The following is a 55973-nucleotide window of genomic DNA, read 5'->3' as shown; positions in this document are numbered from 1 at the left end:
CTAGGATTCCCATGTAAGGTACCCCTTGTGAATTCATACGCTTAAAGATTTTTGGTGCAGAGCCACCCATCGCAAGCGACCTCAAAACCCGCCCAGTTGCATACAGCCCTGAATTCAAGCTTGAGAGCGCAGCTGTCATCACGACAATATTCATGATGGAACCAATACCTGGAACTCCGAGCATTTCAAAAAAAGTTACGAAAGGGCTAACATTCGCACTATAGGCAGTCCATGGAAGAACAGTAACCAACAAAAATACAGAGCCAACGTAAAATAGGCTTATCCGCCAAATCACGCCATTGATTGCTTTGGGAATAACACTCTTGGGATCCGCCGTCTCGCCAGCCGCGGTTCCAACCAACTCTATACTCGCATATGCGAATATAACACCCTGCACGATTATTACAGCCGGCAGTAAACCATGGGGAAATATACCACCGTTGTCTGTAATTAGGTGCAACCCAGGGATAGTCCCACCTACCTCATGACCCGTAGCAAAAAAGTACGAGCCCACAATCAAAAAGATGCTAATTGCGGCAACCTTTATCACCGCAAACCAAAACTCCATCTCCCCGAACCACTTCACACCCACCATATTCATCAATGTGACCACGCCCAATGCGCTTAGTGCAGACACCCACTGGGGCACATCTGCGAACACACCCCAATACTTCATGTAAATCGCAATTGCGGTTATATCGACAACACCTGTCAGTGCCCAGACTAGAAAATACATCCAACCTGCGACGAAGGAAGCACGCTCACCCATAAACTCACGAGTGTAAGAAACAAAGCTCCCACTACTCGGTCTGTGCATTACTAATTCACCAAGCGCCCTGAGTATGAAAAAAGCGAAAACCCCGCACACCAAATACACAACAGCGAGTGCGGGCCCTGCGATCTGCAACCTGGCACCGGCCCCCAAAAACAAGCCAGTACCAATTGCCCCTCCAAGCGCCATCATCTGCACATGCCGCTTCTTTAAGTGCTTTGAATATCCGCTCTCGTGAGATTCGAGCCATTCTGACTGACTTTTTAGATCGCCACTTTTAGCTTTGAATGCGGACTGCGATGTTTCAATTTGGCTTTTCATGTGTCACCTACGCGATGAATTTGCAGTTTTTGTATTATTTCTTGCAAACCTAAACTTGCGGCAGATCCCAACACATCTATGAAGCATTATTATTTTTAAATGTCGCAACACCGGAGCATTGAATGAAAAACCCGCTCAACCCCAGGCGAGCATGACGACACAACAAAAACCTACCATCCAAATGGATGGCTTTCAACAAAAAATTACAAATCAGCTTATCTTATTGAATTTATTGGATATTTTTCTTGATCCCAACCATATGGTAGACATTTACCAATGAAATGCATAACCTTGAACCTGCCGGTGGCGCTCTCGCCCACACCCTAAGCCAACGTTCTGGAAGGTAAGATGAACAAATACAATAACGTACAAACGTTACTTGCTCAGGCCTCCGTCCAACCTGAGCAACACCATGGGTTTGTCAACACGCCAATTTATCGGGGCTCTACGGTGGCGTTCCCCACCTGTGAGTCGATGCGTGAGGGGCGCCAGAAATACGTATACGGTCGCTGGAATAACCCCACTACGGAGGCTTTGAGTCAGGCATTGCGCCAACTTGAGGGAGCGGAAGGCACAGTGATATGCCCATCAGGCCTCTCGGCCTGTACTACCGCCATTCTTGCGGTGGTCGGCGCTGGCGATCATTTGCTCGTGGCCGACAATGTATATGCCCCTATAAGGACATTCTGTGAAAGCGAAGGTCGGCGCCTAGGAATCGAAGTCTCGTTTTATGACCCCACAATAGGGTCAGGCATCATTGACTTCTTGAGGCCAAATACTAAAGCTATCTATACAGAGTCACCTGGCTCTTTAACTTTGGAAATTCAAGACATTCCAGCAATTGCCAAGATCGCTCATGCGCACGACATACTCGTAATTGCTGACAATACTTGGGGCACACCACTTTACTTCCCGTCAATAGATCTCGGTGTCGACTTGTCCATCATGGCAGCGACAAAGTATATTGTCGGCCATTCCGACGCTGTCATCGGAACGGTATCGGCATCCAAGCGAGCCTGGGATCGCTTGAAGCGCTATCACTTCAACATGGGGCTGTTCGCAAGCCCTGATGACGTGGCCCTCGCGCTCAGAGGACTGCGAACATTAGATGTCCGGCTTGAACGACACTTCAAGAACGCAACTATTGTGGCTAAGTGGCTGGATAATCACCCTGATGTTGAATCAGTCTATTACCCTGCCTTAGAGTCCCACCCTCAACACCACCTATGGAAGCGAGACTTTAAGGGTGCTTCAGGCTTGCTTTCATTTGTCCTCAAGCCGTCAACGCAAGCAGCGGCAGATGCGCTGCTAGATAACTTGTCATTGTTCTCTATTGGCTACTCCTGGGGTGGCTATGAAAGCTTGGCAATGATAGCAAACCCGAGTCTGGTAAGAAGCGAAACCGCCTGGGAGGTAGAGGGACACCTAGTTAGGCTTCACATTGGACTTGAAAGCCCACATGATCTTATTGAAGACCTAGAGTTAGGCTTTTCCAAGTACAACTCGCTAAAACCTTAAACTCGCAAAATATTTTAAGCGCAGCCTGAAATATCAGGCTGCGCCTTATAACTTAGTTACAACTTTATGAGCATGCCACTCACTACAACACCCCAACTTGACAAGCCACCTACCTAGTGATAGGCTTAGTTTGCACTTTGTACCAACCGAAATAAGTTAATGAGGAAGAGCATTATGGACAAAAACAGTAACCCACCCAATCGGCCAACTTTTCGAGTTAGCATCAACCGATCATCTGCCAACAGAAGAGTTCGTTATATAGAAGGAACCCAGATTGATCCAAATGAGTGCATATTTTGTGTGCCAGATCTGGATGATGACGTCGTTGACATAGCTGACCGCGTGCCTGACGACAAACTTAACAGAAGCCCAAGCTAATCAAGTGAATCCTCACTAGCACTTACAGTTATACCAGATTTGTATTGCAAATTGTCTTAGAGAATTCGTCAGCGAATTGCTCGCATTAAAGCAACAGGCCAACATACACTTACGGGACGCCATACCATGCTGAGTGTGAGAATACAGCGCACCGAGATGTTGAAGGAGCCTCTAAAGTGTCTTACCGTAGCTGCGCTAGTAGGTTGAATAAGCGGGTATAGTCGAAATGGTACAACTATAGCTTCCCAAGCTATCGGTGAGAGTTCGATTCCCTCTACCCGCTCCACTTCGACTTTCCAGGGACTTCCACCGAACGCCAGAGAACGTCGTAAGTCATTGTCAGGATTGAGATTTTTACCTGATCTCAATCCACTGACATCCAGCGAAATCCACTCCCAGCCGGTTCTAACTGGTACGTTGAGCGGTACACTGGCAATACGGAGGTCCCCAAAACCGTATTGTTGCTGGAGGAGCCGGGGTTCCGTCGGGAACATGGCATCCAACTCGCTTCGCAGGAGTTGGGCTCATGCTTTCAGACCTCCAGGTTCGACAGGCCAAGGTGACCGGCAAGGCGTATTCGCTTGTCGATTTCGACGGTCTCTACTTCTACATCTCCGCCACCGGCTTCAAGGCCTGGCACTTCCGCTTCACTTGGGGCGGCAAGCGCGAGCGCATGTCCTTCGGTGGCTATCCCGCGCTTTCCCTGAAAGACGCTCGCAATCTGCGCGACGAGGCCCGGGCCATGCTGGCCAAGGGCATCAACCCGCATTCGGAGCGCAAGCGCAAGCGCCACGCCATCGTCCTGGCGGGCGAGCACACCTTCCAGGCCATCTACGACAAATGGCTGGCCCACCGCAGCCTCTCTCTGGAAAATGAGGGCCGCCAAAGTACGCCCAAGCAGATCGGGCGCGTCTTCGCCAAGGACGTGTTTCCCGTATTGCGCCACCTGACCATCTACGACGTCACCCGCGCCCACCTGCTGGACATCATCGGCAGAGTGGAAAAGCGTGGCTCGCTGTCGGTGGCCGAGAAGCTGCGCACCTGGTTCAGCCAGCTATTCACCTACGCCTCGGTGGTGGTGCCCAACATGGGCGACAACCCGGCCAAGGATTTGGACGTGGTGGCGATGCCGCTGCCCCCGGTGGAGAACAATCCCTTTTTGCGCATGCCCGAGCTGCCGGCAATGCTGCAGACGTTGCGCAAGTACAGCGGTCGCCTGAATACGCAACTGGGTCTACGTCTGCTGCTGCTCACGGGCGTGCGCACCGGTGAATTGCGCTACGCCACGCCCGATCAGTTTGATCTGGAGCGCGGTCTGTGGATCATCCCGGTTGTCAGGCTCAAGCAACGCAAGCAGCTCACCAAGAAGAAGCGCCAGCGTTTCGCCGACATCCCGCCATACATCGTGCCACTGTCGTTGCAGGCACAAGAGGTCGTTCGTCATTTGCTGGGAAATCTGAAGCCAGCACAGGTGTATCTCATCCCCGGTGATTGGTGCCTGAAAAACCCTCTGAGCGAGAACACGCTCAATGGCGCGCTCAAGCGTATGGGCTATGAAGACCAACTCACTGGGCATGGCGTTCGCGCCACCATCTCGACTGCGCTCAATGAATTGGGGTATCCGCCCAAGTGGGTAGACGCCCAACTTTCGCATGCCGATCCGGATCGGATCAGCGCGACCTACAACCACGCCGAGTACGTCGAGCAACGCCGCGTCATGATGCAGGACTGGGCCGACCGGCTGGACTTGTTCGAGCAGAATCAGGTCGAAGTTGCCAGCACGCACTTGACCATCACGTTGCAGGGCCTGCCCACAATCGCCGGACAGGCGGCAGCGCAGCCGCCCGCCCTGAATCCAAACGCCCCTCAGTTGATCGTTGCGCCTGCACCCGATGCACCAGCGGTTCCAGCTTCCGTCTATCGACTTTCGGCGGTGCATCTGCCCGAGTACGCGCGACCCACGCTGTCAGAGGTGCAGCGCGAGCGCTTGCAATTGCTGGAGATATTCGAGGCATCCCACAACCTGTCGGTGGCCGATTACGCCAAGCTGGTTGGCAAGTCCCGCCGCTGGATCACTTACGAGATTCAGGCCGGCAATCTCCTGTCGATCCATCTGGGTCACCGTGGGCAGCGCGTCCCGGACTGGCAACTCGACCCCATCAAGCGCAAGCTGATTCAGGCTGTCCTGAAGCTGGTGCCGCGCGGTATCGACACCTGGCACATCTATCACGCACTGCTGCGGCCATACGATGCCCTGGGCAAGTGTCCAGTCATCGAGGCCGTCGATCCGACCAACCTGCATCTTGCAGCTCGACTGGTCGCCGCACATACCATAGAAACCGATGAGCTTGCAGAGCAATCGGAGGCGTCTCCGGTGCTGGCCAGGCAGACTGTAGAGCGCCTGGTAAAAACGGCAATGTTGGTTGATATGCCCGAAGATCCCGTCGCCCGTTGAGCTGAGGCCGGGCGGCAGCACCGTCCGGTCAAGGTCAAAGGAGGGAACGTCGATCGCTTCGCATGGCCGCCCATCCGTCTTCTGCGCGGCCAACTCGCAATTTCCACGTTTTGGCAGGCAGCGTTTAGCGTCGGATCAGCGCTCGGCAGTCACCATAGGCGACTTCTCGGTAATGCTATCTCGCTATATCAGTATCTCGATCGGATATGACACCAGCGGATTTTCGTTGCCAATCTCAAGCCCCGATCAATAGATTCCGAGCGTTCGCCGCTTTTTGAAACCGCTGGCGCATCAGACCATACCGATACGGTTTTGCGAGAGCAGCCACTTCTCACGATCCTGATAGCGCAAGCGTCACTGTCGAGCCGCGACAGACGCTCGGTTTTCTTGTGCCCGATGGATTTTTGCACATCGAGCACACAACGCCTACTCGTTGCGCGAACTGATCAGAAGTCATCAAAAGCGGGCGTCATCACTCGCGTCTTGCGCGGACAACAGGCCGACCATGAGGACGGCTGCAAAAGCAGTCGGCCCTGTAGTTCTTCTCCTGGAAGGAGACGGAGCATGCACGAGAACAAAAATGATGCACCAACATCAAAGGTGTTCTACCGCCCGCTCGAAGCGTCCATCCGCTGGGCCGGACTGCTGCGATACGAGCAGGTGATCCTGGCTTCGGTCTCGTCGCCTATGGATCTGCCGCAGTCGCTGGACTGCCCGCGTTTGGGCGAACTGCGGCTGTACACCGACCGCATCTATGACGGCATCCTCAACGGGGAACTGCCCTTCGGGCAGCATGGCATCACGACACGCGACACCGCGTTGATCGAATCGCCTGATCTGACGGTACGTCATGTCGATCTGAAGTGCTGGATGCGCCAGCACTACCCCGAGCAGCGGCCCGGCTTTCTCTTCTCCCGCAGCGAGCGCATCATCCATCCCTTCATCTCTCTGGAAACAGGGCAAGCCATGCTGGTCGAACGCCAGGGTTTGAAATCCGCCCTGGAACAGACCAAACGTCAGCTTCGCGAGTTGCAGGACAAGCATGACGCGCTGCTCAAGCAGTCCACGGTGATTTCGGCATGCGCGCAGTGTCCGATCAGTGATCGGGCCGAGGCCACCTACCTGAACATCGTTGGCGGCCTGTTAGAGCTGATGCTCGGCCAGTCGCCATCGGGCACGCCGTACTCCAGCTTCAAGACGCAGGAGGCCGTGGTCAGCGCGCTGGTCGCCCATCACAGCGGCGCCATGGGTATCGCGGAGCGGACATTGAACGGCAAGTTCGCCACCGCCAGGCGCCGGTTGCGTAGCGCCTCCCGCTGAGATTTGCCAGCTTGTATGTGCAGTCGCGGAGATTGCATTTGCAATGTCTTTTCGCTGCCGTGTCTATTGAATAGAGGTCACGCCAACAAACGCCACTGAGCGTTCAGGAGTGACCGCCATGTCGCAAACACCTGTACTGCCGCCAAACGAGCGCCGCATCCTGCGCCTGGAAGAAGTCGAAGCGAAATCCGGTTTCAAGCGCGCCCACATCTACAACCTGATGAAGAAACGCCAGTTCCCGCAGGCGCTGCGTCTGGGCGTGCGCGCCGTGGGCTGGGACTCCATCGAAATCGATCAGTGGATCGACGAGCGCGTCAACAACAGGGCCTGACCCGTTCTCCCGCGGACTTTCCATCCTGACACGGAGAACGCCATGCAGGTCGTATCCATCATTTCAACCAAAGGCGGGGTCGGCAAGACCACCACGGCCGCAAACCTGGGCGGTCTCGCTGCGGACGCCGGGCTGCGCGTGCTGTTGCTCGATCTTGATGTGCAGCCCACCTTGTCCTCCTACTACGAGCTGGCCCATCGTGCGCCGGGCGGTATCTATGAATTGCTGGCCTTCAACGAGCGTGACCTTGGCCAGCTTGTGTCCCGCACGATCATCGCGGGCCTGGACTTGGTGCTCTCCAACGACCACCGAGGCGAACTGAACACTTTGCTGCTGCACGCGCCAGACGGGCGACTGCGGCTGCGGCACCTGCTGCCGATACTGAACCCCCTCTACGACCTGGTGCTGATCGACACCCAGGGCGCGCGCTCGGTGCTGCTGGAGATGGCGGTGCTGGCCTCCGACCTCGCGCTGTCGCCAGTGACCCCGGAAATCCTCGCCGCCCGCGAACTGCGGCGCGGCACCATGCAGTTGCTGGCGGACATTGCGCCGTACCGGCAGCTGGGTATCGAGCCGCCGCCGCTGCACCTGCTCATCAACCGCGTCCATCCGGTGTCCGCCAACGCCCGTCTGATCCAGCAGGCGCTGCGCGATCTGTTCCAGGGCCACACCGGCATTCGGGTTCTGGCCACCGACGTGCCGGCCATTGAGGCTTATCCGCGTGCCGCGACGCGCGGTCTGCCGGTGCATCGGGTCGAGTACCGCCAGCCAGTGGGCAGAGTCGCTCCCGCCGCGCTCGCCACCATGCGCGATCTTGCCGGCGAATTGCTCCCGCAGTGGCAGGATCGATTTGCCGCAGTGTCCGGCCGTCCGCCACAGCCTCTTGATACCAGGAGGCCCCATGGCCAACGCACATGAACTGGCCCGAGGCCACAGCCGGCTGCGCGCCCTGATCGAGTTCGCCGTCGGCGAAGGCTGGCACGTCAAGCGCACGGCGGGCGGTCACCTCAAGTTCACCAAGGCAGGCTGCGCCGCGATCTACACCAGTTCGACGGCCAGCGATCACCGGGCAGCCCTCAACGCCCGTGCGCAGATCCGTCGTGCCGAGCGCGAGACCCGATCCCAAGCGCAGGGAGGCGGCCATGACTGAGATCACCTCCCAGCAGATGGCCGGCAAACTGCTTGCGTCCGGGTTCGAGCGCAGCGGCCCGTCAGCAACGACCTTGAGCGACCCGATCGCCGACACGCCCATGGTCGTGACGCTCGACCAGTTGCACCCCTACGACCACGACCCGCGCAAGAAGCGCAATCCGGTGTACGAGGAAATCAAGGCATCCATCCGCGAGCGTGGCCTGGACGCGGCTCCGGCCATCACCCGGCGGCCCGGCGACGATCACTACATCATCCGCAATGGCGGCAACACGCGACTGGCAATCCTGCGCGAACTCTGGTCGGAGACCAAGGACGAACGCTTTTTTCGGGTCTCATGCCTGTTCCGCCCGTGGCCCGAGCGTGGTGAGATCGTCGCGCTCACCGGGCATCTTGCGGAAAACGAACTGCGCGGTGGCCTCACCTTCATCGAGCGCGCTTTGGGCGTCGAGAAAGCGCGCGAGTTCTACGAACTGGAAATCCGCTCCACCCTGAGCCAGTCCGAGCTGGCTCGCCGCCTGGCCGCCGACGGATACCCCGTGCAGCAATCGCACATCAGCCGGATGGCCGACGCCGTACGCTACCTGCTGCCCGCAATCCCGACCGTGCTCTACGCCGGCCTGGGGCGTCACCAGGTCGAGCGGTTGTCGGTCATGCGCAAGGCCTGCGAGCGCACCTGGGAGCATTACGCCAAAGGCCGCTCACTGGTTCAGGACTTCGACGAGTTCTTTCAGGAAGTGCTGTCGCAATTCGATGTCCAGGCCGACGAGTTCTCTACGCAGCGCGTACAGGACGAGCTGATCGGCCAGATGGCCGAATTGCTGGACGTCGATTACGACGTGCTCGCTCTGGACATGACCGAATCCGAGAGCCGCCAGCGTGCCTTGGTCAGCGAGCCGACGCCGCCCTCGACACCGCCTGCCTTGCCAGAGCCAGAGGCCATCGCGCGCCCACCTGTCGATACCGCGCCACCCGCCGCGAAGCCTGCGGCAACGCCATCAACGGGCAAAAGCGACACGGATGGCAGCCTGCTTCAAGAGCACATCGTCTCCCCGGCGCCGACAACCGAACGGCTTGAGTCCATCCAGCGCATGGTCGCTGACCAGTTGGGCGATGCACTGCCGCGCGACTTCTCGGCGAACGTCTTGCAGTCCATCCCGGTGCAGGCTGGCGGGCTCTATCCGATCTCGGATGTCTGGTACATCGCCCCCGGCCTGGACACACCCGAGCACCTGCGCATCCACGTCGCGCAGTTCGCCCGCGAGATTGCGGTCGAGGCAGACCTGGGCGAGTGCATCGATGACCGCCCAGACGGTATCGGCTTCGCCTGCCGTGCCCATACCTCAAGCCTGGCGCCAAAGGGCCGTGCCGTCCATACGCTGTTGGCTTGCCTGGCCGGTCAGCAGCCCGCCGACGTCGGTCTGGACAACGGGCAAGTCGTCATCGACCTGCCGGCGCTGCTGTACGGCCAGGGCGACGTAACCCGAAGATTGAGCGACACCGCGCTGGTCAAGCTGTTCCGCCTGCTGCGACTGGCCCGCCGCCTGCTCGATCTCGAAGCCGGCGCTGCGGACTCTGGAACCTAAGCGAGGGAGGCCAGCATGTCCACAGCACACCCACTCAACCAGGCTGTCATCGCCCAGGCCCTCTATGACCTGCGCAATGGGCAACTGCGCCGCTGCAAGCTGATGGGGTTTGGCGAGGCAGAGCTGGACGCCCTCAAGCATCCCGCGCTGATCAGCGTGCTGGCCAACGCCAACGTCTCCTGGTGCTCAGTGACGGTCAACCGCGAAGTGCTGCGGCGGCTGCTCCAGCAGGCGCAGGATGTGGAGAAGGAAATCGCCACAGTCGATCGCATGCTCAGGCTGGGCGCGAGCACGGAGATGGTCAGCAAGTTCTATGGCTTGACGCATCAGGAAGTGGCTCTTCGCCGTGAAATCCTTGGTCTGCCCAAACGGAAGGGTCGGCACCCCGTGCTGGACGAGGAGCAGGACACGGAGCTGTGGCGTCAATGGAAGGCCGTGACCAACAGCAGGACCGTCGATCTCGAAGACGAAACTTCCATCCTCGATGCCGCCATGGACTTGGCCGAAGGCATGTCGCTGCCTCTGTCGGTGGTCTGGGCCTCGATCAAGAGCTGGGTCGATCAGGGACTGGCTTGAGTCATGGCCGTGGACGACACCGCACCACGAGCCCTACGCCAAGGCCCCATCGCACTCGCAGAGCTGTTCGATGCTGCGCTAAAAGACCTTGTGCCCAAGCCCGCCCCCAGCGCACCTGCGTCTACACCGGCACAGTCGCCCACGCCCACCTCCGGCGATGCTTTCCTGTTCAATGGCAACCGGCACGAGACGGTGCCACGCAAGTTGTTCCTCGACCGTCGCTTGACGCCGCTGGAACGAAACGCCTGGCAAGTGTTCCGGCTGATGCTCAACGACGATGGCGTAACCGCATTTCCCACCTACGAGCAGTTGCGGCCCTGGCTGGCGTCCATGCCCTGCGCAGGCCAGGCCTCGCATGAAACCGTGGCACGGGCGCTGACACTGATGCGCCTGACTCGCTGGCTGAGCCTGGTTCGGCGACGGCGTCACCCCAAAACCGGCCGCATCCTCGGCAATCTGTACGTGCTGCACGACGAACCCTTGACACCGTTCGAGGCCATGCAGCTCGACCCGGACTACCTGCAACTCGTCAGCCAGGCGCTCGGCCATTCTGCCAAGGCCGTGCAGATCGTGGGCCTGCACACGCTCAAGGAAATCGGTGAAGACCCATTACTGGCCGGACGCACCCTCCCGTCACGGTTGCAGGTGATGGCCGAACGTCTCGCCAAGCAGGACCTCACGGCCAGCGATAGTTATCCACAGGAAGACGCCATTCACGACTCCGAAGAAGGGGCTCCGAGCCTTCTTCGGAATGGCGAACGCCCCTCTACGGATTCCGAAGCAGGGTCGAAACCCGCGCCAGACGTCTCTCTTCGGAATCCGAAGCAGGCCCGTACAGTACGTAGTAGTTGTATTAATGAAATACGTACTACTGCGCAGGCGCGCGCGCTGGGCGATCTGCAATGGCCCAAGCGCTTTGCGCAACTGAAGGCGGAACAGCAGGCGGGTGCCAAGGTGGCATTGCAGCAGGTTGATGCCTCGCTGAGGCAGGACGTGCTGGACGAATGGGCCGCGCGTTGTAGCAACCACGGCATCCGCAATCCCGCAGGGTATCTGTTCGGCATCATCCAGCGGGCCATCCACGGTGAGTTCAATGCCTGGGCAAAGAAAGACCCGCCACCGGCACCCACTCAACCAAACGAACGGCCACCACCCGCACCGCCGGCCCAAACGCAGGGTAAGCCGGTGCCACCAGAAGTCGCCAGGCAGCACATCGAGCGGCTTCGAGATCTGCTCGCCAGCAAGTGAGCAGGCTGGCAAGGCGGTGAAGTGGACACCCATGGATGCCAATAGAGCTATCCCCTGGGGATAGTTCCACCGTTGGGGCGGATGCTGTGCAGTCGCAGACCTGACATCGAACATCTGCCGCAGCAGCGGCGTTGCCCGTCCTGATCCCGACGTGCAGCGTTCGTTGGCGCTCCATGGAGCTATCCCCTGGGGATAGCTCGCGCCGCATGCGGCCACCACGCGCTGAACCGGGGTCTGGCTGGTTTCGGTTTGTTGACTGACTGCCTTCCGCTTCCTGCCGAAGCTGACCGCTCCTTTTCCCACAACGAGCGGACACCATGGCAACCAATGAACCTCTGCAACTGAATCTCGGCTCCCTGCGCAGCGCGATGTCGCTGACGCTTCACACGCACCACGCCTCGCGCATCTGGCATGGCCGTGCCGCCGCCGAGGGGCGACCGGGCATCGTCGGCCTGAACGGCTACATCGCCCAAATGAACAAGATGCGGCGCGGTTCGGAGCAGGACGACCCGTACTCGGATTGGTGGATGCTGCGCATCGAGGCCAAGCTCGACCAGACCAAGACCACGCTGCAATCGCTGCGCGAGCAGGTGGATCAGGCACTGGCGAGCGTGCCGCCGGCACTCAGCCTGGGCGAGAACCTTAACGTGCAGCCCGTCAAGTTGCCGCTGTTCGTCAATGCGCAGCTCGGCTTTGCCGCCGTCTATCTGCTGGCCGACTACGACGACATCGCCCGCAAACTGATCCTCGCCCACCACACGGCGCTCATCGACCGCAGCACCTTGGAGCGCTGGCTTAACGAGGGCGCCCATGCACTGCGCAGCCTGTTTTCGCTGGCCCAGCAATACCGCTATTCGGGCTGCACGCGCGACGATTTCGTGTCAAAGAACGCCGCAGCACGGGCGGCGTTGGAGAAATTCGGCGAACTGCCCCAGGACGTGCTGGAAGGCACGCGCCGCTCGAAGTTCGCGCCGCCCATCGTGCGCCGTGGCCTGCAACAGCGTGCTCAGAGTTCTGCTGCAGCGCCTGCCCCCAACGACGCGGCCACCACCGACGAGCCCGCCACTGACGCAGCACCCGAAGTCAGCGCCGGCGAGGTCGAGGACGAGCAGGCATGAGCGATCCGAACCGCGAACCCCGCTACTTCCAGGGCCTGCAACAGGCAGCCTTCATGAAGCTGGAACACGCTGCCTCTCTAAAAGGCCTTTTAAAGCCTTTTAAGGGTAAGGGGGATCTTGAGACCTGGGCCAGTCAGTGTTTCGCCATGCGCGACGAGTTGATTGACATGGCGCAGCGGCAGGTGCTGCAACAGGCAGTCGGGCATCCCTTTCACCTACTGCCCGTGGAGTTGGCCCAGCAGACCACGGGCGCAGGCACGGCGTTTTTGCGCTGGCGCAAGCACGACCGCTCAGCCATGGGCGTAGCCCTGTGGCAGGAATTGATGGCGAGCACCGGCACGCCGGTCAACCTGCTGGCCGAGCTGCACGCGATCGAGCTTCAACGCATCACGCTGAACATGCAGATCAGCCTGTTGCACACCTTGGGCAGGCAGGCCCAGGAGTGCGCCAGCAAGGCCGCCAAGGCGGAGGACGCCTACCTGCGACGGCTCAAGTCCATCCCACCTGGAGTGCGTGATCGGTGATGGCATCGGACACCCCAGTACGCGCCCGACGCCGACGCGGCACGGGTATTTCAACCACCATGGAGATTGCAACATGAGCACGCATTTTTGGGGTGAAGGCAACATTGGCTCACCGCCCGAGTACCGGGAGTTCCCCAACGGCAACGACGAGCCGCGGCGCTTGCTGCGGCTGAACGTGTACTTCGACAACCCCGTTCCCACCAAAGGCGGCGACTTCGAGGATCGCGGCGGTTTCTGGGCACCGGTGGAAATCTGGCACCGTGACGTCGCACACTGGAAGGATCTGTACCAGAAAGGCATGCGCGTGCTGGTCGTCGGACGCATGGAGCGCGAACCCTGGACGGACAATGAGGATCAGCCGCGCGAAACCTGGCAGATCAACGCGCGCAGCGTCGGCATCCTGCCGTTTCGCATCGAGTCCGTGACCCTCAGCCCGAAGCCGCAGGATGCGGAGGCAAAGTCCCAGGCCGCCCAGGAACCGGCTGCGCCAAAAGAGCCGCGGCGTAGGAAGTGACCCGGTATGAGCCGGCCACTGTTCGCCGCTCCATGCACCCGCGAGCTATCCCCAGGGGATAGCTCCATCAACGTCCACCGGCTTCCACGCGCTCCCGAAAATCGCGGCTCCCGGCCCGCACCCCCCGGCTGCACGCCATCTCCACCCCAGCCATTCCATCCCGTGAAAGAGGTCGCCACCGCTCGCGACTTGTTTGCTGCTGCCCTTGGCGGTGCTCGGCATCCTCGATTCCAGCAACTCAATGAACCACGGAAATCGGATGGACGGACATGCGGCTGTTCTTGTGCGAGAAGCCCTCCCAGGGCAAGGATATTGGCCGGATTCTCGGCGCGACGCAGCGCGGTGAAGGCTGCCTCAGCGGCTCCGGCGTCACGATTACCTGGTGCATCGGCCATCTCGTAGAAGCGGCAGCACCCGAAGTCTATGACGCGGCGCTCAAGCGCTGGTCACTGGAGCAGTTGCCCATCATTCCCCAGCAGTGGCGGGTCGAGGTCAAACCCAAGACCGCCACGCAATTCAAGGTCGTCAAGGCGCTTCTGGCGAAGGCGACCCATCTCGTCATCGCCACCGATGCCGACCGCGAGGGCGAGCTGATCGCCCGCGAGATCATCGACCTGTGCGGCTACCGTGGTCCCATCGAGCGCTTGTGGCTGTCGGCGCTCAACGATGCGTCGATCCGCACCGCGCTCGGCAAGCTGCGACCGTCGTCCGATACGCTGCCGATGTATTACTCGGCGCTGGCGCGTTCGCGGGCAGACTGGCTCGTGGGCATGAACCTCAGCCGTCTTTTCACGCTGCTCGGGCGGCAGGCGGGCTACGACGGCGTGCTGTCGGTCGGACGTGTCCAGACCCCGACCCTGAAGCTGGTCGTTGATCGCGACCGCGAAATCGCGGCTTTCAAGTCGGCGCCGTTCTGGGCCATCGACGTGTCTCTGTCCACAGAGGGTCAGGCTTTCTCCGCGCAGTGGGTTGCGCCCGACGGCTGCACCGACGACGCCGGTCGTTGCCTGCAACAGCCGGTCGCCCAGCAGGCGGCGCTGCAGATTCGCGTCGCGGACAACACCCAGGTGGTGTCGGTCGAGACCGAGCGCGTGCGCGAAGGCCCGCCACTGTTGTTCGACCTGAGCACCTTGCAGGAGGTCTGTTCCAAGCAGCTCGGGCTGGACGTGCAGGAGACATTGCAGATCGCCCAGGCCCTGTACGAGACGCACAAGGCCACGACCTACCCGCGCTCGGACTCCGGCTATCTGCCCGAAAGCATGTTCGCCGAGGTGCCCGCCGTCCTGGACAGCCTGCTCAAGACCGATCCGTCGCTGCGCCCGATCATGAGCCAGCTCGACCGCTCCCAGCGTTCGCGTGCATGGAACGACGGCAAGGTCACGGCGCACCACGGCATCATTCCGACGCTCGAACCCGCGAACCTCTCTCCTCTGAGCGAGAAGGAACTGGCGGTGTACCGGCTGATCCGGGCGCATTACCTGGCGCAGTTCCTCCCGCACCACGAGTTCGACCGTACCGTGGCTGAGTTTTCCTGCGGCCAGCAGATGCTGGTGGCCACCGGTAAACAGATGGTCGTCAAAGGCTGGCGTCTGGTGCTGGCCGAACCGCAAGCGGATGAGGACGGCGACGACGCGGCGCGCAGCCAGGTGCTGCCCCCGCTGCGTGGGGGCCTGGCGTGCCAGGTGGCTGAGGTCGAGATCAAGGCGCTCAAGACGATGCCGCCCAAGCCCTACACCCAGGGCGAACTGGTCAAGTCGATGAAGGGCATTGCGCGCTTCGTGACCGACCCGCGCCTGAAGCAGAAGCTCAAAGACACGACGGGCATCGGCACCGAGGCGACGCGGGCCAACATCATCAGCGTGCTGATCGCCCGTGGCTACATCGTGAAGAAGGGGCGCTCCATTCGCGCATCGGATGCGGCGTTCACGCTGATCGACGCCGTGCCCGCAGCGATTGCAGACCCCGGCACGACGGCAGTGTGGGAGCAGGCGCTCGACATGATCGAGGCGGGACAGCTCACCCTGGACGTATTCCTCAGCAAGCAGGCCGCCTGGATTTCGCAGTTGATCGCGCAGTACGGCAGCATGTCCCTGTCCATCAAGCTTCCCCATGGGCCAGCATGTCCGCAGTGCGGCGCAGCGACGCGCCAGCGCACCGGCAAGAGCGGCCCATTCTGGTCGTGCAGTCGCTACCCCGACTGCAAAGGCACGCTGCCGGTCGAATCCGGTACGCCCAAGCGTGGCGCTTCGCGCTCGCGTAGCAGCGGCCGCAAAGGCGCCTGACTGACTCCGTTTCCCGTGGGCCGCGCCCTGTTTCAAAGGCGTGGCCCGTGTCCCGCACGCCCCTGCGGGTCGCCCAGCGCGCAACACCTTCTTGTCCGTGTGCGCGTCCCGCCCAGCCGTCCCCGGCTGCGGGACCTGAAGGTAGCTTTTCCGCGAACCGTCTCCCGCGTGTTCTGCTGGTCTGTGTTTCTCCCGCCCACTGCGAAGGGTCCCCCGATGGCTTACCAGGCAGCGCGAGCCACCCGGAGACCCTTTGTGGTCAGCGGTATTCGGTGCCGGTGCCCACCGGCGCAAAAACGGGCTCCCTTTGTGCGCGGATGTGCGCCAGACGATGCCGGCCCCAGCCACGACATGGGCCGGGTGTGATTGCTGATGAGCAGACGGTTCTAGCGACGACCGGGCCTGCAACAGCCCACGGGTGGTTATTTCCTCCCGAGCCGAAGGTCAGCGAGCCTTCGGCATCTTCATCTCGCCGATCAACGTTCCGAGCCAACGGCCGGCCACAGCAACAGGAAACCGACGCATGCAACAACCGGAGAAAGTACGAGCCGCGTTCGAGCGCGACCTTGGCAACAAGGTGCTGTTCATCAAGGGCGGCAAACTGCTGTTCATCGATGGCATCAATCTCAAGGCCATCGCCGACCGTAAGGCGTATTTCGCTTCGCTGCGTGCGCGGCAGGCGCAACCCATTGTGGTCCTGGCCGAACTGGGACAGGACGAGGCATTCGCCCTGTGGAAGCAGCATGTCCTGGGCGACACGACCGAGTGAGCCAACGCACCCACGCCCCCCCTGACAGCCCGCACTCGATGCGGGTTTTCTGTCTCTGCGCCCATCAATCCGGGCTGGGCCGAATGTCGTTTTCCAACTGACGCAGCGCGGCCCCCGGACGAAGCTGCCCGCATGTTCGCTGATTCGTCAGCACATGCCAGCAGCCATGGGTTCCAGGCTGCCGTGGGTTCTTCCCGCGTAACCCGCCAGTCCGTATCGCATCAAGTCTGCGGACACGCGTCCCCGTGACGCCGATGCTTTTTATCCACCGCGTGCGGGAGCTGCCATCCCGTAAGGGACAAGGCCCCGCTTTTCCAAGGAGCCTACCCATGTCCCACAAAGCCTCTTTCGGCCAGTTGGCCTTGACCTATTGCGGCAAGTTCCTGCCGCTCGAAGTCCTGCAAAGCGCCGCCGGCCACTACATCGGCACGCGCGATACCGAAGGTCCCGTTTCGCGGGAATCGCACGAGTACTTCCGCAGCCATGCGGCGGCTCAACGTGCCCTCGAAAGAGGCGGCTGGTCCCAGCTCGCCATTCCCTGATCCAACTGGAGGAATCACGCCATGAATCAACTGCTGCCGCAGGAAGTCGTCGATCAGATCATGCGGGAAGAGCAGCATTTCGCTGCCGCGCCCCAAGCCTTCTTCGAGGCATGGAAGCGTGGTGCCGAGATCGCTGGCCCCGAATGGTTCGGCGACGGCACCCGTGACGGCCTGAACCAGGCCAAAAGCAAGTGGGATCTGCGTCCCAACATGCTGCGGCTCAACGATGCCCTCGGTGTCCTGAGCAGCGGGCAACGCATGTTTCTGTCCGCCATGGTCAGCTTCTACAACGCGCACGAGGGCGGTGCCATGCTCAAACGCTGCCATTTCCACGGGCTGTCGGACTTCGACGGTCTCGACTTGGAACGCCGCAAGGTCATTGCCGACTTGATGCTGAACTACAGCGGCTGGTGAGCCCGTTTCCGGCACACCCCCGTCTTTTCGTTCCCCACGAGGGACATGCGCCCACACAGCCATGTCCCTCGATTTCCTTTCCGTTGCCCAGCGTAAAGCGGCTGAATCAAAGCCAACGATCAGCGCCGACTGACGCATTTTCCCCTTTCAACCCACCGGGTCCAATTCCCGGTGGCGGGAATTGGCTCCATTATTCAATCTGGAGAGTTCCCATGTCCCAGAATCCCAATCCCTTTCTCCGTGGCTACTGGAATTTGAAGATCGTCCGCACGCTGTCCATCAGCTACGAGGACGGAATTCCGCATGTCTGGCGAAACATCCACCCGAGCCAACAACATCTTTCCGACGAGGAATTGATTTCATCGTCCTGCATCGTCACCAGCGATTTTGCGGTGGTCACGAACGGCTCTGAACCTGTGAGTGCCGAAGCACTGGCCGAATGCGATGCCGATGAAGGCGTTAACGGCGAAGGCGTGATCGGTGCCGTGGTCTATGCCATTCATGGCGAGGACTTCGACGGCCGCCTGATCCACGTCGGTGACAGCTATTCGGTCGAAGCCGCGCGGGAAGTTGTGCAGCGCCTGAGTTTCGAGACCGGCTACTACAGCCGATGCTGGGAGATCAGCAGCGCGCACATCAGCCAGGAAACCGGCCAGTACCTCGCCAACCTGGCGGACCTTGCCACGCCGGAGGCCTTTTTGTTCATCGCCTTTCGGGTTCCGTACAGCCCGGCGATCGGCGTCAAGCTGATCTCCACGCCCTGGACGGACAAGAACCTGGAGCACGCCGAGGGCATCACCGCCGAGCAGCTTCGGCAGGAGCACCGCAGCAAGGGCATGCCCGCCGACCTGGCGAACATCCTGGAGCTGGCTGGCCAGGCCGATGTGCGCATCCTCATCCTCGACGCTGACGCGCCCGTGTTGCTGGGCCTGCCGCTGGCCGAGCCCTAGCAAACACACCACGCGCCCACCTTCCTCTTTGCCCTCCATGCCAGCCCGTCTCCTTTCTGGGAGCCGGGCTGGTCCAATTCCATAGGAGCACTTTATGTTCCCCGACCTCATCTCGCCCGCACGCGACTTCGAGCATCAGCTTGGAGCCTGCGTCAACGCCATGGGCCAGGACGACGCCATCGGCCAGATCCTGGTATTCGAGCGCTTGAGCGGCATGCTGCACATGCGCCATATCGCCAGCGCCGATCTGGCAGACACCGACATTGATGCCTACGAAATGGTCGTCTTCGACGGCGGCAATACCGGCGGCGACTCGTGGAAGCACGTGTTCTTTCCACGTCAGCGCGAACACTACTTCGTGTACCAAGTCTGACCACCCAGCCGCTTTCGAGGGGCCTTTTCTTGTCGCGGCGCAGGAAAGCGGGTGCGGCGCGGTGCGGTTTCCTGAGCGCAGGCCGCTCACTCAAGGGCCATCTTTACCCCATGTTCGTCGGCGTTGCCGACACATGCCCAGGCAGCCAAGACCTTCAAGGCTGCAAGCGCGGGAAACCGTGCTGGTTGTTTCTTTCTACGGACGCATCGCGCCCATCCACCCACAAGGGACCTCTCCCTTGCGGGCGGGGAATCCCTTGTTCTTCCTCAAGGAGATTCACATGGATCGCTCTCTTATCAAGACCCTGATGCCTTCGCTGGTCGCAGGCCATGTGCCCCGCAACGTGCGGTCGTTCAAGTACCGCGTGTTCGATGATCAGCCACAGTCCTCGACACTGGGCTTTGTCATTGATCCCCAGCCCTTCGACGGCAAGGTGGTCGCAGCCAGCGAAGACGCCATCGTCGTCAAGCTCAAGCCCAGCGAGTTCGCGGTACTCGATCCCAACCTGGTGACCACCGTTCCCAGCGAGGGCACCAAGGTGCATGTCCAACCCTATGCCCGTCGTCGTTTCGACGGTCTGCGTGCGGACACGCCAGAAGAGCGCACCGAGATGATGTCCGACGGCACGCCCTACACCGTCAAGACACACATCCTCGGCTCCGCGCCGGCCAAGTTGCCCATTCCCGAGCCGCAGTGCATGGAACTGGGTCAGCTCATCGAGCAGTTGGAGGAAATGCCGGCGCCCGACGGGTTCCGGCGCATCACCCACATGCTGGTCGATGCGGGCGCCCACGACTTCACCTGGGTCGATCCGACGCCGTCCAGGATCATCGAAACGCCTCCGGCGATCAGTTTCACGGTTTCGACCGCGAAGTTCGCCGGCCAGGTGACGATCCTCTACCAGCCCGGCAGCGATACCTATGCGGTGGAGCTGCGCCGCGACGGCGAGTTGGTCGATCGGCACGACGAGGTGTATTTCGACATGCTCGGCGAAGTGCTGGAGCGACTCATAGACGACGGGCGCTGGCGCCTGATCGACGTGAGCGTGATCGGCGCGGAGACGTCCCGACGGCGCCGCGCTGTACCGGCGTGACACCACGAAAAGTACCAGGCGACATGCCCCCACAGGCTCTCCCTCCATTCGGAAGGAGGGCCTTTTTTCTGCCGTGGGAGATTTCATCAAAGGGAAACGATCGGATACCGATTGATGGCTGCCTCGCGCGCGAGGCCTGGCCATGCTGAGCCCATGCCTGCTGACGTTGTCAGCGACATGCCAGGCAACCATCGGTCTTCGAGGTTGCGGCGCAGTTCCCACTGCGTGACCGAGCCAGCTCGCACCGCATCCATCCGCGAGCGGCCACCAGTCTCTGGTGGTGGATGCTTTCGCCTTATCAACCCATCGCGGGGTTACGCACCTTTCCCCGCTGCGTGGGGCCGGTGTGTCTCCGCTTCATCCCTATGGAGATTCACCATGAGCACCACGTCCAACGAGAAATCGTATTTCGACCTCCACACCTCGGGCATCGGTTACATCCAGCGTGCCCGTGAAGTGCCTGTTCGGGGCGGCCGCCGTGCGCAGCCTTTCCTGGCATGCACCATCGCCGCGCTGGTCGGTTCCGCAAAGGATCCCAGCTATCGCTATTTCGACGTCAAGGTCTCGGGTGCCGAGGCCAAGAAGCTGGTCGAGCGCTACATCGGCGTTGACGATCCCAAGCAGCGCCCACTGGTGCGCTTTCGCCTCGGCGACCTGTGGGGCGATGCGTATATCCGCGACAAGGGTGAGCAGAAAGGCCAAGCCGCCGCGTCCCTCAAGGCGCGACTGCTCAAGGCCGAGCCGCTTGACCGGGCCGAACTGGCTTCGATCAGGCAGCACGAGCTGGTCACCCGCGGCATCGGCTACCTCAGCCGTCCGAAGGACGTCACACCCAAAGATGGCGACCCGTTCCTCTCTTGCACCGTCGCCGCTCTGGCCGGGCCTGTCGATGAACCGGAGTATCGGTACTTCGACAGCATCGTCACCACCCCTGAAGCCGAGCATCTGGTTCGCCGGTGCGTGCAGGCCATCGAAGGGGACTGCAAGGTGCTGATCGCTTTCCGTCTCAACGACATGAAGATCGATCCGTACATCCGCACCAAGGGTGAGCGCGCTGGGGAACCGGCCGCAAGCCTGGATTCGACACTGATCCACATCGGCCTGATCAAGATCGACGGCACCAAGGTCTATCCGACGAGCCCCGCGCAAGCAGATTCGCCGCCGGCCCAGGACGCTCCCGCGCCCGAAGCCGAGGACGCCGCCCCCGCTGCAGATCAGCCTGCCGAGCCCGCCGAGTGCGAGCCCGAAGGTGAAGTCGAGGAGCAGGAGCCGGCATTGGCTGCTTCGTTCTGATCCGGCATGGCCCCTCATGGGGCCTTGCCGCTTCTCCTTGCTGCATCTGCAGCGTCCTCCATCCGCATAGCGCGCTCGCGCATTTCTTCCCCCGAGTTCCGCGTGGTCAGACGGCCGCGCGGTTGTCGCATTTTTCACAGGAGAACAGCCATGTCTCTGGCATCCCGTTTTGCTCCGCAGTCCCCGATCCTGCGCTCAGATCGCCCGCTCTCGGACGACCGCATTCGCGCCATTGCTCCATCAATCTTCGCCGACGCTCCGCATGGGAGCCGATCCGAGCGGTATGCCTACATACCGACCTCGACCGTGCTCGCCAAGCTGCGCCAGGAGGGTTTCGAGCCCTTCATGGTGTGCCAGACGCGCGTGCGCAACGAGGATCGGCGCGAGCACACCAAGCATCTCATCCGACTTCGCCATGCCAGCCAGATCAACGGCGACGAGGCGAACGAGATCATCCTGCTCAACAGCCACGACGGCACGAGCAGTTACCAGATGCTGGCAGGCATGTTCAGATTCGTCTGCCACAACGGCCTGGTCTGCGGCGATACCACCGCCGACATCCGTGTCCCGCACAAGGGGGATGTGGCCAGCCAGGTGATCGAAGGCGCCTACGAAGTCCTTGAAGGCTTCGAGCGCGTGAAGGACTCGCGCGATGCGATGCGCACCATCACCCTCGATGAGGGCGAAGCAGAAATCTTCGCGCACTCAGCGCTGGCACTCAAGTACGACGATCCTGCCAAGCCGACGCCTGTCACGGAGCGTCAACTGCTCGCGCCCAGGCGCTGGGACGACCGCAGGGATGACCTGTGGGCCGTCTTCAACCGTGTCCAAGAGAACCTCGTCAAGGGGGGCCTGAATGGACGCTCGGCCAATGGCCGCAATCAGCGCACCCGCCCGGTGCAAGGCATCGACCAGAACCTGCGCCTGAACCGGGCGTTGTGGCTCCTGGCCGAAGGCATGCGCCAGCTCAAGGCGTGATGCCAAGTGGACCTTGCCCACCTCGGGCGAGGTTCATTTCCTCTCATCCACCGGCTGCCACCAGCCGTCCGTCATTCATCATCAGGAGTACCACCATGACAGCCAAATCGGCACCCGAGCAATCGGTTTCGCCCATCATCGTCCCCGGCCAGCTCACGCTGCGTACCATCCGCGGCAAGAACGGCCCCTTCACGGTCGGACGCCTCGCCACGCACCTTGGTACGTTCGAGGTCAAGGACCCGGAGCTGGAGCAATACCCCGAAGGCAAGTACGACGGGGAGTTCATCATCAGGTACATCTTCCCGAAGTCCTACCCGGTCGGTGGCGGCATGCGCTTCGAGATCCGCGCCAGCCTGGACGGAATGACGCTCTACGACATCGACAAACTGAGCCGTGACGAAGCACGCAGCTTCGCCACCCAGGACCTCGATCCACTTGATGAAGAGCTGGGCGCACAGCCTGCAACAACACCGGCAACACCGGCCAAGCCCAGCAAAACCTCCAGGCCCGCCAAGCCCGCACCCGTACAGGCATCCACAGACCCGCTGGTCGATACCACGCCCTTCGGCGTGGATGCGCCGACGCCCGCTGCGGCAACTGCTCCCTGCAGTACCGAAGATGGCGACGCCGCGCTGTTCAGCTTGCTCTGGCCGCTGGGCGAGTCCGTGAAACTGGATTCGACCATCGACCGCCGCACCCTGCGCGCGCAGATCGTCCGCCTGGGCGAACTGGGCTACGCGCTGGACTTCAAGACGCAGGAGTGGAGCCGCCAGGCCGAACTGCAACCTGCGTAGTACTGGGCACCGCATCTGCGGTGTGCTTCATCCACCCGCCGGGGGTCTTCCCCACCGGGGAGGCTTCTGGCTCAATTTTTCCAGGAGGCCTCTCATGGGCTGGTATTTCTCACCCCAATCGCGGTCTGAACTGATCGCGGAGTTGATCGCACCGCAAGAGACCGAACGCGCCAGCGTGAAGGTCATCGCCCACGCGCTGCGTGGCAACGTCCTCTGGTCTGTTGTGCAAGTGACGGCCAAGGCCGAAGGCGTACACCGTGATCTCGCACCGGGCCAGTCCCTGTGCACCATCCGCTGCGATCTGCTGGAACGCAGCGGCGGCCAGTGGGGCTATAAGCCACTGGACGAATCCATGCACCCGTACTACTACTCGTGCCCGCTGTCCTATCTGAACCTCGCACCGGAGCAATCCGCCGACTGGCGTGCAGGCGTTCGCGCCTACCACGCGCGGCGGCGCACATCCAAGGAAGCCACAGCTCCAGCTACGGCGCTGACGGTCTGAGTCAGGGACGCCTTTTTTCCACCCCAAGGGGCAGTGCTTGCCCCCTGCGGGCGATGCTGTTCCCGTTCATCCGAGGACACCACCATGCCCGCAAACACTTCTTCCACCACGCTGTACCGCATCGACGAATGCCCGGACGTGATGGCCGACGCTTGCGTCGGCGATGACCAGGGCAACCTGATCTTCCTGTCGATCTGGGCACGGGACACCGCCGTCCAGCAGTTCCTGGCTCGCCTGACCCTCGGGCGCGACGAGCAGGGCCTGGAGCAGTTCCACCTCATCACCGACCAGGGCAGCAGCGTCCCGGTGTTCGTCAGCAACGTCGATCGCCTGGAAAAGCGCATGACCCGCGCCTACCGGCGAACGCTGTTCGGTTCGCTGTCCAACGTGTGGCTGTTCGATCGGCGCTGCGTCAAGCCCGACAAGGCCAACGCCAGCGCACTGGCATTGCTGCCCCGCGATAGCGACCACCGGCTTGACCGCCTGTGGACGTTGGTGCAGGACACCTGCCCACTGCCGTTGCTCGACCACTGGCGCGAAACCGTGCTGGAACTGCTGCAAAGCCGCGAGATGCTGACCCGTCTGCCATTCGCCCTCGGGCCTTTGGTGGGCCATCGGCTCGCCATCGACGTGCCGGCGCTGACCCTGGCGCTCGGCTCGCTGATCCGCAGTGACGTGCTCACCGCCTATCCCTATCCGGCCAAGATTTGGACGCCGGAAACGGTAGCGGCTTGACCCACCTGCGCAGGCACGCCAAGGCGCGCCTTCGCCAATCATCCCCGCCAACCAGGAGACTTCCATGGCGCTCATGTTCCCGCGGCTCGCCCGCAATTTCGTGAAGAACGGGTACTTCCCGACCGACGAACCAACGCTCGAAAGAGCCCTCAATGCACTGATGCCCAGTGCGCCTGAATCCAATGGGCCGATGTGCATCCTCGATCCCTGCGCCGGCGAAGGCGTGGCGATTGCCGAAGCGGCTCATGCCCTCGGGCGCGAGCATGCCAAGGCGTTCGCCGTCGAGTTCGACGCAGAGCGGGCGCGCCATGCCCGCGGCCTGGTCGATCACTGCCTGCACGCGGACCTGATGGACACGATGATCTCCAAACAGTCCTTTGGGCTGCTCTGGCTCAATCCGCCGTATGGCGACCTGTCCAAGGACGTCAACGGCAACATTGGCTATCAGGGTCAGGGCCGTGCCCGCCTCGAAAAACTGTTCTACCAGCGCACGCTGCCCCTGTTGCAGTACGGCGGCGTGCTGGTCTTCATCGTTCCCGGCTACGTGCTCGACGCCGAGCTGGTCGGCTGGCTGACACGCCACTACACCGATCTGCGGATCTACCGAGCGGTGGAAACGCAGTTCAAGCAGGTGGTGATCTTCGGTCGCCGGGTGCGCCAGCGCGAGCAGACGCCCGATGGCGTCAAGGCCGTGCGCAATCTGCTGCTGCAGGTTGGGCTTGGCGAAGTCGAAGCCGAGGAGCTGCCGAGCGAATGGCCGTTCCTGCCGTACATCGTCCCCACCAGCCCGGCAGAGCCGGGGCATTTCTTCCGCGTGACGATGGAGCCGGAGCAGTTCGCCGATGAGGTTGGCAGGCTGCAAGGCCTCTGGCCGTCGCGGGATACGCAGTTGGGGGCCGCGCAGCAGACGCTGCGTCCACCGGCGCGGGCCTTGTCCCACTGGCATCTCGCCCTGGCTTTGGCCGCAGGCGCGATCTCGGGAGTCGTGCAATCCAAGGCGGGGCGCGTGCTCGTCGTCAAAGGTGACACCCACAAGGACAAGACGCTCCAGCGGGAATTCACCGAACGCGACGACGGCTCCATCGCCGAAACCCGCATCCTCACCGACAAGTTCGTTCCTGTCATCCGTGCATGGGACATGACGCCTGGCTCCGCCACGCGGGGCGAGGTGTTGACCATTCGCTGATCGTTTCTCCACCGCCGGCGGTTCGCCGTCGATTTTTTCCACCCACCGGGGTCCAGTCGCCCCGATGGGGTGCCGTGGCCCCTCCATCTCCAGGAGCCTTCCATGGCAGCCCAAGCACTTTCCATCAGCCAGACCCCGAGCCTGCGCTTCTCGCCCGGCCAGGTGGTCATGACCTGCGGCGTCGATGACCTGATCCAACAGGGCCAATTCAACCCGATTCCGTATCTGCGCCGCCACCTCGGTGGCGACTGGGGCGACCTCGACGACAGCGACAGGCGGCAGAACGATGCCGCGCTGAAGTCCGGTGAGGATCGCCTGTTCTCTTCCTACCAGGTCACACCCGGCCTGAAGCTCTGGATCATCACCGAATGGGATCGCAGCGTCACCACGCTGCTGTTGCCCAGCGAGTACTGATCTTCTCCAACGCGGGGCCACCGACACCCCTCAATGGTGCTGTAGCCCCTCTACTCAGAAGAAAGCCACATGACATCCAACCAACATGACAAGCATCGCCGCAAACGGCTGTTCGAGATCGGTGCACTGGAGTTCAGCGAAGGCGTCGAACGCCTGATGAACGAAGGCCGGCTCGATCCCATGCCGTTTTTCGAACGCCACATGCGTGGCGACTGGGGCGACGTCGCCGACTACCAATGGCAACAGAACAACGCTGCGTTGGAGTCTGGTGAACGCCTCGATTCGTTTTACGTCGTCACCCGTGACCTGAGCATCCGCATCTTCACCGAAGCAGATCGCAGCGCGACCCGCATCGTGCTGCCGTCCGAGTACTGACCGCGAGTTGTCACCGCAGGCCACGAGCGCCTGCACTGTCCAACCACCGACGGTTCGCCGTCTCTCTTCCCACCACGGGGCATGCCATCGCCCCGCTGGGGTGGTGCATGTCCCATTTTTCTTTGGAGCATCACCATGTCCGTTGATCTCGACACCACCGCCAACGATGCAGCGCCCGTACAGGGCGAACTGCTCGAAGCGGAATCCAACCCTCTGACCCTGAGCCTTCAGGTTTTCGTCGGCGAGTTCGGCGACGAACTGCTCGATTCTCTCAACCTCGCCAACCCGCCGGTCTATGCCGGTCAAGCACAGGCGCAGCGGCAACTCGTCGTTGCCAGCCTCAAGCGCAAGCTGTTCCAGGCCCAGGCTGAAGTTGTCCATGCCGCCGCCGAGCTGCTGGTCGATCAAGGCGAGCGCGCTGCGATCGTCAATGGCGAAATGGGCTGCGGCAAGACGACCGTCGGCATCGCCACGGCCGCCGTGCTCAACGCCGAAGGCTACCGCCGCACCCTGGTGCTTTCGCCTCCCCACCTGGTTTACAAGTGGCGGCGTGAGATCCAGGAGACGGTGGCCGGCGCCAAGGTCTGGGTGCTCAATGGCCCGGACACGCTGGTCAAGCTCATCAAGCTGCGCGAGCAGTTGGGTGTGCAGCCCACGGGCCAGGAGTTTTTCATCCTGGGGCGCGTCAGGATGCGGATGGGGTTCCACTGGAAACCTGTCTTCACCCAGCGGCGCACCCGCCACGGCGACGTGGCAGCCTGCCCGGACTGCGGCACACTCATCACCGACCTCGACGGCGAGCCGGTCAACCCGGTCGCGCTCGAAGCCGAGGAGTCCCGCAGGAAGTGCAGCCACTGCGCCGCGCCCCTGTGGACGCTGATCCGCCCGCGTAGCCTGTCCGGCAGCGACCAGTCCTCGGTCGTCCTCAAAGCCTTGAAGCGCATCCCGACCATCGGGGAAGTCACTGCACAGAAGCTGATGCAGAAGTTCGGTGACGGCTTCCTGGCCTCGATGCTGGGCGACAACATCCATGAGTTCATCAACCTCATGGATGGCAACGGCGAGCTGGTGTTTTCCGACCGTCAGGCCACGCGCATGGAACGTGCGATGGCCAACATGGAGTTTGGCTTTGGCGAAGGCGGCTACCAACCGTCCGAGTTCATCAAACGCTACCTACCGCAAGGCACGTTCGACCTGCTCATCGCCGACGAGGCGCACGAGTACAAGAACGGTGGCAGTGCCCAGGGCCAGGCCATGGGCGTGCTGGCGGCGAAGGCTCGCAAGACCTTGCTGCTGACCGGCACGCTGATGGGCGGCTACGGCGATGATCTGTTCTACCTGCTGTTCCGGGCACTGCCCGGACGGATGATCGAAGACGGCTACCGCCCGACCACGAGCGGCAGCATGACCTCGGCTGCGATGGCATTCATGCGCGATCACGGCGTCCTCAAGGACATCTACTCCGAGAGCGCCGGCACGGCGCACAAGACAGCCAAAGGCACCAAGGTATCGGTGCGCACGGTCAAGGCTCCCGGCTTCGGCCCGAAAGGCGTCTTGCGCTGCATCCTGCCGTTTACGATTTTCCTCAAGCTCAAGGACATCGGTGGCAACGTCCTGCCGCCGTATGACGAGGAGTTTCGTGAAGTCCAGATGGACCTGGCGCAAGCTGCGGCCTACCGCGATCTGGCGGGTCGGCTGACCGCAGAACTGAAACAGGCTCTGGCGCGACGCGATACGACCTTGCTGGGGGTGGTGCTCAACGTGCTATTGGCCTGGCCGGATTGCTGCTTCCGGTCGGAGACCGTGGTGCATCCGCGCACGCGCAACACCTTGGCGTTTGTCCCGGCTCAGTTCAATGAGTTCGAGATCAGCCCCAAGGAGCGCGAGCTGATCGACATCTGCAAAGCGGAGAAGGAACAGGGGCGCAAGGTTCTGGCCTACACGGTCTATACCGGAACGCGCGACACCACGTCACGCCTGAAGGGGCTGCTGGAGCAGGAAGGATTCAAGGTGGCGGTACTGCGCGCAAGCGTGGATGCCAGCCGCCGCGAGGACTGGATCGCCGAGCAACTGGACCGGGGCATCGACGTGCTCGTCACCAATCCCGAGCTGGTCAAGACGGGGCTGGACCTGCTGGAGTTCCCGACGATTGTGTTCATGCAAAGTGGCTACAACGTGTACTCGCTCCAACAGGCAGCACGCCGCTCCTGGCGCATTGGGCAGAAACAGCCCGTGCGCGTGATCTACCTCGGCTACGCCGGTTCCTCGCAGATGACCTGCCTGGAACTGATGGCCAAGAAGATCATGGTCTCGCAGTCCACCTCGGGCGATGTGCCCGAATCGGGGCTGGATGTTCTGAACCAGGACGGTGATTCCGTCGAGGTCGCACTGGCTCGGCAGTTGGTCGCTACCTAATTTCCACGCCATCGCCGGCCTAGCGCCGCCGGCTTTCTGTTCTTCCCACCTTGCAGCCACGTCCCGCAGTCTCCGCAGGACGTGGCTGCGTCCTTTCAGATTCAGTGTGGACTCTCTTTGGAGAAACGATTGGTTACTGGCTAAACTCACATGAGCAGAATCGGGGGAGCCAATGCAGATTGCAAAAGTCAAGGTCGAAAAGTTTCGTGGGATTGAATCCGGCATCGTGACGCTGTCAGGCCACAGCGTATTTCTCGGTGACAACAACGTCGGGAAGTCAACGCTGCTGGAGGCCATAGATCTCGTCCTCGGCCCGGAACGGCTCTCCCGAAGACCCGTCATCGACGAGCACGACTTCCACGCCGGGCGCTACCTGGATGAAGAGGGAGATCCGGTTCTCATTCGGATTGAAGTTATCGTCAGTGACCTGTCCGCCGAGCAGCAGCGACACTTTCGTGACCACATCGAGTGGTGGTCCGCCACGGAAAAGACGCTACTCGTAGGCCCGCCCCCGGAAGGCACGGATGCGTCAGACGTGTCGGCCGCGCTGCGGGTGTTTTTCGAGGGTCGCTACGACAAGGAAGAAGACGACTTCACGGGCAATACTTTCTTCGCGACCCCAGTGCTAGCTGAAGGTACTCACCCAACTTTCAAAACGACCGACAAGCGCAAGTGCGGCTTCCTGTACCTCCGGACGCTGAGGACAGGGGCGCGGGCATTGAGCCTGGAGCGCGGGTCGTTGCTTGATGTCATCCTCAGGCTTCAAGACAAGCGCGTGACGATGTGGGAAGACCTGCTGAACGAGTTGCGCAAACTCCCCGTGGCCGATAAGCCGGAACTCGGCATCGCCCCGCTCTTGAAGGACGTCCAGGACGCTGTTCGCCGATTCGTTCCTTCTGACTGGGCAGAGGAACCTCACATGCGCGTGTCGGATCTCACTAGAGAGGCCCTGCGCAAGGATTTGACCGTTTTCATGGGCACCGGCGCGAAGCGTCCGGACGGCAGCACCTATTGCGCGCCATATCACCATCAGGGCACCGGCACGATCAATACACTGGTGCTGGCGCTGCTATCCATCATCGCGGGCCTGAAGCAGAACGTCATCTTCGCGATGGAGGAGCCCGAGATCGCCCTTCCGCCACATACCCAGAAGCGCATCGTTAACAGCGTGCGCGAGACGTCGGCACAGGCGCTTTTCACGTCGCACTCGCCCTATGTGCTCGAAGAATTCGCGCCGTCCGAGATGCATGTGCTGCGGCGTGACGGGGGCAAGCTTTCTGCGATGCTGGCGACATACCCACCAGCGGTCAAGCCCAAGGCATACAAGGCAGAGTTCAGGGCCCGCTTCTGTGAAGCGCTGCTTGCCCGATATGTACTTGTTGTCGAAGGTCGAACGGAGTTCGATGCGATACCTGCAGCGGCGCGCCGGCTTAACGACTTGAACCCCACAGAATACAAGACGCTTGAGGCCCTGGGGGTGGCCGTCATCGATGCGCAAACCGATGCGCAGGTTGCGCCTCTCGGCAAGTTCTTTAGAGACTTGGGCAAGACGGTCTTTGCTGTGTTCGACAAGCAGGAACCAGCCGCTTCCGCTGCCATCAAGGCCGCCGTGCACCACTCATTTGAATCTGCCGAGAAAGGTTTCGAGAACGTAGTGCTGCACCACACCGCGGAGGCAGCCCTTCGTCGATATGCGCTCAGCCTCGTCGCGGAGAACGCGTGGCCGAACCATCTGATCGCCAAAACTCCTAACGCCGCCCAGACCGTGGAGCAAATTCGCGACGCATTGCGGCAATTCTTTGGCTGGGCCAAGGGAAGCGGCGATGCCGGCGACTTGCTCGGGTGCTGCACCGAGGCGGAGATGCCGCAGTATGTCCGGGACACGCTGCGGGTGATCCACATCACCGTCGAACCTCCACCGCTGCCACCCGTGCCGTCAGCGGCGGCAGCACCGTTCGATGACGAAGAGTTATGACGGTCGAACAAGACTGGACACCGCAGAAGAGGGACTTTCTGCAAAGCACGGGGCACGTGCTCGCCATGGGTGGTCCAGGCTCCGGAAAGACGCATGTCGCCCTGGTCAAAGCCAGGGACGAGATTCGATCAGCAAAGCTCCTATCAGGCCAGCGCATCCTGTTTCTCAGCTTCGCGAGGCCCACAGTGGCACGGGTCCTTGAGAAAGCCAAGGAACTCATCACCGCGGATGATCTGAGACTTCTAGATGTCAACACCTATCACGGCTTCGCATGGAGCGTTCTGCGAAGTCATGGCTATCTGCTCAGCAACGGAAAGCCGCTCCAGCTCCTACCACCTCCCGAGGGCTCCGCGCGCTTGGCTCACTTTGCCAACGAGCAGCATCACCAGGAGAAGTTGCGCCTTTTCCATGAAGAGGGGCTGCTCCACTTCGACCTCTTCGCCCAGTTGACGGCTGAACTGCTGCGCCGCAGCCGGCGGCTGGCAGGTATCTACACAGCGACCTACCCGATACTCGTCGTGGACGAGTTCCAGGACACGAACGCCGACGAATGGGCGATGGTCCGCGAGCTTGGACGCGGCTGCAGGATCATTGCCTTGGCCGACCCCGACCAGCGTATTTACGAATTCCGCGGCGCCGATCCTCAGCGGCTCAAGGAATTCGTGGACCAGTTCGACCCCTTGCCAGTCGAGTTTGAAGGGGAGAATCATCGCAGTGCCGGAACCGACATCGCAACGTACGGTTCAGACTTGCTCACCGGGAAAAACAAGGGCGCCGTCTATGCCAATGTGTCGGTGGTCGAGTACGGCGTGTACTACGGAAGGGGTCCGCATTTCCATGCGAAGGCCCAGCTCATCCAGGCAATCAAGCGACTTCGCAAGGAGCCGGCCTGGTCCATCGCAGTGCTCGTCCCATCCAAGGCCTTCATGCTTCAAGTGTCCGACTACCTCTCCGCGGAGTCCGATGGCATGCCCAACCTTCGCCACGAGGTGGCGATGGACGCGGAATCCCCGGCGCTTGCGGCAAACGTCATCGCCACGCTAATGGAAGGAGGCCCTTCGGAGCTTCTGGCTGCGCGGCTACTCTCCGCCTTACATACCCACATCCGGGGCCGCAGTGGCACCAAACGCCCTGCGCAGGCGGAACTCGACATGGCCGACGCCATCGACCAATACTTGGTCTCCGGAAAGATCCGCGGCAAGAATCGCCAAGCGTTGATCAGCGAGTGCGCGCGCCTAGCAGCGCTTCGCCAGGACGTCGTATTCACCGGCCATCCTGAAGAAGACTGGTTGACTGCGCGGGGGCTTCTCGCGACGTCTGCCGTTGGCCAACTGTCGCGCGTTGCCGCTGATGCCAAGTATCTCCGCCTGCTTCACAAGGGCTCAAACCTGCGGGCGTCTTTGTCAGAGCTTTGGAGATCCCAAGGACAGTATGTCGGCGCTATCGAAGCTGTCCGGGGCGCTTTGCTGCAGGAGCATTTCACAGCAGCCGCCAAGGAATGGCGTGGAGTTCATCTCATGACCATTCACAAAGCGAAGGGTAAGGAGTTTGACGAGGTACTGATTTACGAAGGGCGATATGCTGGACGAATTGTGCCTGCGAATGCAGATACTTCTCGTCAAAGCCAAGCCCTTTTGGCACTGCGGGTCGCAGTCACAAGAGCTATGAAGAGAGCAACAATCCTGACGCCATCGGGAGACCGCAGCATTTTTTTGTAATCAGCTGGTAGCGAGTACTGTCCAAATCAGCACGGTCTTCGCATGTTTCTGAAAAAGCGGTCGTCCATCAGTCCGCATTCCTAGCTGACCGCTCAACGGCGCTCCGCCAAGGTATCGGCATCGCAACAGAAGAGCCGATGCCATGCCCGCAATCCCTGTATCCCGGCGTCTGGTCGGCGCTGGTCTCCTGGCCGCAGCGCTGGCCAGCGGCTGCGCGACCACCACCGCGCCGCTGGTGCCAGACGCCATAGAAGGCGTCTCCTCCGCTCCCGAACCCGAGGCACCCGAGTTCATTCCCGTCGTGCGCTATGGCCGCTACACGCTGGTCGAGCTGGCACCCACGGCGGCGCAGCGTGACTTGCTGTTGCAGACCATCGACGTGTCCATGCCCGAGGATGCCCGCGCCACGGTGAGCGATGGGCTGCGGCATGTGCTCAAACGCAGTGGCTACCAGCTTTGCGAGACGCCCAGCGCCGTGACCGAGTTGTATGCGCTGCCGCTGCCGGCGGCGCACCGGCATCTTGGCCCCATGACCTTGCGCGATGCGCTGCTCACCCTGGCCGGCCCGGCCTGGGAACTGCATGCGGATGAACGGGCACGGCAGATTTGCTTTGAGCAGCCTGGAGGCAGTGCGACCGCCGAGCACGCACACGAGCCGCCTGTTGCCGAGGCGGTGCAGACGTTTCCGCTGATGCCTTCGGTTTCGGGAGGCCAGCCATGAATACCGCGCAGGCTCCCCGGCGCCCGATCTCCGCCGTGGTGTTGCAGAGCCTAATGTGGCTCTGGCTGATCAGCCTCAGCGTTTTCGCTGCCCTGAGCTACCAGACCATGAACGACCAGGCCGACCAGACGCTGCTTGATTCCCGCCTGCAACGTCTCGAAGCGCAGGCGGTGGGCCTGGCCGAGACCATTGAGGCCATCCAGCAGCGTCCAGTCGTCGCAACAGCGGCAGACCTCAAAGATACCCGCGAACGCCTGGAAGCACGCGCCGCCCAGGTCGAGACAACGCTGAGCGGCTATGCCGCTGCCGAAGACCTTCAGGCGCTTCGTGCGGAAGTCGAGCAGATCAAGGCACGCCCAAGCGCCCTGCGTGCCGCAGCGCCCGCCCAGCCGCGCTCACCGAGCAGGCCCACCGCCAAACCAGAACCGCCGCCACTGCCGTTCCGCATCGTCGGCGCCGAACTTCGCGCCGGCCAGCGCAGCCTGTCCGTCACACCGAATAACGGGAACTTCACGCCCGACCAGCTTCAAGTGCTGCTTCCCGGCGATGCCGTCGGCCCGTGGCGCCTGCAGGCAGTCGAGGGCAACACTGCGGTGTTCCAGGCCGGCGACCAGACCCGTCGCATGGCGATTCCTTGAGCGGAGCGCACGACATGAAACCGTCGATCATCCTTTCCGCGCTCCTGCTCGCGTCTGCCCAGTTGCCCGCCTGGGCGCAGCAGCCGGCCACGGCTCCCGCCGGCAGTGCGCACAGCCAGGAGCGCCCGCTGGTTACTCGCTCCCTGGACGACCGAGTGGCAGGCGACTGGGGCCTGCAACCGCAGGAGTGGGCTCGCTATCGCGAGCTGATGGACGGGCCGTTGGGCATCTACTCGCCCAACCTGGACCCACTGTCCGCCCTGGGCATCGAGGCGCGCACCGACGAGGAACGGCGCCGCTACGCAGAGCTGCAGGTGCAGGTCGAGGCGCGCCGTATCGAGAAGCTGCTCGCCTACCAGCGTGCCTACGACCAGGCCTGGCAGCGCCTGAGTCCCGGCATGCAGCGGGTGAACCTGCCTGACGAAAAACCCGGCGCCGGCACAAGCGCCAATCCCTTGCGCGGTTCAGGCCGCACGGCCGTGTTCGTCAAGGACGGCTGCGCGGCCTGCGGGCAACTCGTGCAGCGCCTGCAATCCTCCGGCACCGAGTTCGACCTGTACATGGTCGGCAGCCGCCAAGACGACACGCGCATCCGCGACTGGGCCAAGCGTGCGAACGTCGATCCGGCGCGCGTGCGCAGCGGTGGCATCACGCTCAACCATGATGGCGGGCGGTGGCTGTCGCTGAGCTTGCCCGGAGACCTTCCTGCGGTCGTGCGCGAGGTGAACGGTCAATGGCAGCGCCAGCCATAGCGGCCACCTCCGTTTCGCAGTGCTTGCGCGCACTGGTGATCGCGGCGGGCCTGTGCGCCTGCGCCGCCCATGCCCAGGAGCTTCCGCCACCGGCTTACCAGCTTGCCGCACAGCGCGCGGGCATCCCCTCGACGGTGCTCTACGCCGTGGCTTTGCAGGAAAGCGGCATCCGCCGCAACGGGCGCATCGTCCCGTGGCCGTGGTCCCTCAACGTCGCCGGTCAGTCGCGCCGCTTCACCACCCGTGCCGACGCCTGCGCTGGTTTGCAGCAGGCAATGCGCGCCACGCCGCACACACGCATCGACGCGGGCCTGGGCCAGATCAACCTCGGCTACCACCAGCAGCGCTACGCCAGCCCGTGCGACCTGCTCGACCCATACAGCAACCTCGCCATCGCCGCTGAAATCCTGAAAGAGCAGCACACCTCGGGCGAGGACTGGTTGCCGGCGATCGGTCGCTACCACCGTCCTGCGGGCGGAGAACCTGCGGCTCGTTACCGGCGCAGCGTGTCGCGCCACCTTGCCCGTGTGCAGGGCACACACCCAACCGCCGCGGCCATCGCCGTGCACCAGGAGAGCACCCCATGAAAACATCCCATTTGACCCATCTCACACTGAAGGGCCTGCTCGTGCTGCTGGCGGCTCTGCCACTGGCCTCGCGCGCCGGAGAGCCCCTGATCGTCGTCGAAGACCGTGGCGGCACGTCGGCGCTGCCGTACTACGAGGCTCTGAACCTTCAGCCGCGCGCCAATGCTCCGGCCGGGCCGCCCATCCCGATGCTCCCGGTGCCCGCCACGCCCATGGATGAGGCCGCGATGTTGCCGGTGCGCAGTGCCAAGCTCACGCCTGGCACCGTCGCGCGGCGCGTGATCGAGGCACCGGGCCTGCGGCCTTTCGTAGTCGTCGGCGACGACGAAGCTTCCCACGCCTGGCTGCTTCGCCAGGCGGGCTCGCTGCGCGAGCGCGGCGCGGTGGGCCTGGTGGTTAACGTCGAGACCATGCAGGGCCTGGCACGGCTGCGCGCCCTGGTGCCCGGCGTGCCCCTTGCGCCTGTGGCCGGTGACGACCTGGCCGAGCGCCTGGGTCTGCGGCATTACCCGGTGCTGATCACAGCCACCGGCATCGAGCAATGAAGCCATGTCGGGGAAACAGCCGGTCGAGGTTCTGCTGCGCCCAGCGGTGGAGTTCTATACCGTCGCGGCGTGTGCAGGCGCCGCGTTTCTGTCCCTGGTGGCCCCGTGGTCGCTCGCGCTGAGCCCCGCCATGGGCGTCGGCAGTGCGCTGGCGTTCTGCATCTACGGTGCCATCCGCTACCGCGATGCCCGCGTCATCCTGCGCTACCGACGCAACATTCGCCGCTTGCCGCGCTATGTGATGACCAGCAAGGACGTGCCGGTCAGCCAGCAGCGTCTGTTCGTGGGACGCGGATTTCTGTGGGAGCAGAAACATACCCATCGGCTGATGCAGACATACAGACCGGAATTTCGCCGCTACGTCGAGCTGACGCCGGCCTACCGGCTGGCGCGCAGGCTGGAGGAACGGCTGGAGTTCGCGCCATTCCCGCTGTCCCGGCTACCTGCGCTCACGGGCTGGGATGTGCCTTTCAACCCGGTGCGCCCGCTGCCGCCTGTGGGCGGCCTGCCGCGCCTGCACGGCATCGAACCCGATGAGGTGGACGTCAGCCTACCGCTGGGTGAGCGCGTCGGGCATTCGCTGGTGCTGGGCACCACGCGCGTGGGCAAGACGCGGTTGGCCGAGTTGTTCGTGACTCAGGACATCCGGCGCAAGAACGCCGACGGCGAGCACGAGGTCGTCATCGTCATCGACCCCAAGGGCGACGCCGATCTTTTGAAGCGAGTGTACGTCGAGGCCAAGCGCGCGGGGCGCGAGGGCGAGTTCTATGTCTTCCACTTGGGCTGGCCCGACATTTCCGCGCGCTACAACGCTGTGGGCCGCTTTGGGCGCATCAGCGAGGTGGCCACCCGTGTTGCAGGGCAGCTCTCCGGGGAAGGCAACAGCGCGGCATTTCGCGAGTTTGCGTGGCGCTTCGTCAACATCATCGCCCGCGCCCTGGTGGAACTGGGGCAGCGCCCGGACTACATGCTGATCCAGCGCCATGTGATCAACATCGACGCGCTGTTCATCGAGTACGCCCAACACTACTTCGCCAAGACCGAGCCCAAGGCCTGGGAGGTCATCGTCCAGATCGAGGCCAAGCTCAACGAGAAGAACATCCCGCGCAACATGATCGGGCGCGAAAAGCGCGTGGTGGCGCTGGAGCAGTACCTCTCGCAGGCGCGCAACTACGACCCGGTGCTCGACGGCCTGCGCTCGGCAGTGCGCTACGACAAGACCTACTTCGACAAGATCGTCGCATCGCTGCTGCCGCTGCTGGAGAAGCTCACCAGCGGCAAGATCGCCCAGCTTCTGGCCCCGAACTACTCCGACCTGGCCGACCCACGCCCGATCTTCGATTGGATGCAGGTCATCCGAAAGCGCGCCGTGGTCTATGTCGGCCTCGATGCGCTGTCCGACGCCGAGGTCGCCGCCGCAGTCGGCAATTCCATGTTCTCCGACCTGGTTTCGGTCGCCGGCCACATCTACAAGCACGGGATCGACGACGGCCTGCCGGGCGCATCGGCTGGCTCGCGCGTGCCGATCAACGTCCATGCCGATGAGTTCAACGAGTTGATGGGCGACGAGTTCATCCCGCTGATCAACAAGGGCGGCGGCGCTGGCCTGCAAGTCACCGCGTACACACAGACGCTCTCGGACATCGAAGCACGCATTGGCAACCGCGCGAAGGCCGGTCAGGTGATCGGCAACTTCAACAACCTGTTCATGCTGCGCGTGCGCGAGACGGCTACCGCTGAATTGCTGACCCGGCAATTGCCGAAGGTCGAGGTCTATACGACCACCATCGTCAGCGGCGCGACCGACAGCTCCGATATTCGTGGAGCGACAGACTTTACGTCAAACACCCAAGACCGCATCAGCATGTCCAGCGTGCCGATGATCGAGCCATCGCACATCGTCGGCCTGCCCAAAGGCCAGTGCTTCGCGCTGCTGCAGGGCGGTCAGCTTTGGAAGGTGCGTATGCCGTTGCCGGCGCCAGACCCGGATGAAGTGATGCCGGCGGACTTGCAGCAACTGGCCGGGCACATGCGCCAGAGCTACAGCGAGGCCACGCAGTGGTGGGAGTTCACCAGCTCCCCGGTCTTGCAGGACGCGGCCTTGCCGGACGATCTGCTCGATGAGACGGCCATCGCCACACCCACCACCGGCACGGGCGACACGGCCAGCGAAGAGGCCGCGCCATGAGCGATGCCGCCTCGACTGCGCAGCGCGAGCAGAACCGCCGCCAGGGCTTGATCGTCGGCACCATCACCTTGCCGCTCCGGCTGCTCGGGGTGCTGGTCGGCTCGCTGCTGTTCTCGATCCTGATGGAGTGCATCGGCATGCACCTGTTCTGGAAAGACCAGGGCTGGCAGCACTCCCAGCAAATGTTGCAGTACGAGCTGGGGCACCTGTCCAAGCATTTCACGCGCAGCGTGGTCGTGCAGGAGCCGGGGCGAACGGCGCACGAGCTGGTGGACACGGGTTATGAATGGGTGTTCGTGCGATCAGGGCTCCTGGAGCGCATGAGCCAGACCGCCGAGCGCGCCCGCGCGCCCAGCCAGGGGAAAAACCAGGACGGAGGGCGCAACTTCCGCTACTTCATCAGCCAGGTCTATGTCTGGACGGAGAGCTACCTGATCGCCGCAGCCTTCACGACGCTTACTTTCCTCGTGCGCCTGCTGGTCCTGGCGCTCACGCTGCCGCTGATCTTCACGGCCGCTTTCGTCGGCCTGATCGACGGTTTGGTACGGCGGGATGTGCGCCGGTTCGGCGCAGGCCGGGAATCCGGCTTTATCTATCACCGAGCGAAAGCGAGCCTGATGCCGCTGGCCGTGCTGCCCTGGGTCACGTACCTGGCGCTGCCGATCTCGGTGCATCCGCTGCTGATCCTGCTGCCCAGCGCCGGCTTGCTGGGGCTGGCCGTGAGCCTGACTGCAGGGAGCTTCAAGAAGTACCTCTAGGCCATCAATCCGGTCATCCGCAGGTTCTTATTGTTTGCGGCCTGATACGCCTTTGATCGCCACGATCAAGCCATTGCTTATCACACAGGAATGGCGCGATGTTGGCTCCGATCTGGCTGCGCGCCGCGCATCGCGGCGTGCCAACTTTTCTCGTGACGGCCCTGCTGATGGGTCAGTTCCCGGTTGCCTTGGCCGAATCCCCGGCACAGCGCCAGGAGCTGGTTGCCGCGCTACGCCAGCTCGACGCGCTGGAGCGCACCATCGCGGATGGCGCTGCACACGCACCCATCCAGCCGGGCGAGCGCTACCACTTCGATTACCCACGACTGCTGGCTGATCTGGCGCGTGTGCGCGCCGGCATCCAGGCCCATCTCACACCGTCGCGCGCCCAGCCACGCGACCTCTCCGAACTGGCTGGTGAGTACCGCACCGAGCGGACCGCCCCGCCATCGCTGCCGACGACTGCGCAGGGCAGACCATGAACGGCGCCCAGGTCTCGGCATTTCAAGCCAACAGCGGTATCGCGCCGTCCGCGATGGCGACCGTTCTGGTCGGCATCGTGTTTGCGGTTCTGCTCGTCTGGGGCGTCTGGGCCATCCGAACGGCCTACGTGGGGTGGGCCGAGAACCGCCTCAACCAACGCCAGTTCCTCGGCGTCTGCATCCGCTTCGTCGCGATGTACCTCGTCATGACGTTCTTCCTCCTCTCCTGACCTGAAGGGATTGACCATGCCAAACCGCATCCTCACTACTCGTTTTGTCCAACGCGCCGCCGTCGCCCTGGGTGCCGCCGCGCTGCCCGCGCTGTCGTTTGCGCAAGGTCTGCCGCAGCTGGAAAACCCGACCCGCGGCGCCGGCAGCGGCATCATGGAAACAATCAGGAACTACGGCTACGACATCATCATGCTCGTGGCCCTCCTGGTGGTGGCGTCGATGTTCATTGGCGTGTGCTACCACGCCTACGGCACCTACGCGGAAATCCACACCGGTCGCAAGACTTGGGGGCAGTTCGGTCTCACGGTCGCCATCGGCGCCGTCCTGCTCGTGATCGGCATCTGGCTGCTCACCGAAGCCACCGGCATCCTGTAAGCGAGGACGGGCTATGTCCGAGCAACAGCATGTCCGTGCCGATGGGACAGTCACGTTCCTTCCACACCGGCTCAACAGGCACCCGGTGGTCGTGCGCGGCCTCACTGCCGATGAGTTGTGGATTTGCTGCGGCCTGTCCGGCGCTGCCGGCCTGGTGGTTGGCGCGCCGCTGTCCTGGGTGTTACGCACCATTGCCATCGCGCCGACCTTCGTTGTCCTGGGCGTGGCGCTGGGCGTTTTCATCGGCGGCGGCATCCTGCGCCGTCTCAAGCGTGGGCGTCCCGACACCTGGCTGTACCGGCAGTTGCAGTGGCGCATTGCCACGCGCCATCCGCTGATGGCCGCTTGGGTGGGCGGCCATGTGCTGATCTCGCGCTCCGGCTTCTGGACCATCCGCAGGGGCATGCACGGGGGCGCGCGATGAGCCGTTTCAAGAACGAGATCACCCACCTGCAGGCGCACATCAAGACGCTGCGCCTCGGCGCGGGTGCGCTGGTCATCGTCGCCCTGGTCATGGGCGGCGGCTGGTGGAGCGCACCGCGCGATCTGACCATCCACGTCCCGCCTGACCTACGCTCCGGCAGTACCCGCAAGTGGTGGGAAGTGCCGCCCGAGTCGGTCTATGCGTTCACGTTCTACGTGTTCCAGACCCTCAACCGCTGGCCGACGAATGGCGAAGAAGATTACCCGCGCAACCTCCATACGCTCTCGCCGTACCTCACCCCGTCCTGCCAGGCATTCCTCAAGGCGGACTACGACTACCGCCGCAGCACCGGCGAACTGCGCCAGCGGGTGCGCGGCATCTACGAAATCCCCGGTCGCAGCTATGGCGACAACCCCACGGCGCGCGTGCGTGTGATCTCCGACCGCGACTGGGTGGTGACGTTGGACATCAGCGCCGACGAGTACTACGGCGCCGAGCAGGTCAAACGCGCCCTGGTGCGCTACCCCGTAAAGGTCGCGCGGGTGGACGTCGATCCCGCACGCAACCCGTTCGGCCTGGTGATCGACTGCTACGAGGGCACGCCCCAGCGCATCAGCGCACCGGAGCCGACGCGCCCGGTGCCTGGTGGCCTGACGCCGCAAGCGCCTCAAGGAGGTAATTCCCCATGAAGCCCATGAAGCATCCTGTACTCGCGCTGCTGGGGCTGCTGGCCGTGGCCGCCGCAGTGGTCGTGTCCCCCGCTGTCCAGGCGGTGGAGATCCTGCGTTGGGAGCGCATGCCGCTGGCGGTGCCGTTGAAGGTCGGCCAGGAGCGCATCGTGTTCATCGACCGAAACGTCCGCGTGGGCGTTCCCGCAGGCGTCGGTGAGCGCTTGCGCGTGCAGAGCGCGGGCGGCGCGGTGTACCTGCGCGCCAGCGAGCCGATCGAGCCCACTCGGCTGCAATTGCAGGACGCCGACACCGGCGCGCTGATCCTGCTCGACATTGCGGCGGAGCCGCCCAAGGACGGCGAAGCCGAGCTGGAACCGGTGCGAATCGTCGAGGGCAACAACTCAACAGCGCGCTATGGCGATCAGCCTGACGGTGCCGATGCGCCCCATGCACGCGCTCAGGAGCAGGCGGGCACCCGGACGGCGCGGCGCGAAACGCCAATCCCCGTCGTGCTGACACGTTTTGCTGCGCAGAACCTCTACGCACCGCTGCGCACCGTGGAAGCCTTGCCAGGCGTCATGCGGGTCAACCTGCGCCGCGACCTCGACCTCGGCACGCTGATGCCGACCTTGCCGGCACGCGCGGTCGCGCTCGCCTCGTGGCGCCTGGAAGACCAGTGGGTCACTGCCGTGCGCCTGACCAACAGTAGCAGCGACTGGATCAGCCTCGACCCGCGCGTGCTGCAAGGGGATTTCCTCACCGCCACCTTCCAGCACGAGGCGCTTGGCCCGCGCGGAACCCCCGAGGACACCACCGTCCTGTACCTGGTGACGCGCGGGCACGGCCTCGCGCAATCGCTGCTGCCGGCGATCCATCGCTTCGACCCCGCTGTGCATCTCCCGCAGCCCAAAGCAGCAGCCAGCGACGACAGGGAGGCCCGCCATGCGCAGTAACGGACTCCTGAAGTGGCTGCTGATCCCCGTGGCCCTGCTGGTGCTGTTTGTCGCCATCCGGCTGTTTTCCGGTGGCGGTGCGTCGGCACCGCCTGTCGCGGATGGCGGCGGCAGGCTTACGCCGGAAGAAATGAAGGCGCTGGGCATCGAGGGTGACACCCCGCGCGACACCGTGGCGACGCTGGTTGCCCAGGTGAAGCAGTTGCGCACCGAGCTTCAGACCGCGCTGTCCGACAACAGGTCGCAGCGTGAGGAGAACCAGCGACTGCGCCAGCGCGAGAACGCCATCGACCAACGCATCAGTTCCGCCCTCGAATCCGAGCGCTCCAACCTGCGCCGCGACCAACAGCAGGCGGCCAGCGCGCGCCAGCAGACCGAGGGGCTGCTCGCTGACCTGCAGCAGCGCCTGGACAGCATCGGCGGGCGTGGCGGCGGCCATGCCGATTTGCCGGTGGGGCTGGGCCTGCGTGACGGCGACGAGGCCGGCATGGAAGGCGGTATGCGCTGGGTGGAGCCGGATGACGCGAAACAAAGCGACGGGCGTGGCAGGTCGAATGGCGGCATAAGCGTCCCCACCAGCTTCGGTTCCGCACAGAGCACGCTGGAAACCACAGCGCAAACCGTGGCGAACGCGGGCGCACGCGCGGCAGGCGTCAAGAGCCCGACGCCCGTCTATACCGTGCCGACCAACTCGACGCTGATGGGGTCGGTGGCGATGACGGCGCTGATTGGCCGCGTGCCGATCGACGGCACGGTGAACGATCCATACCCCTTCAAGGTCTTGGTCGGGCCTGACAATTTGACCGCGAACGGCATCGACATTCCCGATGTGGCCGGGGCCGTGTTCTCCGGCACCGCATCGGGCGACTGGACGCTCTCCTGCGTGCGCGGCCAGGTGCGCAGCATCACCTTCGTGTTCCATGACGGGACCATCCGCACCATCCCCGAGGATCGTGAGGGCAACCAGCAGAACAACCAACAACGCGACGGCCTGGGCTGGATCAGCGACCCGCACGGCATTCCCTGTGTCAGCGGCGAGCGGCGCAGCAATGCGCAGCAGTACCTCGGCACCCAGGCGCTGATCACGGCGGCTGGGGCTGGCGTGGCCTCGCTGATCGAATCCGACAGTGGCAGGGCATCCTATGTCGGCGCCGACGGCTCCATCGGCAGCGTGGGCATCAGCGGCCAGGAAGCCGTGGGCCGGATTCTCGCCAGCGGCGTCCAGGACATGTCGAGCTGGGTCAACAAGCTCTACGGCCAGGCCTTCGCTGCCGTTTATGTGCAGCCCGGTGCCAAGGTCGCCGTCCACCTCGAAAAGCCGCTCGCCATCGACTTCGATCCCGAAGGCCGCAAGGTCGATCACCGCGCAGGAGAAAGCCATGCCCTCGAACTTGAATAGCTGGGCTCAGGGCCTGGCGCTGGCCTTGGCCGTCGCGCTGCTCGGTGGCTGCGCCACCAGCAAGGAAAAGCTGCTGACCCACGGAGACAGCACGATGATGAACATCTGGCAGCAGAACGCCGGCGACGGCGGCGGTGGTGCCGGCCAGGTAGCGCGCAGGCAGTTGCTCGATGCGCGCCAGAGCCTGCGCAGGCCGCTGACCGAGATGGACGTGCAGGCCGCGCCTGCCGAGCAGATGCGCTACACGCGCACGGCGCGCAACGAGGTCTACCGCCAGTTCCAGCGCCTGCCCAACCCCGATCTCGTGATGTACGTGTATCCGCATTTGGCGGGCACCGACCCAGTGCCGATTCCGGGCTATACGACCGTGTTCCCGCTGTACCAGCGCGTGCAGTACGCCATGCCAGGCGAGCGCGTGGAGGATTACTGATGCGCTGGAAAATCCCCAGACCGAAGCCGACCGCGCCGAAGCTGGCCGCATCCGATGCTGACGACGACGAGCAGCCGGACGGCTGGCAACGCCACGTCGAGGCACTGCGCCAGGCCGGCATCCCCGAACCCGGCACGGCGGTGCAAGGCCGCAGGCCGGCGACCCTGGCAGACGAGCAGGCGCTGTACGAGGTTGCGCCGTCGTTCGTGGAACTGCTGCCCTGGGTGGAGTTCCTGGCGCAGTCGAAAGCCATGTTGCTGGAGGACGGGCAATCGGTGGCGGCGTTCTACGAGCTGGTGCCGCTGGGCACCGAAGGCCGGGAACCTGGCTGGCTCGCGCAGGCCCGCGATGCCTTGGAAAACGCGCTGCAGGACAGTTTCGATGAACTGGATGAGAACCCCTGGGTGCTGCAGCTCTACGCTCAGGACGAGCCCAGTTTCGACCAGTACATGCAGACCCTGCGCGACTATGTGCAGCCGCGCGCCCGTGAGACGGCGTTCACCGAGTTCTACCTGCGCTTCTTCGGCCATCACCTGCGCGCGGTGGCCAAGCCGGGCGGTCTGTTCGAGGACACGGTGGTCACACGGCTGCGCTGGCGCGGCCAGACCCGGCGTGTGCGCATGGTGGTCTATCGCCGCGTGACCGGCCAAGGGCAAAACAGCCGCCGCGGGCAGACGCCCGAGCAGATGCTCAATATCGTTTGCGACCGCCTGTGCGGCGGACTGGCGAACGCCGGCATTCAGGCCCGGCGCATGGTGGCTGCGGATGTTCACGACTGGCTGCTGCGCTGGTTCAACCCGCGTCCCACGTTGCTTGGGCCTGGGGCCGAAGACAGGGAGCGCTTCTATGCGCTGGCGCGCTACCCCGACAGTACGGAGGCCGGCGAAGACGGCGAGATCGAATTGGCGAGCGGGCGGGATTTCAGCCAGCGGCTGTTCTTCGGCCAGCCGCGCTCCGACGTGGCGCAGGGCACCTGGCATTTCGACGGCCTGCCGCACCGCGTGCTGATCACCGACCGCCTGCGCATGCCGCCGGGCACAGGGCACCTGACCGGCGAGACACGCAAAGGCGATGCCATCAACACGCTGTTCGACCAGATGCCCGAGGACACCACCCTTTGCCTGACGATGGTCGCCACGCCGCAGGATGTCCTTGAGGCGGACTTGAACCACCTGGCCAAGAAAGCGGTCGGCGAAACCCTGGCGTCGGAGCAGACGCTCAAGGACGTGCATGAAGCCCGTTCCCTGATCGGCAGCGCGCACAAGCTCTATCGCGGCACGCTGGCGTTCTACCTGCGCGGGCGCGATGAGGCGGAACTGGACCGACGCGGCCTGGATCTGGCGAACGTCATGCTCAACGCTGGCCTGCAGCCGGTGCGCGAGGACGACGAGGTGGCACCGCTCAACAGCTACCTGCGCTGGCTGCCGTGCTGCTACAACCCCGGCCAGGATCGGCGCAAGTGGTACACCCAACTGATGTTCGCCCAGCACGCGGCGAACCTCTCGCCGGTGTGGGGCCGCGCCCAGGGTACGGGGCACCCCGGCATCACGATGTTCAACCGCGGCGGCGGGCCGATCACCTTCGACCCGCTCAACCGCCTGGACCGGCAGATGAACGCCCACCTGTTCCTGTTCGGCCCGACGGGTTCGGGCAAGTCGGCGACCCTCAACAACCTCTTGAATCAGGTCACGGCGATCTACCGACCCCGCCTGTTCATTGTCGAGGCCGGCAACAGCTTTGGCTTGTTCAGCGACTTTGCCCGGCGCCTGGGCCTGACCGTGAACCGGGTCAAGCTCGCGCCGGGCTCGGGCGTTACCCTGGCGCCGTTCGCGGATGCGCGCCGGCTGATCGAGACGCCCAGCGACGTGCAGACGCTCGACGCCGATGCCCTGGACGAAGACCTGCCGCCCGATGCTGTGGCCATGGAGGCAGATGAGCAGCGCGACGTACTGGGCGAATTGGAGATCACCGCGAGGCTGATGATCACCGGTGGCGAAGACAAGGAAGAAGCCCGGATGACGCGGGCCGACCGCTCGCTGATCCGTCAGTGCATCCTCGATGCCGCAGAACACTGCCACAGCAAGGATGGCGAGAAGCGCACCGTGCTCACGCGCGATGTGCGCAATGCGCTGCGCACGCGCAGCCAGGACCCGACGCTGCCGGAAATGCGGCGTGTGCGACTGCTGGAGATGGCCGACGCCATGGACATGTTCTGCCAAGGCACGGACGGTGAAATGTTCGACCGCGACGGTTCGCCGTGGCCCGAGGCCGACATCACCCTGGTCGATCTGGCGACCTATGCCCGCGAGGGCTACAACGCGCAGCTCTCCATTGCCTACATAAGCCTGATCAGCACGGTGAACAACATTGCCGAGCGCGATCAGTACCTGGGCCGCCCGATCATCAACGTCACCGACGAAGGGCACATCATCACCAAGAACCCGCTGCTCGCCCCCTACGTGGTGAAGATCACCAAGATGTGGCGCAAGCTGGGGGCCTGGTTCTGGCTCGCCACACAAAACATCGACGATCTGCCGCGCGCCGCAGAGCCCATGCTCAACATGATCGAGTGGTGGATCTGCCTGTCGATGCCACCCGATGAGGTGGAGAAGATCGCCCGCTTCCGCGAACTCTCGCCTGCGCAGAAGGCGCTGATGCTTTCGGCGCGCAAGGAAGCCGGGAAGTTCACCGAGGGCGTCATCCTCTCCAAGAGCCTGGAAGTGCTGTTTCGGGCCGTGCCACCGAGCCTCTATCTCGCGCTTGCGCAGACCGAACCCGAGGAGAAAGCCGAGCGTTACCAACTCATGCAACAGCACGGCATCAGTGAACTCGACGCGGCCTTCAAGGTGGCCGAGAAGATCGACCAGGCGCGCGGCATCGAGTCGCCGGCCTTGGGCCTGCCGCAATAGCCGCCGGAGACTGCCGTGAAACCGAAACATCCTTCCATTCCGATGCCAGTCCAGGCGCTCCGCCATCGGCGCTCGCGCAAGCGCTGGCCCTGGTTCTTGGCCGCTGGATTGATCGCGCTGCTGCTGATCTGGCTCGTGTCCCGCGCACCCAGCGAACCCGCGTCGTTGGCTCCCGCGCCGGTCAGTACCGCGCAGGTGGCCGGGCCGCCCTGGCAAATGGGCAACGCGCAGGGCCGGTTCACGCTGACGCTCTATGCCGACCTCGAATGTCCGTTCTGCCGGGAGTACTTTCCGCAACTCAAACGCTGGGTGGGCGCCAACGCGGACGTAGCCCTGCAATGGCAGCACCAGCCGCTGGCCGCGCACGAACCGGCCGCCTCTGCCGAGGCACGCCTGGCCGAGTGCGCCGCCGAAAGTGGCGGGCATGTGGCCTTTTGGCAGGCCATTGAATGGGTCTATGCGCACACGCGCAGTGACGGCCTGGGCTTGCCCGAGGGCCTGCGCTATCCCGGCCTAAACCCAGCCGTCGAGCAGTGTTTGGCCAGCGAGCGGCCCGAAACGTTGATTCGCGCTCAGGCCGAGGAAGCCACCAAGGGCGGCGTGACCGCGACGCCATCCCTGCGACTACACGATCGCCAGACCAGCCAGGCGATCCTGCTGCAGGGGCCTATCGAAGGCGATGCACTGCTGTCGGCCATGGACATGCTGGCAGCTGAGGATCCGGTCGTTTCACCCACTACGGAAATGCCTGCCGACGTCGTCGGCGACATGCCCAGGTAGCCCGCGGTCATTGAGGCTACGGCGCAGCACGCTGCGCTGACCGCTACCCGTTCGCCCCGCATCCTGGCCGCGAACGATCACCGCTGCTGCGGTGATGGATGCACCTTGTTCCATTCCCTGGAGGGCCTGCCCTCCAGGGGCATGTGCGCCCTCCGATTTCCCTGCCTGGAGGTTCGCCATGTCTGTCGTCATCAATGACTCCTGCCTGGAGTCGCTTTCCGATATTTCTGTTCAGAACGAGGACTGGATCGTCCAGCAAGCCATCGTGTTGCTGGAGCGACGGGTTTTCAAAGCAGGGCCACGTCTTGAACGGCCCGCTGCGGTCAGGGACTACCTTCGCTTGAAGCTGGTCGCCGAGCCCAATGAGATATTCGTCGTCGTGTTCATGAACAGCATGCACGACGTGCTGGCCGTGGAGCCGATGTTCCATGGAACGATCAATGCGACCTCGGTTTATCCGCGTGTCGTGCTGCAACGCGCTTTGCAACTGAACGCCGCTGCGGTCATCTTCGCCCATCAGCACCCCTCGGGCACCACCGAGCCATCCAATGCGGATCGCTTGCTGACCGAGCAGTTGAAGACGGCCTTGGCGCTTATCGACGTGCGGGTACTTGACCATTTCGTGATTGGTCAGGGCACACCGTACTCGTTCGCCGAGTCTGGTCTTTTGTAGGAAGGCCCGTGGTTCACTGATCACAGCGGGGGCTTCGGCCTCCGCTTTTTTCCATGCGGCAGCACCGAACAGGTATGCGGGGTGCCCGCGATGCGCATTGTTTGTTGGGGCGGCAGCGGGTTCGCGTTCGACTATGGCTCTGATCAACTTCCAGGGTACGCGACATGCCAGCATCTTTATTCCGCTTCGCATCCGGCTGGCGAACCCTTGGCCTGGCCGTTGCACTGCCGGCATCCTTGGCCGTTTTCAGCCCAGCCACCTTCGCCGCCGATGTGGTGGTCGTCACCGACAGCCGCCACCCGGTCAAGACCATGGGTGGCGAGCGGTTGATCGAGTTGGATGAAGGCCCGCGCATCGAAGCCAAGCTTTCCGCACAGCTGCCCGCCGATCCTGAGCAGGCCACGGCCATCGTCAAGCGCCGTCTGAACAACGGCGGTGCCGACCTCCAGCGCCGCATTGCTTCCGCATACCAGGGCGTCGCCGACGCATGGAGCCTGGGCGTCACCAGCATCCCGGCGGTCGTGGTGGATCAGCGTTACGTGGTCTATGGCGAGCCGGACGTGGCCCGTGCCGTCGCGCGCATCGAGCAACACCGGAGGCCGCAGCCATGACCCGACCCTTCGAGCGGATGCGCCGCCTGCGTGCTGGCGTGGTCTCAGTGCTGCTGCTCAGCGCCACGGGCAGCTACGCCCTCAACACCGCAACCATCGTTGGCTCAGTGGCATCGCCGGACTGCCTCGAATACCGCGTCGTCGGCATCTGCTACTGGCTCTACTGCACCTGGACGGGCTGCACGGTGCGCACATCCATCAAGGTCCGCCACTACATCCCCGATGCGGTCGTCTCCAGCTACAGCAACACCGGCGAGAACCCTTGGGTCGAAGTCCGGGCGATGAGCGCGCCCAACCCATCCGCGCAGGCCGGCGGGGACGGCACCACCAACGAAGACCACGAAAACAATCTCGCCAAGTTCAAGAACGCTGACGTCATCGGCCATCCCGGCGTCGAGGTGTTCAACCAGTTCGTCTCATCGTCGGGCTACTTCTGCGAGGGCGCGGGCACGGCGTTCATGCCGTATCTGCTCAGCACCCTGGACACACTGGCCTGGCGCTACAACGTGCCGGAGATGGCCTACCCGGAGGCACTAATTCCGGGCAGGCGCGAGGTCGGCGCGCGCACCACGATGAACCTGTGGGGCAACGTCTATCCGCGCGGCGGCTTCCTGCACCAGGCCGACGACCACAAGGCCGGCGCCGTGGTGGCCCAGCGCGCCGGCGATGTCGTCACGCGCCGTGGGCAGATTCACGTCTATCAGCCGCTGCTCGCCAACTCGCGGCCCGGTTACTGGCCTGCCGGCGCGCTGATGGAAGGCGATGCCTCGACGGGCAAGTGGCAGGAACTCACGCCCGTCCTGTCCTCGTCCTGCACGGTGTTCCCGCGCAGCGGCTTCCTGACCCAGGCGCAGCAGGGCGATTACGCCTGGGCGCTGTGGCGGCCCTATGCGTGCTGCGAACGTCGCGGCCAGGTATTCCTCGGCAGCGTCGATTTCCAATGAGGGTACGGCGATGAAGCGTCCTGAACTGACAAACCTCTCCACCAAGGCGTGCCGCCTGCTGCGTCCCACGGTATTGGCTGGGCTGCTGGCTGGCGCACTCGTTCTTGACGGCGGCCTGGCGTGGGCGCAGGCCGGATTTCAGACCGGCGGCTCCGTGATCGGCGACGAAGTGATGTATTCGATTGGCGGCGGCATCGCGGTGTCCATGGGCCGCGTGGCCGGCATGCGCTCGATCGGCGTTGGCGTGGGCTGGAACAGCAACCTGATCTGCGGCGACATGAGCATCCAGACCACGCTGCGCAACCAGCTCAACGGCGTCACCAACGGCTTTCAGCAGATCATGAGCAACGTGATCCAGAGCGCCACCAGCGCGGTGGCATCGCTGCCTGCGCTGATCATCCAGCGCGCCGATCCCGGCCTGTACAACCTGCTGACCAACGGCGTGCTGCAGGCGCGCCTGGATTTCGACCGATCCAAGCTGACCTGCCGTGCCATGGCCGAGAAGATGGCCGACACGGCGGGCGGACAACTCGGCTGGAGCCAGATGGCCGAAGGCATGGCACTGCGCGATGCGGTGTCGAGCACGGATGCCGTGTCGGCAATTGAACAGGCGGAGACGCGCCGCGGCAACGACGGCGTGCCTTGGGTGGGTGGTAGCAATGCGGGCGGCGCAGGCCAGTCGGCCATCCGCGTGGTCGGCGACGTCACCCGCGCAGGCTACAACCTGGTCAACGGCCGCAGCGTGACCGACACATCGTCCATCGCTGCCGCCAGTTGCGCGAGTCTGTCTTGCCAGACCTGGACCTCGCCACAGCAGGCGACCGAATGGGCCACACGGGTTCTCGGCGAACAGGTGCAGCGCACTTGCGATGCCTGCACCAAGACCGAAACGGTGCCCGGCGTCGGGCTGACGCCGCTGATCCAGGAGGAGTACGAGGCAAAGCTGGAAGCCTTGCAGGAACTGGTCTCGGGAACGCGCAACACCACCTTCGAGAACCTGCGTGCGGCTGGCAGCACCTCGCTGCCCATCACACGCGGCGTCATCGAGGCGCTGCGCGACGAGCCGGATCAAGACCTGCTGGCGCGGCGCCTGGCCTCGGAGGTCGCGCTGGCGTCGGTGCTGGAGAAGGCATTGCTGCTCCAGCGCACCCTGCTGACCGGCAAGAAGGAGCCCAACGTCGCGGCGAACCAGTTGGCGGTCGAGGCCGTGAACCACGAGAGCGACACGCTCGACCAGGAAATCCGCAACCTCAAGACCGAGCTGGAGCTGCGCCGCGAGCTGGCGAACAACTCCCCCATGGCCATCATCCAGCGCCACGGCACGCGCGCGGCTGGCTCGCGTGGCATCTACGAAGGCGATCCCATTCCCGACCGCCTTGACCGGCTCCAGAAGGGCAATCCGGGAGGCAACCCATGAACCCGACGCGCGCCAGTTGGCTGCGCCCGCGCTGGCTGCTGAATCGGCGCGCGGCGAAGGCATTGCTGTGGACGGTGGTGCTCGTCGCCGCTGCCGTGGGCGCCAACATCGTCGGCATTTTTCTCGTCGGCAGCATTGACAACTGGGAGCGCTGGCTGACGGCCACGGCGGGCTACTTCCTGGTGTGGCGGCTGTGCCTGTATGGCGCAACCGCCTACGGCTGGGTCAGGATGCGTCGCCGGCTGCTGGCGCGTGAGGCCCAACGCGGGGCGGATAGGCAGGCGCGGCGGCGACTGCTGCGCAGCGAGATCGCTGGCGTCGCCGCCATTGTGGCGCTGGAAGCCAGCCTGTTGCTGCAGGCCGCTTGAGGGGAGATCGGGGTCATGACGCTTTTCACCACCGACTACTTGGAGTACTACCTGACGCTGGTGTCGTGGATCGTCCATAACGGCATCTGGGCCGTGCTGGTGGCGAGCGGTGTATTCGCGTTGCCTTTCATTGCCATCATCGTGCAGGAGTGGCTGAAGGCCCGCGCGGAAGGCGCCGACGAAGGCAACAAGGGCGTGCTCTCGGCTGCGCGCATCGAGAACCGGGTCTTCGTCGCCATCGTGGTGGTGATGTTCGCCGGCATCCCATTCATCGACGTGGATCTCAACACCATCCGCTACGACAGCTCGCGCTCGGCCCAATGCCAGGTCAGCGTGCCGCAGCCCACCGATACCGGCTGGTCGCAGTCCTTCAGCACTATCAACAACCAGTCGGCGAAGGTGCCCGTCTGGTGGGCCTTTATGCACACACTCTCGCGAGCAGTGACCGGTGCCTCTGTGGCGGCGATTCCCTGCGGCACCGACTTGCGGCAGATGCGCATGGAGATCGACGCGACCCGCATCGACAACCCGGTGCTGGCTCAGGAAGTGGCGGATTTCTCGCGCGACTGCTACGGACCGGCGCGCGCCAAACTCTTCATGCAGCGCCCGAACCTCGATGAGGCGCAGATGCACGACGTGACCTGGATCGGCTCGCGCTTCTTCACTGACACGGGCGGCTACTACGACACCTACCGCTCCAGCACACCACGCGATGACTGGCCTTACGACAGCAACCGTGATGCTGGGCTTGCGCAGGTGGCCAGCGGTGGCGGCTATCCGTCCTGCAGGCAGTGGTGGGCCGATGGCAGCAATGGCCTGCGTGCACGCCTGCTGGGGCAGGTAAACCCAAGCCTGCTGAATCGCCTGGCGGGCTGGGCCGGATTCCTGACCCGTGCCGATGTGGACGACTCGGTGATCCGCACCATCGCCTCGCCGAGGCAGCAGAAACTGAACCAGGGCAGCGTCTATACGGACTACGGCGGTCAGATCGACAAGACCCTGCCGAACATCGTAACGCGGGCCACGGGCGACGTCGGCATGGCTTTCGGCGCGATTGCCGCGTTTCCCGCCATGGACGTGGTGCGCCAGGCGCTGCCTATGGTGCTCGCCTTGCTCAAGATGGCGCTGGTCATCTGCATCCCGCTGGTGCTGGTCGTGGGCACCTACGACCTGAAGACCGTCGTTACCGTGAGCGTCGTGCAGTTCGCGCTATTCTTCGTCGATTTCTGGTTCCAGCTCGCGCGCTGGATCGACAGCACCATCCTCGATGCGCTCTACGGCTGGGGCTTCGGCTGGAACCGGCCACACAGCAACTTCGACCCGCTGGTGGGGCTGAACAACGCCTTTGGCGACATGCTCCTGATGTTCGTCACGGGAACGATGTTTATTGTGCTGCCTACGTTCTGGATCATGGCCCTGGCTTGGGCGGGCGTTCGCGCCGGTAACGTCTTACAAGGCCTGGCTGGAGCTACCGGAGATGCCAAGGCCGCTGGCGGAAAGGGAGGAAGTACCGCAATCAGCGCGGTGCCGAAGAAGTGAGCACAGCTAATCGTCCTGGACATGAGGGTCAATGCGAAAACCATCGTAGGTGTACAGGCCGAATCCGGCAGGCCCGTTTCGCCATTCTGGTTCGGGCAGTTCATCGTTCAAGTCGGCATTGCGCGCCATCCAGGCAACCACCATGACGAACACCAGTAGCAGCGCCATCCAGAAGACTGCATAGAACAGCAATCCCAGCACAACCAGCTTGACCGTCCACAGCAGCACGGTGGCACCTGCCATCGGCACGCCCTTGGATACCAACCAGTTCGACGCCCGCCGTTCGCCACGCGCATAGGCGCGCCACCCACGGCCAAAGCTGCGGCCGAGGCGTTCTGCGGTGCTGATGCGGGTCGTCGTGCTCATGGTCGTCACCTGCTACATGTGAAATCGCTACTCCAGTTTGCTCCAATCCTGCTTGCTTGCCTGTACCAATGCGCTCCATTCGTCCGGCGGGTTCCCGCGCCCGAGCATCTTCTCGAACACGGCATACGGGTCTGATTTGCTTCCCGAAGACCGCAGAGTCTGCTCATCGTTGACCCAGGCGTACACGATGACTTTGGCCTTCGAGTCGTAGCGGAAGAACAGTCGGTATCGCCTTCCGAGCTTGGCCCGCCGCCAGTGGCGATAGGCCGATCCCATGGTGTTGCCCTGGCGGTATTCGTCGCGCGCCGGATCACTCGGCACCACGTCTTGCATCAACTGGACCAAGGCCCGGAAGAACTTGACGTTGGCGTTCGATCCGAACCCTTCCGGGTCGTTCTCTTGGGCGCGCAGCACGGCCGCGCGCAGCTTCATCATCTGCTCGATCAGGTTGTCGTGGAACAGCAGTGACCAGCCATGCTGTTGCATCAGATCTCCACGTCCTCATCGAAATCATCGCCCAGGTCCACCTTGTGCCCAGCGTGCTCCAGCATGGTGCGAGCCAGATCCTCGGGCAGGCCACGCACATTTCGGCCCGCTTCAATGTCGCGGGCCAGCAGGGTCAGAAACGCGGCAATGGCAGGGTCCTCGTGCTCGGCATCAGCGCGGGTCACGACGACTTCGCCGCCGCGCAGGTCGAACGCAACTTTGCCGCCCGTATCCACCCCCAGCGCCTGCCGGATGGACTTGGGCAGCGTGATCTGGCCTTTGGAGGTCAGCGTGGCAACTTCGTGAATGGCAGGCATGGTGGCTCTCCTGATTGCGATACCCGCACGGTAAGGAAATTCCCTTACTTTGTCAATCTGAGGTCTCACGGCGTTCTCCCGAGTCCAAGAATCGGTCCATCGTAAGGCGTAAACAGCCAGCCTTCCTGCATCAATCCGGCCTGCCGCAACTCGTATTGGAGGTGGACGGCCGGCACCCGTCGCCCTATACCCAAAGGCTGTAAAGGGCCGAAATGGCAAGGGAATGGGGTGCAAGGGGAAAGGCCCTACCCGAAAAGGCGAAAAGGCCGCCCGCTTGCCCGCCACCAGGACACCCACATGCTCTCTCTGTTCCAGCGGAAACGGCCTCCGGTCGCTGCCGCTCCGTCGCCAGCACCCGTCACCGATCTCCCGAAAGGGCTGCTGCAACCGGAATCGGCCGCATCGCTGCTGGCGACACCGCGCCGGCAGAAGCTGCTGGAACACATCTGGCAGCGAACCTCGCTCTCGCGCAGGCAATTCGCCACCCTGTACCGCACGCCCCTGGAACGCTACGCCGAGCTGGTCCAGGCCTTCCCGGCCTCCGAGGCGCATCACCATGCCTACCCGGGAGGCATGCTCGACCACGGTCTCGAAATCGTCGCCTACAGCCTGAAGCTGCGGCAGTCCCATCTGCTGCCCATTGGCGCCAGTCCTGAGGACCAAGCGGCGCAGGAGGAAGCCTGGACCGCTGCAGTTGCCTATGCCGCGCTACTGCACGACGTCGGCAAGATCGCTGTCGATCTGCACGTCGAGCTAGCCGACGGCAATACCTGGCATCCGTGGCACGGCCCGCTGCGTCAACCATACCGCTTCCGCTACCGTGACGATCGCGAGTACCGGCTCCACAGCGCCGCGACAGGCTTGCTCTACCGGCAACTGCTTGACCGTGAAGTCCTGGATTGGCTCAGCTGCTATCCGTCGCTGTGGGCACCGCTGCTCTACGTCCTGGCCGGGCAGTACGAGCACGCTGGCGTGCTGGGCGAATTGGTGGTGCAGGCCGACCGTGCTTCCGTGGCCCAGGAACTGGGCGGCGACCCCACACGCGCCATGGCCGCGCCCAAGCACGCGCTGCAACGCAAGCTGCTGGAAGGGCTGCGTTACCTGCTCAAGGAGGAGCTGAAGCTGAACCAGCCCGAAGCCTCCGATGGCTGGCTCACCGATGGCGCGCTTTGGCTGGTGAGCAAGACAGTTTCCGACAAGCTGCGCGCGCACCTGCTGTCGCAGGGCGTTGACGGTATCCCGGCAAACAACACCGCCGTGTTCAACGTGCTGCAGGATCACGGCATGTTGCAGCCCACGCCGGACGGCAAAGCGATCTGGCGCGCTACCGTGACCAGTTCCACCGGCTGGACCCACTTGTTTACGTTGCTACGGCTGGCACCCGCGCTGATCTGGGAATCTGGTGAGCGACCAGCGCCCTTTGCCGGGACGGTGACGACCGACGCGGCACTGGCGGGCGAAGCTGCCGAGGCAGCGGCCACGCTTTCTGCGGACGGCGCAGCGTCCGCCTCCGAGAACCAAAACGCTCCGCCAGCGGAAGGTAGTGGCATCGTCTCGGCCTCTCCACCCAAGGCCCAGGCCAGCCCCGACGTCATGGCGGACATGCTGGCGATGGTGGGAATGGGGGATTCGTCAACCACCGAGGATGTGGAAACCGCCCCGGACGAAGTACCCGCAGCTCTCCCCGATGCGACCCAGCCGCCCTTGGCCGCCGCTGCGCCTTCGTCACCGGCCTTCACGTCCTCGACGACACAGCCATCCGGCGAGCACTTCATGGCGTGGCTGAAACAT

General features: G+C 63.3%; 58 protein-coding genes and 1 tRNA gene (2 of these 59 cut by a window edge). 55 read left to right on the top strand and 4 right to left on the bottom strand.

All coding sequences use genetic code 11. The annotated features are described in order from the left end of the window. Nucleotides 1-1093, bottom strand: the 5' portion of a protein-coding gene (locus ACF8MI_RS01070) for an amino acid permease (RefSeq protein ID WP_063427221.1). 386 nt of this gene lie to the left of the window's left edge; 1093 of the gene's 1479 nt are visible here — the first part of the coding sequence; its start codon is at nt 1091-1093; its stop codon lies beyond the left edge, outside the window. A gap of 348 nt (nt 1094-1441) precedes the next feature. Here ACF8MI_RS01070 and metC point away from each other — a divergent pair, with 348 nt between their 5' ends. The 54 genes from metC (at nt 1442) to ACF8MI_RS00800 (ending at nt 53013) form a co-directional block, all read left to right on the top strand. Then, nucleotides 1442-2611, top strand: a complete 1170-nt coding sequence (gene metC, locus ACF8MI_RS01065) for a cystathionine beta-lyase (RefSeq protein ID WP_014860761.1) — start codon at nt 1442-1444, stop codon at nt 2609-2611. Between the two features lie 589 nt (nt 2612-3200). After that, nucleotides 3201-3275, top strand: a tRNA-Gly gene (locus ACF8MI_RS01060). A 240-nt stretch (nt 3276-3515) separates the two neighbouring features. Then, on the top strand, nt 3516-5444 hold the full coding sequence (locus ACF8MI_RS01055; protein ID WP_012205950.1) for an integrase arm-type DNA-binding domain-containing protein: 1929 nt from the start codon (nt 3516-3518) through the stop codon (nt 5442-5444). A 564-nt stretch (nt 5445-6008) separates the two neighbouring features. Further along, entirely contained in the window at nt 6009-6764 is a 756-nt protein-coding gene (locus ACF8MI_RS01050; protein WP_012205951.1) for a hypothetical protein, read from the top strand. Between the two features lie 118 nt (nt 6765-6882). Continuing rightward, a complete protein-coding gene (locus tag ACF8MI_RS01045) occupies nt 6883-7095 on the top strand; it encodes an AlpA family transcriptional regulator (RefSeq protein ID WP_012205952.1) in 213 nt (70 codons plus the stop codon). 42 nt (nt 7096-7137) lie between these two features. Then, nucleotides 7138-8013: a ParA family protein gene (locus ACF8MI_RS01040; protein WP_012205953.1), complete on the top strand. Its 876-nt coding sequence runs from the start codon at nt 7138-7140 to the stop codon at nt 8011-8013. After that, the gene (locus ACF8MI_RS01035; RefSeq protein ID WP_012205954.1) at nt 7997-8245 is read left to right on the top strand and encodes a hypothetical protein; all 249 of its coding nucleotides are present in this window, start codon (nt 7997-7999) and stop codon (nt 8243-8245) included. Before ACF8MI_RS01040 ends, ACF8MI_RS01035 begins: the two co-directional genes overlap by 17 nt. Then, complete coding sequence (locus ACF8MI_RS01030; protein ID WP_012205955.1) at nt 8238-9830, top strand: ParB family protein; 1593 nt, start codon at nt 8238-8240, stop codon at nt 9828-9830. Before ACF8MI_RS01035 ends, ACF8MI_RS01030 begins: the two co-directional genes overlap by 8 nt. A gap of 15 nt (nt 9831-9845) precedes the next feature. Further along, nucleotides 9846-10406, top strand: coding sequence for a DUF2857 domain-containing protein (locus ACF8MI_RS01025; protein WP_008267477.1), 561 nt, complete (start codon nt 9846-9848; stop codon nt 10404-10406). A 3-nt stretch (nt 10407-10409) separates the two neighbouring features. Beyond that, complete coding sequence (locus ACF8MI_RS01020; protein WP_392517316.1) at nt 10410-11654, top strand: STY4528 family pathogenicity island replication protein; 1245 nt, start codon at nt 10410-10412, stop codon at nt 11652-11654. 317 nt (nt 11655-11971) lie between these two features. Continuing rightward, on the top strand, nt 11972-12772 hold the full coding sequence (locus ACF8MI_RS01015) for a PFL_4669 family integrating conjugative element protein (RefSeq protein ID WP_392517315.1): 801 nt from the start codon (nt 11972-11974) through the stop codon (nt 12770-12772). After that, nucleotides 12769-13296, top strand: a complete 528-nt coding sequence (locus ACF8MI_RS01010) for a DUF3158 family protein (RefSeq protein WP_012205958.1) — start codon at nt 12769-12771, stop codon at nt 13294-13296. Before ACF8MI_RS01015 ends, ACF8MI_RS01010 begins: the two co-directional genes overlap by 4 nt. Nucleotides 13297-13369: 73 nt before the next feature. Next, nucleotides 13370-13810, top strand: a complete 441-nt coding sequence (locus tag ACF8MI_RS01005) for a single-stranded DNA-binding protein (RefSeq protein ID WP_012205959.1) — start codon at nt 13370-13372, stop codon at nt 13808-13810. A gap of 269 nt (nt 13811-14079) precedes the next feature. Then, nucleotides 14080-16092 (top strand): DNA topoisomerase III, encoded by a 2013-nt coding sequence (locus ACF8MI_RS01000; RefSeq protein WP_392517314.1) that lies wholly within the window; start codon nt 14080-14082, stop codon nt 16090-16092. Between the two features lie 523 nt (nt 16093-16615). Beyond that, entirely contained in the window at nt 16616-16861 is a 246-nt protein-coding gene (locus tag ACF8MI_RS00995) for a hypothetical protein (RefSeq protein ID WP_012205961.1), read from the top strand. A gap of 329 nt (nt 16862-17190) precedes the next feature. Further along, complete coding sequence (locus ACF8MI_RS00990; protein WP_003158617.1) at nt 17191-17403, top strand: hypothetical protein; 213 nt, start codon at nt 17191-17193, stop codon at nt 17401-17403. A 21-nt stretch (nt 17404-17424) separates the two neighbouring features. Then, nucleotides 17425-17817 carry a hypothetical protein gene (locus ACF8MI_RS00985; RefSeq protein ID WP_012205962.1) on the top strand — a complete coding sequence of 131 codons (393 nt, stop codon included), beginning with the start codon at nt 17425-17427 and terminating at the stop codon, nt 17815-17817. A gap of 212 nt (nt 17818-18029) precedes the next feature. Beyond that, a complete protein-coding gene (locus ACF8MI_RS00980) occupies nt 18030-18767 on the top strand; it encodes a hypothetical protein (protein WP_012205963.1) in 738 nt (245 codons plus the stop codon). A 94-nt stretch (nt 18768-18861) separates the two neighbouring features. Continuing rightward, a complete protein-coding gene (locus ACF8MI_RS00975; RefSeq protein WP_012205964.1) occupies nt 18862-19140 on the top strand; it encodes a hypothetical protein in 279 nt (92 codons plus the stop codon). Between the two features lie 280 nt (nt 19141-19420). Beyond that, the gene (locus ACF8MI_RS00970; RefSeq protein ID WP_012205965.1) at nt 19421-20233 is read left to right on the top strand and encodes a hypothetical protein; all 813 of its coding nucleotides are present in this window, start codon (nt 19421-19423) and stop codon (nt 20231-20233) included. 378 nt (nt 20234-20611) lie between these two features. Continuing rightward, complete coding sequence (locus ACF8MI_RS00965) at nt 20612-21526, top strand: DUF3577 domain-containing protein (RefSeq protein WP_012205966.1); 915 nt, start codon at nt 20612-20614, stop codon at nt 21524-21526. Between the two features lie 150 nt (nt 21527-21676). Continuing rightward, nucleotides 21677-22504 (top strand): DUF932 domain-containing protein, encoded by an 828-nt coding sequence (locus tag ACF8MI_RS00960; RefSeq protein WP_012205967.1) that lies wholly within the window; start codon nt 21677-21679, stop codon nt 22502-22504. A gap of 95 nt (nt 22505-22599) precedes the next feature. Next, nucleotides 22600-23298: a DUF3275 family protein gene (locus ACF8MI_RS00955; RefSeq protein ID WP_012205968.1), complete on the top strand. Its 699-nt coding sequence runs from the start codon at nt 22600-22602 to the stop codon at nt 23296-23298. Nucleotides 23299-23392: 94 nt separating this feature from the next. Continuing rightward, nucleotides 23393-23800, top strand: coding sequence for a hypothetical protein (locus ACF8MI_RS00950; protein ID WP_012205969.1), 408 nt, complete (start codon nt 23393-23395; stop codon nt 23798-23800). Nucleotides 23801-23884: 84 nt separating this feature from the next. Then, on the top strand, nt 23885-24535 hold the full coding sequence (locus ACF8MI_RS00945; RefSeq protein ID WP_012251144.1) for a hypothetical protein: 651 nt from the start codon (nt 23885-23887) through the stop codon (nt 24533-24535). A 40-nt stretch (nt 24536-24575) separates the two neighbouring features. Continuing rightward, nucleotides 24576-25721 (top strand): DUF6094 domain-containing protein, encoded by a 1146-nt coding sequence (locus tag ACF8MI_RS00940; protein WP_223723579.1) that lies wholly within the window; start codon nt 24576-24578, stop codon nt 25719-25721. A gap of 102 nt (nt 25722-25823) precedes the next feature. Then, nucleotides 25824-26135 (top strand): hypothetical protein, encoded by a 312-nt coding sequence (locus ACF8MI_RS00935; protein WP_012251142.1) that lies wholly within the window; start codon nt 25824-25826, stop codon nt 26133-26135. Between the two features lie 69 nt (nt 26136-26204). Continuing rightward, nucleotides 26205-26510: a hypothetical protein gene (locus tag ACF8MI_RS00930; protein ID WP_008266046.1), complete on the top strand. Its 306-nt coding sequence runs from the start codon at nt 26205-26207 to the stop codon at nt 26508-26510. 135 nt (nt 26511-26645) lie between these two features. Beyond that, nucleotides 26646-28925, top strand: a complete 2280-nt coding sequence (locus ACF8MI_RS00925) for a helicase-related protein (protein ID WP_392517313.1) — start codon at nt 26646-26648, stop codon at nt 28923-28925. 172 nt (nt 28926-29097) lie between these two features. Further along, nucleotides 29098-30900 carry an ATP-dependent endonuclease gene (locus ACF8MI_RS00920; RefSeq protein ID WP_012205971.1) on the top strand — a complete coding sequence of 601 codons (1803 nt, stop codon included), beginning with the start codon at nt 29098-29100 and terminating at the stop codon, nt 30898-30900. Then, complete coding sequence (locus tag ACF8MI_RS00915; protein WP_392517312.1) at nt 30897-32618, top strand: UvrD-helicase domain-containing protein; 1722 nt, start codon at nt 30897-30899, stop codon at nt 32616-32618. Before ACF8MI_RS00920 ends, ACF8MI_RS00915 begins: the two co-directional genes overlap by 4 nt. 142 nt (nt 32619-32760) lie before the next feature. After that, nucleotides 32761-33339 carry a PilL N-terminal domain-containing protein gene (locus ACF8MI_RS00910; RefSeq protein ID WP_392517311.1) on the top strand — a complete coding sequence of 193 codons (579 nt, stop codon included), beginning with the start codon at nt 32761-32763 and terminating at the stop codon, nt 33337-33339. Then, nucleotides 33336-33977, top strand: coding sequence for a hypothetical protein (locus ACF8MI_RS00905; RefSeq protein ID WP_012205974.1), 642 nt, complete (start codon nt 33336-33338; stop codon nt 33975-33977). Before ACF8MI_RS00910 ends, ACF8MI_RS00905 begins: the two co-directional genes overlap by 4 nt. A gap of 14 nt (nt 33978-33991) precedes the next feature. After that, nucleotides 33992-34729, top strand: a complete 738-nt coding sequence (locus ACF8MI_RS00900; protein WP_012205975.1) for a TIGR03759 family integrating conjugative element protein — start codon at nt 33992-33994, stop codon at nt 34727-34729. Continuing rightward, nucleotides 34711-35316 (top strand): transglycosylase SLT domain-containing protein, encoded by a 606-nt coding sequence (locus ACF8MI_RS00895; RefSeq protein WP_012205976.1) that lies wholly within the window; start codon nt 34711-34713, stop codon nt 35314-35316. Before ACF8MI_RS00900 ends, ACF8MI_RS00895 begins: the two co-directional genes overlap by 19 nt. Further along, nucleotides 35313-35861: an integrating conjugative element protein gene (locus tag ACF8MI_RS00890; protein WP_014596100.1), complete on the top strand. Its 549-nt coding sequence runs from the start codon at nt 35313-35315 to the stop codon at nt 35859-35861. Before ACF8MI_RS00895 ends, ACF8MI_RS00890 begins: the two co-directional genes overlap by 4 nt. Nucleotides 35862-35865: 4 nt before the next feature. Continuing rightward, the gene (traD, locus tag ACF8MI_RS00885; protein ID WP_012205978.1) at nt 35866-38049 is read left to right on the top strand and encodes a type IV conjugative transfer system coupling protein TraD; all 2184 of its coding nucleotides are present in this window, start codon (nt 35866-35868) and stop codon (nt 38047-38049) included. Then, a complete protein-coding gene (locus ACF8MI_RS00880) occupies nt 38046-38807 on the top strand; it encodes a TIGR03747 family integrating conjugative element membrane protein (protein ID WP_012205979.1) in 762 nt (253 codons plus the stop codon). Before traD ends, ACF8MI_RS00880 begins: the two co-directional genes overlap by 4 nt. A gap of 98 nt (nt 38808-38905) precedes the next feature. Further along, nucleotides 38906-39289 carry an RAQPRD family integrative conjugative element protein gene (locus ACF8MI_RS00875; protein ID WP_012251136.1) on the top strand — a complete coding sequence of 128 codons (384 nt, stop codon included), beginning with the start codon at nt 38906-38908 and terminating at the stop codon, nt 39287-39289. Beyond that, nucleotides 39286-39519, top strand: a complete 234-nt coding sequence (locus tag ACF8MI_RS00870) for a TIGR03758 family integrating conjugative element protein (protein WP_012205981.1) — start codon at nt 39286-39288, stop codon at nt 39517-39519. Before ACF8MI_RS00875 ends, ACF8MI_RS00870 begins: the two co-directional genes overlap by 4 nt. Nucleotides 39520-39535: 16 nt before the next feature. After that, a complete protein-coding gene (locus ACF8MI_RS00865) occupies nt 39536-39895 on the top strand; it encodes a TIGR03745 family integrating conjugative element membrane protein (RefSeq protein WP_012205982.1) in 360 nt (119 codons plus the stop codon). Between the two features lie 13 nt (nt 39896-39908). Beyond that, nucleotides 39909-40319 (top strand): TIGR03750 family conjugal transfer protein, encoded by a 411-nt coding sequence (locus ACF8MI_RS00860; protein ID WP_012205983.1) that lies wholly within the window; start codon nt 39909-39911, stop codon nt 40317-40319. Next, the gene (locus ACF8MI_RS00855) at nt 40316-41008 is read left to right on the top strand and encodes a PFL_4703 family integrating conjugative element protein (protein ID WP_012205984.1); all 693 of its coding nucleotides are present in this window, start codon (nt 40316-40318) and stop codon (nt 41006-41008) included. The genes ACF8MI_RS00860 and ACF8MI_RS00855 overlap by 4 nt, the downstream gene beginning before the upstream one ends. A 5-nt stretch (nt 41009-41013) precedes the next feature. Beyond that, the gene (locus tag ACF8MI_RS00850) at nt 41014-41943 is read left to right on the top strand and encodes a TIGR03749 family integrating conjugative element protein (protein ID WP_026383919.1); all 930 of its coding nucleotides are present in this window, start codon (nt 41014-41016) and stop codon (nt 41941-41943) included. Further along, the gene (locus ACF8MI_RS00845; protein WP_392517310.1) at nt 41933-43342 is read left to right on the top strand and encodes a TIGR03752 family integrating conjugative element protein; all 1410 of its coding nucleotides are present in this window, start codon (nt 41933-41935) and stop codon (nt 43340-43342) included. Before ACF8MI_RS00850 ends, ACF8MI_RS00845 begins: the two co-directional genes overlap by 11 nt. Beyond that, a complete protein-coding gene (locus ACF8MI_RS00840; protein WP_012205987.1) occupies nt 43323-43772 on the top strand; it encodes a TIGR03751 family conjugal transfer lipoprotein in 450 nt (149 codons plus the stop codon). Before ACF8MI_RS00845 ends, ACF8MI_RS00840 begins: the two co-directional genes overlap by 20 nt. Next, complete coding sequence (locus ACF8MI_RS00835; protein WP_012205988.1) at nt 43772-46681, top strand: conjugative transfer ATPase; 2910 nt, start codon at nt 43772-43774, stop codon at nt 46679-46681. Before ACF8MI_RS00840 ends, ACF8MI_RS00835 begins: the two co-directional genes overlap by 1 nt. A gap of 15 nt (nt 46682-46696) precedes the next feature. Then, nucleotides 46697-47461: a DsbA family protein gene (locus ACF8MI_RS00830; RefSeq protein WP_392517309.1), complete on the top strand. Its 765-nt coding sequence runs from the start codon at nt 46697-46699 to the stop codon at nt 47459-47461. A 178-nt stretch (nt 47462-47639) separates the two neighbouring features. Beyond that, nucleotides 47640-48134 carry a DNA repair protein RadC gene (radC, locus tag ACF8MI_RS00825; protein WP_012205990.1) on the top strand — a complete coding sequence of 165 codons (495 nt, stop codon included), beginning with the start codon at nt 47640-47642 and terminating at the stop codon, nt 48132-48134. 164 nt (nt 48135-48298) lie between these two features. Next, nucleotides 48299-48745: a TIGR03757 family integrating conjugative element protein gene (locus tag ACF8MI_RS00820; RefSeq protein WP_392517308.1), complete on the top strand. Its 447-nt coding sequence runs from the start codon at nt 48299-48301 to the stop codon at nt 48743-48745. Then, entirely contained in the window at nt 48742-49689 is a 948-nt protein-coding gene (locus tag ACF8MI_RS00815) for a TIGR03756 family integrating conjugative element protein (protein WP_012205991.1), read from the top strand. Before ACF8MI_RS00820 ends, ACF8MI_RS00815 begins: the two co-directional genes overlap by 4 nt. Nucleotides 49690-49699: 10 nt before the next feature. Then, nucleotides 49700-51106, top strand: coding sequence for an integrating conjugative element protein (locus tag ACF8MI_RS00810; protein WP_392517307.1), 1407 nt, complete (start codon nt 49700-49702; stop codon nt 51104-51106). Next, nucleotides 51103-51474, top strand: coding sequence for a hypothetical protein (locus ACF8MI_RS00805; protein ID WP_392517306.1), 372 nt, complete (start codon nt 51103-51105; stop codon nt 51472-51474). Before ACF8MI_RS00810 ends, ACF8MI_RS00805 begins: the two co-directional genes overlap by 4 nt. Nucleotides 51475-51489: 15 nt before the next feature. Then, nucleotides 51490-53013 carry a conjugal transfer protein TraG N-terminal domain-containing protein gene (locus tag ACF8MI_RS00800; protein ID WP_008266205.1) on the top strand — a complete coding sequence of 508 codons (1524 nt, stop codon included), beginning with the start codon at nt 51490-51492 and terminating at the stop codon, nt 53011-53013. 6 nt (nt 53014-53019) lie between these two features. Here ACF8MI_RS00800 and ACF8MI_RS00795 read toward each other — a convergent pair whose 3' ends face one another. Genes ACF8MI_RS00795 through ACF8MI_RS00785 form a run of 3 tightly spaced genes read right to left on the bottom strand, consistent with a single transcriptional unit; the run spans nt 53020 to nt 54182 of the window. Further along, complete coding sequence (locus ACF8MI_RS00795) at nt 53020-53379, bottom strand: DUF3742 family protein (protein WP_008264713.1); 360 nt, start codon at nt 53377-53379, stop codon at nt 53020-53022. Nucleotides 53380-53406: 27 nt separating this feature from the next. Next, nucleotides 53407-53865: a type II toxin-antitoxin system YhaV family toxin gene (locus tag ACF8MI_RS00790; RefSeq protein WP_012205993.1), complete on the bottom strand. Its 459-nt coding sequence runs from the start codon at nt 53863-53865 to the stop codon at nt 53407-53409. Further along, a complete protein-coding gene (locus tag ACF8MI_RS00785) occupies nt 53865-54182 on the bottom strand; it encodes a type II toxin-antitoxin system PrlF family antitoxin (RefSeq protein ID WP_008265574.1) in 318 nt (105 codons plus the stop codon). Before ACF8MI_RS00785 ends, ACF8MI_RS00790 begins: the two co-directional genes overlap by 1 nt. A 297-nt stretch (nt 54183-54479) precedes the next feature. On the opposite strand from ACF8MI_RS00785, the gene mobH reads away from it, so the two are divergent. Next, nucleotides 54480-55973: the 5' portion of a MobH family relaxase gene (mobH, locus tag ACF8MI_RS00780; RefSeq protein ID WP_012205994.1), read on the top strand. The gene runs 360 nt beyond the window's last position; the window shows 1494 of its 1854 coding nt (coding positions 1-1494); it begins with the start codon at nt 54480-54482; its stop codon lies beyond the right edge, outside the window.

It is taken from the genome of Pseudomonas sp. yb_9 (assembly GCF_043103635.1).
In the GTDB taxonomy this organism is placed as follows: Bacteria; Pseudomonadota; Gammaproteobacteria; order Pseudomonadales; family Pseudomonadaceae; genus Aquipseudomonas; species Aquipseudomonas monteilii.
Note: the sequence above shows the minus strand (reverse complement) of the source record. Positions and strands in the feature narration are given on the sequence as shown.

What these genes read in the sequence shown, in the direction of transcription:
- metC (WP_014860761.1), top strand. Translation starts at nt 1,442, where the DNA reads ATGAACAAATACAATAACGTACAAACGTTACTTGCTCAGGCCTCCGTC.
- ACF8MI_RS01055 (WP_012205950.1), top strand. Translation starts at nt 3,516, where the DNA reads ATGCTTTCAGACCTCCAGGTTCGACAGGCCAAGGTGACCGGCAAGGCG.
- ACF8MI_RS01050 (WP_012205951.1), top strand. Translation starts at nt 6,009, where the DNA reads ATGCACGAGAACAAAAATGATGCACCAACATCAAAGGTGTTCTACCGC.
- ACF8MI_RS01045 (WP_012205952.1), top strand. Translation starts at nt 6,883, where the DNA reads ATGTCGCAAACACCTGTACTGCCGCCAAACGAGCGCCGCATCCTGCGC.
- ACF8MI_RS01040 (WP_012205953.1), top strand. Translation starts at nt 7,138, where the DNA reads ATGCAGGTCGTATCCATCATTTCAACCAAAGGCGGGGTCGGCAAGACC.
- ACF8MI_RS01035 (WP_012205954.1), top strand. Translation starts at nt 7,997, where the DNA reads ATGGCCAACGCACATGAACTGGCCCGAGGCCACAGCCGGCTGCGCGCC.
- ACF8MI_RS01030 (WP_012205955.1), top strand. Translation starts at nt 8,238, where the DNA reads ATGACTGAGATCACCTCCCAGCAGATGGCCGGCAAACTGCTTGCGTCC.
- ACF8MI_RS01025 (WP_008267477.1), top strand. Translation starts at nt 9,846, where the DNA reads ATGTCCACAGCACACCCACTCAACCAGGCTGTCATCGCCCAGGCCCTC.
- ACF8MI_RS01020 (WP_392517316.1), top strand. Translation starts at nt 10,410, where the DNA reads ATGGCCGTGGACGACACCGCACCACGAGCCCTACGCCAAGGCCCCATC.
- ACF8MI_RS01015 (WP_392517315.1), top strand. Translation starts at nt 11,972, where the DNA reads ATGGCAACCAATGAACCTCTGCAACTGAATCTCGGCTCCCTGCGCAGC.
- ACF8MI_RS01010 (WP_012205958.1), top strand. Translation starts at nt 12,769, where the DNA reads ATGAGCGATCCGAACCGCGAACCCCGCTACTTCCAGGGCCTGCAACAG.
- ACF8MI_RS01005 (WP_012205959.1), top strand. Translation starts at nt 13,370, where the DNA reads ATGAGCACGCATTTTTGGGGTGAAGGCAACATTGGCTCACCGCCCGAG.
- ACF8MI_RS01000 (WP_392517314.1), top strand. Translation starts at nt 14,080, where the DNA reads ATGCGGCTGTTCTTGTGCGAGAAGCCCTCCCAGGGCAAGGATATTGGC.
- ACF8MI_RS00995 (WP_012205961.1), top strand. Translation starts at nt 16,616, where the DNA reads ATGCAACAACCGGAGAAAGTACGAGCCGCGTTCGAGCGCGACCTTGGC.
- ACF8MI_RS00990 (WP_003158617.1), top strand. Translation starts at nt 17,191, where the DNA reads ATGTCCCACAAAGCCTCTTTCGGCCAGTTGGCCTTGACCTATTGCGGC.
- ACF8MI_RS00985 (WP_012205962.1), top strand. Translation starts at nt 17,425, where the DNA reads ATGAATCAACTGCTGCCGCAGGAAGTCGTCGATCAGATCATGCGGGAA.
- ACF8MI_RS00980 (WP_012205963.1), top strand. Translation starts at nt 18,030, where the DNA reads ATGTCCCAGAATCCCAATCCCTTTCTCCGTGGCTACTGGAATTTGAAG.
- ACF8MI_RS00975 (WP_012205964.1), top strand. Translation starts at nt 18,862, where the DNA reads ATGTTCCCCGACCTCATCTCGCCCGCACGCGACTTCGAGCATCAGCTT.
- ACF8MI_RS00970 (WP_012205965.1), top strand. Translation starts at nt 19,421, where the DNA reads ATGGATCGCTCTCTTATCAAGACCCTGATGCCTTCGCTGGTCGCAGGC.
- ACF8MI_RS00965 (WP_012205966.1), top strand. Translation starts at nt 20,612, where the DNA reads ATGAGCACCACGTCCAACGAGAAATCGTATTTCGACCTCCACACCTCG.
- ACF8MI_RS00960 (WP_012205967.1), top strand. Translation starts at nt 21,677, where the DNA reads ATGTCTCTGGCATCCCGTTTTGCTCCGCAGTCCCCGATCCTGCGCTCA.
- ACF8MI_RS00955 (WP_012205968.1), top strand. Translation starts at nt 22,600, where the DNA reads ATGACAGCCAAATCGGCACCCGAGCAATCGGTTTCGCCCATCATCGTC.
- ACF8MI_RS00950 (WP_012205969.1), top strand. Translation starts at nt 23,393, where the DNA reads ATGGGCTGGTATTTCTCACCCCAATCGCGGTCTGAACTGATCGCGGAG.
- ACF8MI_RS00945 (WP_012251144.1), top strand. Translation starts at nt 23,885, where the DNA reads ATGCCCGCAAACACTTCTTCCACCACGCTGTACCGCATCGACGAATGC.
- ACF8MI_RS00935 (WP_012251142.1), top strand. Translation starts at nt 25,824, where the DNA reads ATGGCAGCCCAAGCACTTTCCATCAGCCAGACCCCGAGCCTGCGCTTC.
- ACF8MI_RS00930 (WP_008266046.1), top strand. Translation starts at nt 26,205, where the DNA reads ATGACATCCAACCAACATGACAAGCATCGCCGCAAACGGCTGTTCGAG.
- ACF8MI_RS00925 (WP_392517313.1), top strand. Translation starts at nt 26,646, where the DNA reads ATGTCCGTTGATCTCGACACCACCGCCAACGATGCAGCGCCCGTACAG.
- ACF8MI_RS00920 (WP_012205971.1), top strand. Translation starts at nt 29,098, where the DNA reads ATGCAGATTGCAAAAGTCAAGGTCGAAAAGTTTCGTGGGATTGAATCC.
- ACF8MI_RS00915 (WP_392517312.1), top strand. Translation starts at nt 30,897, where the DNA reads ATGACGGTCGAACAAGACTGGACACCGCAGAAGAGGGACTTTCTGCAA.
- ACF8MI_RS00910 (WP_392517311.1), top strand. Translation starts at nt 32,761, where the DNA reads ATGCCCGCAATCCCTGTATCCCGGCGTCTGGTCGGCGCTGGTCTCCTG.
- ACF8MI_RS00905 (WP_012205974.1), top strand. Translation starts at nt 33,336, where the DNA reads ATGAATACCGCGCAGGCTCCCCGGCGCCCGATCTCCGCCGTGGTGTTG.
- ACF8MI_RS00900 (WP_012205975.1), top strand. Translation starts at nt 33,992, where the DNA reads ATGAAACCGTCGATCATCCTTTCCGCGCTCCTGCTCGCGTCTGCCCAG.
- ACF8MI_RS00895 (WP_012205976.1), top strand. Translation starts at nt 34,711, where the DNA reads ATGGCAGCGCCAGCCATAGCGGCCACCTCCGTTTCGCAGTGCTTGCGC.
- ACF8MI_RS00890 (WP_014596100.1), top strand. Translation starts at nt 35,313, where the DNA reads ATGAAAACATCCCATTTGACCCATCTCACACTGAAGGGCCTGCTCGTG.
- traD (WP_012205978.1), top strand. Translation starts at nt 35,866, where the DNA reads ATGTCGGGGAAACAGCCGGTCGAGGTTCTGCTGCGCCCAGCGGTGGAG.
- ACF8MI_RS00880 (WP_012205979.1), top strand. Translation starts at nt 38,046, where the DNA reads ATGAGCGATGCCGCCTCGACTGCGCAGCGCGAGCAGAACCGCCGCCAG.
- ACF8MI_RS00875 (WP_012251136.1), top strand. Translation starts at nt 38,906, where the DNA reads ATGTTGGCTCCGATCTGGCTGCGCGCCGCGCATCGCGGCGTGCCAACT.
- ACF8MI_RS00870 (WP_012205981.1), top strand. Translation starts at nt 39,286, where the DNA reads ATGAACGGCGCCCAGGTCTCGGCATTTCAAGCCAACAGCGGTATCGCG.
- ACF8MI_RS00865 (WP_012205982.1), top strand. Translation starts at nt 39,536, where the DNA reads ATGCCAAACCGCATCCTCACTACTCGTTTTGTCCAACGCGCCGCCGTC.
- ACF8MI_RS00860 (WP_012205983.1), top strand. Translation starts at nt 39,909, where the DNA reads ATGTCCGAGCAACAGCATGTCCGTGCCGATGGGACAGTCACGTTCCTT.
- ACF8MI_RS00855 (WP_012205984.1), top strand. Translation starts at nt 40,316, where the DNA reads ATGAGCCGTTTCAAGAACGAGATCACCCACCTGCAGGCGCACATCAAG.
- ACF8MI_RS00850 (WP_026383919.1), top strand. Translation starts at nt 41,014, where the DNA reads ATGAAGCATCCTGTACTCGCGCTGCTGGGGCTGCTGGCCGTGGCCGCC.
- ACF8MI_RS00845 (WP_392517310.1), top strand. Translation starts at nt 41,933, where the DNA reads ATGCGCAGTAACGGACTCCTGAAGTGGCTGCTGATCCCCGTGGCCCTG.
- ACF8MI_RS00840 (WP_012205987.1), top strand. Translation starts at nt 43,323, where the DNA reads ATGCCCTCGAACTTGAATAGCTGGGCTCAGGGCCTGGCGCTGGCCTTG.
- ACF8MI_RS00835 (WP_012205988.1), top strand. Translation starts at nt 43,772, where the DNA reads ATGCGCTGGAAAATCCCCAGACCGAAGCCGACCGCGCCGAAGCTGGCC.
- radC (WP_012205990.1), top strand. Translation starts at nt 47,640, where the DNA reads ATGTCTGTCGTCATCAATGACTCCTGCCTGGAGTCGCTTTCCGATATT.
- ACF8MI_RS00820 (WP_392517308.1), top strand. Translation starts at nt 48,299, where the DNA reads ATGCCAGCATCTTTATTCCGCTTCGCATCCGGCTGGCGAACCCTTGGC.
- ACF8MI_RS00815 (WP_012205991.1), top strand. Translation starts at nt 48,742, where the DNA reads ATGACCCGACCCTTCGAGCGGATGCGCCGCCTGCGTGCTGGCGTGGTC.
- ACF8MI_RS00810 (WP_392517307.1), top strand. Translation starts at nt 49,700, where the DNA reads ATGAAGCGTCCTGAACTGACAAACCTCTCCACCAAGGCGTGCCGCCTG.
- ACF8MI_RS00805 (WP_392517306.1), top strand. Translation starts at nt 51,103, where the DNA reads ATGAACCCGACGCGCGCCAGTTGGCTGCGCCCGCGCTGGCTGCTGAAT.
- ACF8MI_RS00800 (WP_008266205.1), top strand. Translation starts at nt 51,490, where the DNA reads ATGACGCTTTTCACCACCGACTACTTGGAGTACTACCTGACGCTGGTG.
- ACF8MI_RS00795 (WP_008264713.1), bottom strand. Translation starts at nt 53,379, where the DNA reads ATGAGCACGACGACCCGCATCAGCACCGCAGAACGCCTCGGCCGCAGC.
- ACF8MI_RS00790 (WP_012205993.1), bottom strand. Translation starts at nt 53,865, where the DNA reads ATGCAACAGCATGGCTGGTCACTGCTGTTCCACGACAACCTGATCGAG.
- ACF8MI_RS00785 (WP_008265574.1), bottom strand. Translation starts at nt 54,182, where the DNA reads ATGCCTGCCATTCACGAAGTTGCCACGCTGACCTCCAAAGGCCAGATC.